Below are 57,671 nucleotides of genomic sequence, written 5' to 3'. Positions count from 1 at the left end.
AAAAGCAGCCGCACAAAATGAAGTTCCGATTGGTGCTGTAATTGTATATCAAAATGAAGTGATAGCTACTGCATATAATGTACGTGAAACAACACAAAGTACGTTGGCACACGCGGAATTGTTAGCGATACAAAAAGCAAATGATAAGATTGGCAGTTGGCGATTAGAGGATTGTACGTTGTATGTTACATTAGAACCTTGTCCAATGTGTGCAGGTGCGATAGTGCAGTCGAGGATAAAAAGGGTTGTCTACGGAGCACCTGATCCTAAAGCGGGTTGTGCTGGTACGTTGCTAAATTTACTACATGAAGACCGCTTTAATCATCAAGTTGATATAACTGCAGGCATTTTGGAAGCAGAATGTGCTACATTACTAAAGGATTTTTTTAAAAAGATTCGTAAGCAAAAAAAGCTAGACCAAAAAGAAAATTAGACCTGGACAAAGTTTAAATATAATTGTACCCAAACTTTCCACCATCTGCTATTGCAATTTGCTTGTATTATCGTTATAATGATTAGTGCCGTGCTAAGCGGGGAGGTAGCGGTGCCCTGTACTCGCAATCCGCTATAGCGAGGCCGAATTCCCGTCTGAGGTACGATGACTTTATGGTCTGCCTCAAGGGATTGGTGTTGACGTTTAGGTCCTGCGCAACAGAAACCTACGAATCCTGTCAGGTCCGGAAGGAAGCAGCAGTAAGTGGTCATTTCTGTGTGCCGCGGGGAAGCCTAAGCCGAGTCATGAACTTGAGTAACGCATAGGGTCACCGTATCGATGACGGGTGCACGGTATACATAATGACTATAAAAAGCTCTGTCCAACATTGGACAGAGCTTTTCTAATACGATTAGGAAGCAAAATATTTGGAGAAAGACTTGGCTAGAGCCAAGTTCTTTCTATGCGAGATAAGAAAGTATAAAATGAGTGACTCGTGTATAATAACACAACGGAATAAGTCACGTCTGGCTCCAGCGCCCAGCAACTAGGCAACTTCACGAATCGCCCTACGATAAGTCATCATTGGTTCGTACTAAATAGGAAGGCCGACTAAAGACGGGCTTGCCGGAGGGCGCCGGCATACTCCTGTTGCAGGAGCATGATTCCTAAAACTTCCGTTGATTCGTTCCAGTCGCTAGGTTGCTAAACGGGCGCTTGCGCCTTTGTTCCGTAGCCGTCTACAACAAGACCAAGCTTTCCTGTTTCAGGGTCCATTACTAGGCCGTGAACAGGCACTGAATCAGGCATTAGCGGGTGGTTTCCAATTGTGGATACACTATGTCTTACACTATCTTCCACACTATCAAACCCTCGAAAGAAACGGTTGAAATCAACACCTGAATATTGTAATGTATCCAATGTTTCTTGAGAGATGCCGCGATGCTTTACTTTTTCTAACGTTTGCTCTGCTTTTACACTGGCCATGCCACAATCATGATGCCCAACAACATAAATTTCATCTACTTCAAGCTCATAGACACCGACTAAAATACTGCGCATAATACTTCCGAACGGGTGGGAAACAAGCGCTCCTGCAGTTTTAAGTATTTTTGCATCGCCATTAGAGATGTTCATTGCTTTTGGTAGTAGTTCTACAAGCCTTGTATCCATGCAAGAGAGAATAAGGACATGCTTATTAGGAAACTTACTGCTTTGATAGCTTTCATACTCCTTTTTCTCTACAAAATCTTTATTATGCGTTAAGATTTCTCCTAAAAGATTCATATACAAAACCCCTTTTTAGTAAATATAAAAGCTGTTAGCTTGCTGTTTAATATTTAGCTTTTAAAGAAAACTCTATCAACCTTTAAAAGCTAAATTGTTTCAATATATTTATTATATCGGAAAAATTGGCATTTCGCATATTCATTTGTAAAAAAGTCTGTCTTAAGTTTCTCCCGATATAGATATAGCCTCTATATTCTCAGCACGCTATTTATGTACATTTTTATTGGTTTATAGTGCAATAATTGTTTAAAAAACGTACAGGCGTAAGTGATCGCGGCGGAAAAACACTACGCTTTCCAGAGGATTGCGCCATAGCCTCCTCGTTAGAAAAGCTTGGCTTGTCACGACGAAAGCTTTTGTTTTACATAAACGAAAAAACCTTATACTTTCCTATAGTGGAAAAAGCAGTTCGCTTTTTTTCTGCGGGCCTCCCCACTCCATATTCGCTCTTATTTAGCCATTAGCAAATAATTCAATGTTTGCTTTCACTTTATGTAACGCTATGGTTCACATTTCCCCCTTAAATAGAGTATAATTAGAAAGAGATTTTAAAGGAGAATCATATCATGAGCTATCAAGCTTTATATCGCGTTTGGCGTCCGACGGTTTTTGCAGATGTCGTTGGGCAAGCCCATATTACCCGCACATTGCAAAATGCGATTGTACAGGAGAAATTCTCTCATGCTTATTTATTCTCTGGACCAAGAGGGACAGGAAAAACAAGTGCTGCGAAGATTTTTGCCAAAACAATCAACTGTGAGCATTCTCCTGTAAAGGAGCCATGTAACGAATGTGCAGCATGTAAAGGAATTCAAAATGGATCGATTTCCGATGTGATTGAAATTGATGCGGCTTCCAATACAAGTGTTGAGGATATAAGAGAGATTAGAGAAAATGTAAAATATGCTTCTAGCCAAGTGCCGTACAAAGTATATATCATTGATGAGGTACACATGATATCGGTAAGTGCTTTTAACGCCTTACTGAAAACGCTGGAAGAACCACCAAGTCATGTCGTCTTTATCTTAGCAACGACCGAGCCACATAAAATCCCCCTTACGATTTTATCCAGATGTCAGCGGTTTGATTTTAAACCGATCTCCAATCCTTCTATCGTAGAGCGATTGCAAACGATTGTGGAAGCTGAGAGAGTGACAGTTTCTAAAGAAGCTTTGGACACGGTGGCACTAGCTGCTGAAGGTGGAATGCGTGATGCGTTAAGTATTCTTGATCAAGCTATTTCTTACAGTGATGATGCGGTAGAATTAGAAGACGTCTTAGCAGTTACAGGTGGTGTCTCGCAACATACTTTAACAAATATTATTAGCCATATGCATGAAAAAAATGTGCAACAAGCGGTAATGGATTTAAATGAATTAATTCAAAAAGGAAAAGATCCTGCTCGCTTCGTTTATGATATGATTTATTTTTTACGTGACCTGCTGTTATACAAAAGTGCTCCGACATTAGAAAAATTATTAGAACGGGCGCGCGTTGATGAAGCTTTTCAATCATTAGCAGATACGATATCCGACCATTGGATTCAAGAGGCAATGGCACAGTTAAATCAATGTCAGCAAGAAATAAAATGGACGAATAGCCCAAAAGTTTATATCGAAATTGCTATATTGACAATAGCAAATGGTATACAGGAACAAGGCGCGACTGATTCGATAGCAAGCTCTGATACGATAATGAAGCTTACATCAAAACTTGGAAAACTGGAGAAGGAAGTAAAGCAATTAAAGGATAATCCTGTCGTACCAATGCAAACAACACCACAACGTGAAAACAGAAGGACTCCAAATCGAACCGCAAAAAATACGTACAAAGTGCCTTTTGAACGGATTCGACATGTACTAGGTGAAGCTGAAAAAACAGCTTTAAAACAAGTTCACGCTCAATGGGGAACATTTTTAGGACAATTGAAAAAAGCAAGTGCTCCTGCACACGCTACTATCCAGGATAGTAAACCTGCAGCGGCGTCTGACCAAGCACTTGTCGTAGCGTTTAAGTATGAAATTCATTGTTCTCTGTTCTTAGATAATCAGGAAATGGTGGAATCTGTTTTAACTTCTGTGTTAGGAAAAAACTTGACCATCATACCGATTCCAGAGAAAGATTGGGTAGAATTGCGCAATGAATATGTTGCCAAACAAGAAAAAACATCATCCAAAGAGGAAGCTGTTGAGGATCCAGTAGTTACGGAAGCGCAGAAGCTATTTGGTGATGATATAATAGAAATTCATGATTAATACGATTACATTTTCTAAAGGAGGTATTTTCCATGAAGGGAAATATGAATAACATGATGAAGCAAATGCAAAAAATGCAAAAGAAAATGATGAAAGCACAGGATGAATTGCATGAAATGACGTTCGAAGCATCTGCTGGCGGTGGCATGGTTACAGTAGTTGCTAATGGAAAAAAAGAAATAACCGATGTACAAATAAAAGAAGAGGTTATTGATCCTGATGACGCTGAAATGCTTCAAGACCTTATTTTAGCAGCAACAAATGATGTATTAAAGCAAATAGATGATAAGACAAATGATACAATGGGACAATTCACGAAAGGTTTAAATATGCCTGGGATGTTCTAATTCTAGGAGGCACATAAATGTATTATCCAGAACCGATTTCTAAACTGATCGATAGTTTTACTAAATTGCCAGGTATCGGCCCGAAAACGGCCGCCCGTCTGGCTTTCTTTGTACTAAATATGCAAGAAGATGACGTCTTGGATTTTGCAAATTCATTGGTAAATGCAAAACGCGAGTTGACACATTGTTCTGTTTGCGGACATATTACCGATCAGGACCCTTGTGCGATCTGTCAAGACACATCGAGAGATCAATCTGTTATTTGTGTCGTTCAAGATCCGAAAGACGTCATCGCTATGGAAAAAATGAAAGAATTTCATGGAAAATACCATGTATTAAATGGTGTTATTTCGCCAATGGACGGTATTGGACCAGAAGATATTAATGTTCCTGGTTTAATTCAACGCTTAAAGGATGAAGAAGTAGAAGAGTTAATTCTTGCTACAAATCCCAATATTGAAGGGGAAGCAACCGCGATGTATATTTCTAGGCTTGTAAAACCGTCAGGCATTCGTACTACACGTATTGCTCATGGCTTACCAGTAGGCGGTGATTTGGAATATGCAGATGAAGTTACACTTTCCAAAGCATTGGAAGGCAGAAGAGATGTGTAGGAATTAGGTGGATACATGGCTAAGAAAATAAAGAAAAGAGATGTAGATAGGGAGTTATTAAATACAGTAAAAGAGTTGGAACTAGAATGGAAGCAAATAGAATCCATCGTCTCTAGAAGTGTGGAGTTCACGCTAGAAGGAAATTATTGGGAGAGAGTTGCTCGAGCTAAATATATGTATTTGCTTAAAGAAGCACGACACCGTAAATTACGTGCAGACTTCCATTAGCGCTTTTTAGAGAAAACCTTGGTGATAAGTTGCATTTTTCTAAAACAAAACAATAGCAGTTTTTCAAAGACAAGACGAAGAAGAGCTTGTCTTTTTTATACAAAAATTTGTAAAGTTGCTGCAGTTTATTATAATTTCGCTTGAGTTTCATGAAAAGTCGCTGAAGTTTACAAATATCCACGAATTGCTACTGTTTTTTTATTAATTTGGCTTGCACTATATATGAAAGCATAAGATTTTTTTGGTTTATAGTAGAAGTAAAACGAAGACTTTTTGCCATAAATAGTTGGTGATAAGCCTTCGTTTTTCTCATCAAGCTTCCATCGGACAGGTTCTTTTTTCTTTTGTATATACATACATAATAGGGAGGGTGTAGAAAATTTGTGAACGTTTAAGAAAAAAGAGGTGATGAATTTGAGTTCGACAGTAGTCATATCTATTATGGTGGGGCTAATCATCCTGTTGCTACTAGTAGGTACACCTGTAAAATTCATGCGTGTGATTGGACAAACGACTGTGAAATTAGGGATTGGTGTTTTGCTGTTATTCTTTATTAATGTATTCGGTGGCGCAATAGGTTTACACATTCCGATCAATTTATTTACGGCTGTCGTATCCGGTTTTCTCGGTATATTTGGAATAGCATCTTTATCAGCTATTCACTTATTTATTATTTCTTAAAAAACTAGTTACAACCCCATGCAAAAAGTTTCAAAGATTCTCGTATATAATTCATTAGATTAGGAGATGCTAATGAATATGGAGGTGGGGTTATGAAACAGCGAACTATATATGAGCGTTGTGGCATTTGTGAAGAGGAAAAGAAGGATGGCATTCATTTATATACCATGTTTATTTGTTGTGAGTGTGAGCATAATATGATTTACACAGAACCGAGAGAAGAAAAATATAACTATTATGTACGTAAATTAAAAAATATTACGAAACCAAAACTATATTCCTAGTTTAAAAAGTCTTTGCATGCAAAGGCTTTTTTTCACGATAGGAAAGTATAAAATGAGGTGCTAGGGGATAGCGAAATAACGGAATAGCGACGACCGGCTCCATCGCCCAGCAACGAGGCGACTTCACTCCATTGCCCTAAGCTAAGTAATCATCGGTTCGTCCCTAAGAGGAAGGCCGACTAAAAACGAGCTTGCCGCCCGACGTCGGCATACGCCTGTTTTAGTGGCATGATTCCTACATCTTTAGTTGATGCGTTCCACTCGCTATGTTGCTAAACAGGCGCCTTGAGCCTTTGTTCCTATAGGAAAGCGTAGGGTGGTTCCGCAGCAGTCTATTTATTTGTTTTCGTAAAATTATATTCAAATTCCTGCTGAATATATAGTGATTATAGCAATGTTAAAAAACTTTCCATATACTTTCTAAGAAACTTGCTATGCTCTATGAATATGTTAAGCTATATAAAAGCAATTTAGCTATAGTTAATATGCTTGACGGCCAAAAATGACATACATACACATTAGGAGTTACTATAATGAAACAGCAACATGTACCTTTATATGATGCATTAGAACAATTCAAAGGAAAGCAACCGACATCGTTTCATGTACCTGGGCATAAAAATGGACATATATTTCCTAATGAAGCAAGAGAAGTTTTTCAATCTATTTTACAAATAGATATGACAGAATTAACGGAATTAGATGATTTACATGCGCCAACAGGGGTCATTGCTGATGCAGAAAAATTGGCAGCCGATTTCTTTCAAACGGAAAAGACTTTTTTTCTAGTTGGCGGTAGTACAGTAGGTAATTTAGCGATGATTTTAGCTGTCTGTAAACAAGGCGATACGGTTATCGTACAACGCAACTGCCATAAATCGATTATGAATGGCTTAGAATTAAGCGGAGCAAAGCCTGTGTTCATCGCACCACAATATGATGAAAACGTCCGTCGATATACACAGCCTTCGTTTTCTGTGCTCCAGGAAGCTTTAAATCAATACCCACATGCGAAGGCGGTTATTCTCACTTACCCAGATTATTTTGGTAAAGCGTACGACCTTCGACAATTCATTGAACAAATTCATGCTTTTGATATCCCTGTATTAGTAGATGAAGCGCATGGGGTGCACTTTTCCCTTGGAGAAAACTTCCCCCCTTCTGCTCTACATCAAGGCGCTGATGTCGTCGTCCAATCTGCGCATAAAATGGCACCAGCAATGACGATGAGTTCCTACTTACATTATAATTCAAGAAGGATTTCAAAAGAACGAATAGCCCACTATTTACAAATGCTCCAGTCAAGTAGTCCGTCATACCCGTTATTAGCTTCCTTGGATTTGGCCCGTTATTATTTGGCAACGATGCAACGGAAAACGATGGCAGAGGTGCTTGCAAGTGCACAAGAAGTGAAGTGTATTTTTGCGCAGTCCCCTTACTGGGAGCTTATAGCAAGTGATGACCCGTTAAAAATAACGCTTCATGTAAAAGCAGGGATTGTTGCAAAAGAAGTAGCCAACCTGTTAGAGAAACAGCAAATATACCCAGAGCTTGTAACAGAAAATCAAATTTTATTGATACATGGGTTAGCTCCTTTTAAAGGTGTAGCAAATGTAAGAAAAGCACTGAAAACCGTGAATGACCAATTAAAAAATCAAAGAAAGCATGATACAATAGACGTAGAATATGATATCCCTGCTCTTATTCAAGAATTGCAGTTATCTTATGAAGTGATGAATCGCTCGACTGTCACGTGTATACCCCTGTCAGATGCAGCGGATTATATTGCGGCAGAAGCAATTATTCCGTATCCTCCAGGAATTGCTTTTATTCTAAAAGGAGAAAGAATAACCAAAGCACATATTAAAAAGATACAGCAAATGAAAGAGCTGGGGATACGAATACAACAACGACATACGAATAGCATCTATGTTTTTGCAGAAATAGAAGAAGGGGAAGAATAACATTGGGCGGATATTTTATCACATTTGAAGGTGGCGAGGGAGCTGGAAAGACTACCGTTTTGCACACCGTTACAGAAAAGTTAAGGCAAAATGGGTATGATGTACTTGCCACTCGTGAGCCAGGCGGAATTAAAATTTCCGAGAAGATAAGACAAATCATATTAGATCCGCTCCACACAGAGATGGAAGAGCATACGGAAGCTTTACTTTATGCGGCTGCAAGAAGCCAGCATTTTGCAGAAAAAATTGTACCGGCTTTAAAAAAAGGCAAAATCGTGCTATGCGATCGGTTTATAGATTCCAGCCTTGTTTATCAAGGCTATGCTCGAGGACTAGGAATGGATGAAGTATTAAAAATTAACCAGTTTGCGGTTGGCGATTGTATGCCAGATCTAACATTATTTTTTGACATGGAGCCAAAAAAAGGATTAGAACGGATAGCGGCGAATAAAGATAGAGAACAAAACCGGCTAGATTTAGAAAACCTAGCATTTCACGAACAGGTGCATCAAGCTTATCATATACTTACAGAAAGATTTTCAGAAAGAATTCAAACCATTGATGCTGCTCAGAAGCTGGAAACTGTGGAACAGGAATCCTTGGATCGTATTCTATCTTTATTAAAGAAATAAAAAGGAGCTGGTAAGGGTGAAATTACTTATCGCAGTGGTTCAGGATAAAGACGCTAACCGTCTGGTGGATGCATTGGGAGAAGAAAACTTTAAAACGACCAAACTTGCTACTACTGGCGGATTTTTGAAAGAAGGAAATACGACATTAATGATCGGTTGTGAGGATGATTATGTCGATGATGCATTAAAGATCATTAAAGATAATTGCTCTCATCGCGAACAAATGGTTGCTCCTATTTCTCCAATGGGTGGTAATGCCGATTCGTATATTCCAAAACCTGTAAAAGTAGAAGTTGGCGGAGCAACTGTGTTTATTTTACCAATTGAATCATTTTTTCAATTTTAGAAAAGAAAAGGGGCTGAAAGTATGAAAATAAGTCAAGAAGTTAGAACACAACCAGAAATGCATATTCCGCAATCGAATAGTGAGGAAAATCGTGGATTTCAAAAATTGCTTCAGTCCCAATCTACATCTATCAATCAGCAAGAGTTGCAAGTAATTGTCAAAAATATTTCTTTACAAGGAGAAAGGTTGGCTCGCTTCCGTTCGTTTCAGGACCTTGCCAAATTCAAACGGCTTGTAAAGGGATTTTTACGAGAAACGGTAGGTAGTGGTCTCCGTTTACAAAAGTCCCAGAGCTTTAGTATTCATGGCAACAATCGGCAGTTAGCCATTGTAAAGCAAATTGACGATAAGCTCATGCAATTAACGGAAGATATGATGAATCAAGAGAAGAAATCTGTAGACTTACTTGGCTTAATTGGCGAGATAAAAGGTCTATTAGTTAACCTATATACGTAATCGCAAGGCGAAGGGGATACATATGGAAACATGGTCAGAGGTTGCTCATGTACAACCGTTAGCAAGCAAAATTATTATAAACAGTATGAAAAAAGACCGGATTTCTCATGCGTATTTACTTCAAGGAGAACGAGGGACTGGTAAAAGAGCAATTGCTACACTGATAGCAAAAGGGTTATTTTGTGAGAAAAACGAAATAGCTGACCCGTGTTTAGAATGTAATACATGTAAGCGTATTGCATCTGGCAATCATCCAGATGTGCACTGGATTGAACCAGATGATAAATCAATTAAAATAGAGCAAATTCGAAACTTACAAAAGGAATTCACGTATTCGGGCATGGAGTCTGATCAAAAAGTATATATTATAGATGGCGCGGAAACATTGACAGTGAATGCGGCGAATCGAATTTTGAAATTTTTGGAAGAACCAAATAAAAAAACAACCGCTATTATGCTCACAGAGAATAGCCAAGCTATTCTTCCGACCATTCGCTCTAGATGTCAAGTAATTGATTTACGCCCCCTTCATCCAGGTGAATTTCAACAGCAATTAATCGAAAAGGGGTTAGATCAGCGCAGTGCGATATTGATAAGTGCCATGACGAATAATTTACAAGAAGCGATTGATAAAAGTCATGACGAGTCGTTTGCCACAGCACGGCGGATAGTGATACAATTAGTTGAAATACTTTTAACCAATCCTCAAGATGTTTACTTATCTATTCATCAGCATTGGGTGACTCATTTCAAAGAACGAAATGAACAGGAAGAAGGATTGGATCTCTTGCTTTTTGCCATAAAAGATATTCTTTATTACCAAATAGAACACGAAGCTGGGATGGTATTTTTCGCCCCTTCTGATGAATTGCTGAAAAAAGCAGCTATGTATTTTTCGCAAGAGAAGTTATTAGCAAGTTTACAGGCTGTCTTACAAGCAAAGCGAAAATTGAAGCAAAATGTTCATCCTACCTTAGTGATTGAACAGCTTACACTTCAAATGCAGAGGTGATAGGGAATGATAGAAGTCATTGGCGTCCGCTTTAAAAAAGCGGGTAAAATATATTATTTTGATCCAGGAGGAGAGTCGATTTCACTAGATAGTTATGTTATTGTAGAGACGATACGTGGCATAGAGTTTGGTAAAGTGGTAATTACAAATAAACGTGTCGATGAAGAGGATATCGTCCTACCTTTAAAGAAGGTTCTTCGTGTAGCGACGGATAAGGATAAATTAACCGTTTTAGAAAATCAAGAGCAATCGCAAAAAGCTTTAGACGCATGCACGGAAAAAATTCAACAACATGACTTAGATATGAATTTAGTGGAAGTGGAATATACATTTGATCGTAACAAAATCATATTTTATTTTACAGCAGATGGCCGAGTAGATTTTAGAAATTTAGTAAAAGATCTTGCGGCCATGTTTAAAACGCGTATTGAATTGCGCCAAATCGGGGTTCGTGACGAGGCGAAAATGCTAGGTGGAATAGGCCCTTGTGGTAGGATGCTCTGTTGCTCTACTTTTTTAGGTGATTTTGAACCAGTATCTATTAAAATGGCGAAAGATCAAAATCTATCATTGAACCCGGCTAAAATTTCTGGATTATGTGGTAGGTTAATGTGCTGTTTGAAATATGAGAATGACGATTATGAGACAGCCAAACGTGAATTACCAGACATAGGAGAAAGAATGGATACACCCTTTGGAAGCGGTAAAGTAGTTGGCTTAAACATCCTAGAACGACTCATCCAAATTGAGATCCCTGAGAAAGAAAGGGTTATCGAATATACGTTAGACGAACTAATTAATGAAGGAATTTTAGCGCAAGCCACAGAATAACGGGGTGAGTAGCGTGAAGAATAGGCAAATATTTGATCAGGTTTTAGATATGGAAAAACAAATAGGCGAGTTGTACGAGCAGTTAGGTGATTTGAAAGGAAAGTTAAGTGATTTATTAGAAGAAAATCATCGGCTATCTATGGAAAATCATCATTTACGCAGTCATTTAGATCATACGAATCATGATGCTGAAGCGACAAATAGTGCCAAGCAAAAGGAAAAGAGTTTCCCTGGCGAAGGTTATGATAATTTAGCACGCTTATATGAAGAAGGATTTCATATTTGTAATCTGGAGTTTGGCAGTCCACGACGAAATGAAGATTGCATTTTTTGCTTAGACTTTCTTAATAAGACGAAATAACATAAACAAATGATATTCCTCGATAGACAGAGGAAACCTACTTTTGCTGCCTGTATTTTAGGCAGCTTTTCTTCTTTAGTATCAACTATTGCTGCAAGACCCAACGCTGACCTTGGTAGAATAACGTGATTGTCATTTGTTTATGCGCTAAATCTGCCATTATTTTAGAGGTATGAATCATTCAGGTTTAGGTCTATGATGTTTGTAAAGACATCACCTAAGGGGCAATACTGAATCATTCGTGAATGAAAAAAATCCACTTTAGAAGTTGAAGAGAGGATAGATTGATGGTTGAACTATATCATAATGAAAGATTGGATTATTTATTAGCAGAGCAAGGGATGCAAATCATCCAAAGCCCTGAGGTGTTTTCATTTTCTTTAGATGCTGTTTTATTAGCTTATTTTGCATATGTGCCAATCAAACGAGGAAAAATCCTTGACTTATGTACTGGAAATGGCGTTATTCCATTATTATTATCAAGAAAAACGGGAGCAGAAATTACTGGGGTAGAACTTCAAGAAAGAATATTCCAAATGGCTGAAAGAAGTGTGACTTTGAATGGGTTAACGGAACAAATAAACATACTTCATGCGGATTTAAATCATTTGCAGCCATTGCTTCAACAGAGTAGTTTTGATGTAATTACTTGTAATCCACCCTATTTTCCAACACCACTTTCTTCAGAACACAATGAAAATCCGCATTTAACGATCGCAAGGCATGAAGTTTATTGTACGTTGGAAGATGTGGTAAAAGCTTGTAAATTATATGTTCGTCCTGGTGGAAAGGTAGCCATGGTACATCGACCGGGAAGGATAGTGGATATTATACATTTATTTCGTCAATATAAACTAGAGCCAAAGCGTCTACAATTTGTTTATCCTAAACAAGGTCGTGAAGCAAATATGTTATTAGTGGAAGGAACTAGAGATGGTAAGCCAGATCTGAAAATTTTGCCTCCACTTTATATTTATGATGAAAATGGTGATTATACAAAAGAAGCAAAGGATATTATTTATGGAAAATAAACATACTGTCTATATCTTAAGTTGTAAAGATCGCTCGCTTTATACGGGATATACAAATAATTTAGAACGCAGACTGAAATTGCATTTAGAGGGCAAAGGCGCAAAATATACACGAGGGCGAGGTCCATTTCAAGTCGTCTATGTGGAACATTTTGAGACCAAAGAGGAAGCAATGAAGAAAGAGTATGCCATTAAGCAGTTACCGAGAAAAGAAAAATGGAAATTAATTAGGGGAAATGGCAATCTGAAAGAAGTGATAAAATATGAACCTACAGAACAGTTTTGACAAAGAAGGCGCAGCTGTTTACGTTGTACCTACACCAATTGGTAATTTAGAAGATATTACGTATCGCGCATTAACCACACTTCAGTCTGTATCTGTCATTGCTGCGGAGGATACGAGAAATACAAAAAATTTACTACGTCATTTTGAAATAACGACGCCGTTAATTAGCTATCATGAACATAATAAATTAGCTCGAGAAGAGCAGTTGTTATCGGAGCTAGAGCAAGGGGAATCCATTGCACTAGTAAGTGATGCTGGTATGCCAGCTATTTCTGACCCAGGACAAGAAATCATACAAGCTGCTATTAAGCAAGATATACCTGTTATTGTTTTACCAGGTGCGAATGCAGCACTATGTGCATTAGTTGGCTCTGGATTGCCTACGAGTGAATTTTATTTTTATGGATTTTTACCACGTAAGAAAAAAGAGAAAGTATTGGAGTTAGAGCGACTTGCCCCGCTGCAGGCTACGTTGCTGTTTTATGAATCACCTTATCGCTTGCGGGAATCGTTACAAGCAATGCGAAATGTATTTGGTAATCGACAAGTTGCATTTGCGAGAGAATTGACCAAGCGTTTTGAATCTTACTTACGTGGAACGCTTGATGAAGTAATTGCCCATGTAGATAAAGCTACAGTAAAAGGGGAATGCTGCATTGTATTAGAAGGAGCCACTGAAATAGAACAGCAAGATACTTTATGGTGGAGCAATTTAACGATCATAGAGCATGTGGAACATTATTTACAGGAAGAAGCTTTATCGAGCAAGGATGCCATTAAGCGTGTTGCGCAGGACAGGCAATTACCAAAGCGAGAAGTATATCAAAATTATCATGTAAGATAACAAAAATCTTCAAGCTGTAGGGGGGGAGAAAGTGCCTCTACGGTTTGAAGATTTTCTTGTACGATAGGAAATTGGATCTATTGTATAAGCCTAACGAAGTTTTCATGGTAAGGAGCAGGTAAAAAAGCGAGTTTTGTAATGAAAAGCAATAGCTATTACCTAAAAAATATGTCATAAAAAAAAGACCTGCCGTGCAATGCAAGCGTCAGGCCTTTTTAAGACTTATTTATTCAGTCTAGATTCTATTTCTTGTAAAAGTTGTTGTGCGCCTTCTTGGCTTAGCACAATTTTGCCATTTGCTAGTGAAAGATTATCATCGGATACCTCGCCAGTAAGATGACATGTCATGTTTGGTTTATACTTCTTTAGTATGATTTTGTCGTTTTCCACGTAGATTTCCATTGCATCTTTTTCTTGGATTTCCAGCGTTCGCCGAAGTTCCATCGGGATTACTACACGGCCAAGCTCATCAACTTTGCGTACAATTCCGGTAGATTTCAAATTACTTCCCCCCTATGCTTTCGAAAAACGGGACTGCCTTTGTAACGAACATGTCAACGTTCTTCAAAATTAATAAACTACTAAAAAAATCGCCATAATTCGACATCGTTCTAAGCAATAGAATACCAGTGTTTCTTTTTTCTGTCAATAATTATTTACCAGAAAATTAAATAATTTGGTTGCTTTTAAAAAAACTGTCATGACAGCTTTCTACATGATAGGAAAGTATAACATTTCGAGCTTACGGTATAAGCCCGATTTTACTAGTTAGATAAGAAAGTATAAAGTGAGGTGCTAGTAGATAACGAAAAAACCGAATAGCCACGTCCGTATTCATTGCGCAGCAACGAGGTGACTTTACTCCATTACCCTAAGCTAAGTCACCATCGGTTCGTCCCTAAGAGGAAGGCCGACTGAAAACGGGCTTGCCGTCCGACGTCCGCATAAGCCTGTTTTAGTGGCATGATTCCTAAATCTTTCGTTGATTCGTTCCATTCATTATTGTAAACGGCGCCTAGGGTACAATAGATGTTTCTTATATTGTGTTGATACGCTCTTTATACGCTAAGAAGTATATTATTTTACCTTTTGCCCAATAAAGAAGGAGATAAGTCAAGTAATTGAAGATTCCCTTTATCTTAATTTCAAAATATAATTTATATAATTCGACTTTACATTCTCTTTTTAAATATGTAAAGTAATTAACACTCTATTTGGCAAATAAGCTTATAAAAGCTACAATAGTAATAGCTTAGAAAGGGTGTTAGGCAATGCATAAGGAGGAAAGAAGATGTCAAATAATGAAAACACATTTTATATAACTACACCAATTTATTACCCTAGTGGTAATTTGCATATTGGGCATGCATATTCAACAGTTGCCGGAGATGCAATGGCTCGATATAAACGGTTACGTGGTTTTGATGTGATGTATTTAACAGGAACAGATGAGCACGGACAAAAAATACAGAAGAAAGCTACTGAAAATGGCGTCTCACCACAGGAATATGTCGATCACATTGTGGATGGAATTCAAAAGCTATGGAAAAAACTAAAAATATCTAATGATGATTTTATCCGTACGACAGAAGAGCGTCATAAAAAAATTGTCGCTCAAATCTTTGATCAACTTGTTAAACAAGGTGACATTTATTTAGATGAATATGAAGGCTGGTACTGTACGTCTTGTGAATCCTTTTTTACGGAACGTCAACTAGATGATAGTCGTTGCCCAGATTGCGGTGGTCCAGTTGAGAAAGTGAAGGAAGAATCCTACTTCTTTAAAATGAGCAAGTATGTCGACCGTCTTGTTCAGTTTTATGAGGACAATCCAACTTTTATTCAACCTGAAAGTCGTAAAAATGAAATGCTAAATAATTTCATTAAACCAGGACTAGAGGATTTAGCTGTTTCTCGGACGACCTTTGATTGGGGGATTAAAGTTCCTGGTGATCCAAAACATGTTATTTATGTATGGATTGATGCCTTAACGAACTACATAACGGCATTAGGATATGGAACAGAGGATGACACAAAATATCAAAAATATTGGCCGGCAGATGTGCATTTAATGAGTAAAGAAATTGTACGTTTCCATACTATTTATTGGCCAATTATGTTAATGGCGCTAGATCTTCCGTTACCGAAAAAGGTGTTTGCACATGGTTGGATTTTAATGAAGGATGGAAAAATGTCGAAATCAAAAGGCAATGTGATTGACCCAGTTCAATTAATTGATCGTTATGGTTTAGATGCGCTTCGTTATTATTTGTTACGGGAAGTTCCTTTTGGATCAGATGGTGTATTTACGCCAGAAGGATTCGTAGAGCGGACGAATTATGATCTTGCAAATGATTTAGGTAACTTGTTAAATCGTACCGTTGCCATGATTAATAAGTATTTTGCCGGTAAAATGCCAGCATATCGAGCCTCAGAAACAGAATTCGATAGCGCATTAGAAGCGTTTGGCAAACAAACGATAGAAAAAGTGGAAGCAGCAATGGAGGAGATGCAGTTTTCTGTAGCATTAGGAGCTATATGGCAACTAATTAGTCGTACAAATAAATATATTGATGAGACAGAGCCGTGGATGTTGGCAAAAGATGATGCTAACAAAGAACGACTAGGAAATGTCATGGCGCATTTGGCTGAGTATTTACGTAAGGCAGCTGTTATGCTACAGCCATTTCTGACAGAGGCTCCAGCTGAGATTTTCCGTCAGCTTGGTATAACAGAGGACAAGCTAAAAGAATGGAATAGTCTTTATGAAGAAGGGCATATTACAGCAGAACGTATGGTTGTAAGTAAAGGCAAGCCAATTTTCCCACGTTTAGATGCAAAAGATGAAATACAAGCTATTAAAGCAATGATGAATCCACCTAAAACAAAGGAAGAAAAGGTGGAAGATAAGGCAGAAAAAGAACAAATTGTGTTTGATGATTTTATGAAAATTGATATGCGTGTCGCAGAAATATTACAAGCTGAGCCCGTAAAGAAAGCAGATAAGTTATTGAAACTACAGTTAGATTTAGGAACAGAGAAGCGCCAAGTTATCTCAGGCATTGCTGAACATTACAAATCTGAAGAATTAGTTGGCAAAAAGGTCATCTGTGTAACGAATTTGAAGCCTGTTACATTACGTGGAGAAAAATCTGAAGGAATGATTCTCTCTGGAGAGGATGCGACCGGGAAGCTATCTTTAGCTTCTGTGGAGAACTCTCTTCCGAATGGTTCCGTTGTAAAATAGAGGATATAAAAAGACCAATCTCAGGTAGAGTTTGGTCTTTTCCTCACATAAGAAAGTATAACATTTTGGTTTATATTTAAAAAAAACGACGGCGTTTTCCGCATAAGTTTTGATGAAAATCCAAATTTGTCTAAAGTCGTTAAGGAGATGAAAGAATTGTTATTTGATACCCATGTTCATTTAAATGCAAGAAATTTTTTTGAAGATCGTGACGAAATCATTCAACGAGCTTTTGATGCTGAAGTAACACATATGGTGGTCGTCGGTTTTGATCGCGCTACTATTCCACTAGCAATCGAAATTGCAGAACAGTATGAAACCATATATGCAGCTGTAGGTTGGCACCCTGTAGATGCGGTGGATATGACAGAGCAGGAGTTGGAATGGATAGAAGAGTTATCATCTCATCCGAAAGTAGTAGCACTTGGAGAAATGGGATTGGATTATCATTGGGATAAGTCACCGAAAGATGTGCAAAAAGAAGTGTTCCGTAAACAAATTCGGCTAGCAAAGAAACTCCAAATGCCGATTATTATTCATAATCGTGAAGCAACGGAAGATATTATTGCGATTTTACAGGAAGAGCAGGCGGCATCAGTAGGCGGGATCATGCATTGCTATAATGATTCGGTAGATTATATACAGGATTGCCTGGATATGAATTTTTACATTTCTTTAGGAGGACCTGTAACATTTAAAAATGCGACATTACCAAAAGAAGTTGCCGTTAAAGTTCCGTTAGATCGATTATTAATTGAGACCGATGCGCCGTTTTTGGCTCCACATCCATATCGAGGGAAAAGGAATGAACCTGCATATGTAACATTAGTTGCTGAAAAAATTGCAGCGTTACGTGGGATGAGTTTGGAAGAAGTCGGGGAAATAACTACAAAAAATGCACATACGCTCTTCCGTTTATCATAAATATATTATGCTGAACAAGTCTAAACAGAAGGTACCAGCAGCTAGAAAATAATTGGATATAACTGGTAATTAAAGGGCGGCGTGCCACCGATTAAAGCTGCTTTGATTTTAGTGGGGGTTGTCATAAAATTGAATTAATTTGTTAAAAAATAGGAAAAACAAGGCAAAAAGAGAAGCGGCTAAGTAAAGCTCCGTCTCTCTTTTTGCCTTGTTTTATTAGTAGATTAATCCCATATACATCAAGGCTTTTAGGCTTCTGTAGGTTATCTATAAACGCGCACTAATCATTGTGTAATGGAATTGTAATGCAAACGTAATCGGAATGGCTTTGACTTTACATAGTCCTGTTAATATAATCATAGTTGCATGAAAAAGGGAGGCAAAAGCATGCGAAAGGTATCAAAGTTAATGCCTGCATCGACAATGAAACTGGTTTTATCTTTTATTGGGATTTTAGCACTTATTACTTTTTCCGGATTCATTGTATTTGATGCGACAAAGGCAGAAATCGTCATTCATAAAGATGGCGAAGAACAAACGGTAAAGACACATCAAAACACCGTAGAAGAAGCGCTAGCAGAAGCAGGCATTCAGGTTGGCGAGCATGATTACTTGTCCCACAGCATGGACGATTCCATTAAAGACGGAATGGAAATCAGCTATAAGCAAGCGAAGCAAGTGTTCGTGACAGTGAATGGGAAACAGACAGACTATTATACAACAGCAAATACGATAGATAAATTTTTGCAAGAGAATGACCTGTCGTACCATGAGCGTGACAATGTATCTTTTGCTAAAGGTGATAAAATTACAGATGGATTACACTTAGAAATTGACCAAGCATATGAGATTACAATAAACGACGGTACAGATGAAAAGCACGTGTGGACGACTGGTGGAACAGTAGCAGAAGTGCTTAAAGAATCCAATGTAAAAGTGGATAAAGATAGCGATGATAAAGTGAAGCCTAGTTTAAGTAAACAAGTTACAAAAGATACTGTTATTTCAGTTGTTCGTGTTGATAAAGAAAGAGACGAGGTAACGGAAGCGCTCGCATTTGACACAGAGGAAAGAGAAGACAGTGATCTCGCAAAAGGCGAGGAAAAGGTTGTAACTAAAGGTAAAGCTGGTAAAGTAAAGAAGATTTACGAAATAGTAACAGAAAACGGAAAAGAAATAGATAGAAAATTAATTAGTAAAGAGATTATTGAAGAAAGTGAAAATCAAGTTGTTGCAATTGGAACGAAAGAACCGCAACAGAAACAAAATTTAGTTACATTATCCAACAAACAACCAAAATCAAAACATAAAACAAACGGTTCACCTGTTCCTGGTAAAAAGCAAAAAGGTTCAGGAAAAACGTTTACAATGTCAGCAAGCGCGTATACTGCTAGCTGTAACGGATGTTCTGGATTCACTACTACAGGGATTGATTTAAACGCTAATCCCAATCGAAAAGTAATTGCTGTTGATCCAAGCGTTATTCCTTTAGGCTCAAGAGTTTGGGTGCAAGGATACGGAGAAGCAATTGCTGGAGATACGGGTGGTCATATTGTTGGAAATCGAATTGATGTACACGTTCCTTCCAAAAAGGCTGCTTATCGTTGGGGTGTGAAAACCGTAACTGTGAAAGTGCTTAATTAGTAATGTTTATACCTATTTGAAGACGCGATGAAGATGGTTTCGATTATCAAGGATGATAATCGAAACCATTTTTTTGTTAGAAGATAAGAAAATAAAATGAGGTGCTTGGCGATAAGCCAAGTTTTCTAAGGTGATTTTATTTTATCTTCTTTTTCCGTTTCCATCACGTCTATAACAGTCTTATAATGACATATGTTAAAATAAATGAAGTGTTCTATGTGTATCTTAAATACAGAGAAGTTCCATCTATGCTATCTTTATTGTCATATTGTTGACGCCTAAGAAATCATCTAAGAAAAATATAGCTTATGCCAGTAATACCAGGTAATAATCCGATTTTTTTCTAAAAATGAAAGATAAAGGAAGAGGGAAGACTTGTGAAGGTGAAGGAAGTAATTGTAGTAGAAGGAAAAGATGATACAGCTAAAATTAACCAGGCTGTTGATGCAGATACAATTGAGACGAATGGATCGGCCATTCATACATCTATTATAAAACAGATTCAGCATGCAAAAGATAAACGAGGAGTTATTATTTTTACAGATCCTGACTATCCTGGTGAGCGCATTCGTCATATTGTTGATCAAGCTGTACCAGGTTGTAAGCATGCTTTTTTAACACGTAATGAAGCTCGTGCTAAAAATTCGACAACAAAGAATTTAGGGGTGGAGCATGCGTCTATCGAGGATATAAAAAAGGCATTAGAATCTGTTTATGAGCTGCAACCGGTACGAGAGAGTGAAATAACGAAAGCGGAGTTAATGCATCATGGATTCATTGGAGGTCAGGAAGCGAACAAAAGACGAGAGCAGCTTGGTGAGTTATTGCAAATTGGGCATACGAATGGCAAGCAGTTATTAAAACGCTTAACGATGTTTGGTATTGGAAAAGCTGAGTTTGAAAGAGCAGTATTGCAAATGGATCAAGAGAGGAAAGAGAAAAATGACCAATCATAAATTTATTGCTACGCCATCACGAACGAAAGAAATTTTAAAGAAATATCATTTTTCTTTTAAAAAAAGCTTAGGGCAGAACTTTTTAATTGACAGTAATATTTTAAGTAATATTATTCGCCAAGCAGGAATTGATAAGGAGTCTGGTGTGATTGAAATAGGTCCTGGTATTGGAGCGTTGACAGAACATTTAGCTATTCATAGTCAAAAGGTATTCGCATTTGAAATTGACCAACGTCTAATACCAGTATTAGAGGATACGCTTGCACCCTATGATAATGTCGAGGTTGTACATGAGGATATTTTAAAAGCAAACGTTCGTGACATGATAGCGACGCATTTTCATCCAGAACAGCCTGTTCATCTTGTAGCTAACTTGCCTTACTATATAACTACTCCGATCTTAATGAAATTATTACGTGATCAATTGCCAATTGATAGCTTCACGGTAATGATTCAAAAGGAAGTTGCTGAACGAATGGCAGCTAAACCGAATACCAAAAGTTATGGTTCGCTAACATTAGCTGTCCAATATTACACAGAAGCAGAAGTTGTTATGCAAGTTCCAAAACGTGTATTTATGCCCCAACCTAATGTCGATTCCAGTATCTTGCGTTTAGTTAGACGGACGAAAGCTCCTGTAAATGTTGTAGATGAAGATTTCTTTTTCACACTGATACAAGCAAGTTTTGCCCAGCGTCGGAAAACATTGCGTAATAATCTATCCAATCATTTTAAAGATAAGTTGACGAAAGAGGAAGTTGGTCTTATTTTACAACAAAGTGGCATTGATGGAGGAAGACGTGGAGAGTCTCTAACGATGGAGGAGTTTGCGTTATTGGCTAACACGTTTATTGCTTCTTCTAAGGCGTGATAGGTGTCATCTGTAGAAAAACTTGGCAAAGAGCCAAGTTTTTTAATGGTGTAGGAAATTATAAAATTTTGCAGCTGTGGATAAACTTACTAATTTATTTAGCCACGTCCGGCTCCAGCGCCCAGCAACTAGGCGACTTCACGAATCGCCCTACGATAAGTCATCATTGGTACGTGTAACACCGTCTCACCATGATTCCTAAAACTTTAGTTGCTTCGTTCCACTCGCTACGTTGCTAACCGGGCGCTTGCGCCTTTGTTCTTAAAAAGCCTGTACAATAGAGAACACAGGGATAAACGCACAGTTTTTTATTTATAATCATACGATATAGCATAAGTTTTAAGCTCAGGAAGGCTGTGAGATATAGTATGAGTTATTCGAAGGGTGATTTAGTCACAAGGTACTCTTATCAGCATGATATATTATTTCGGGTTTCTTCTGTGAAAAAAGAGCTTGTCGATTTAGTAGGAGAGGAAGTGCGTTTGAAAGCGGATTCTCCAATAGATGATTTGAAATTGGTGGAAGAAAGAGAGCTACAAAAACGGAGGCAACAAGGGAAAGAGAGTGAAGAATTTTCCTATCGGCTATTTCGTCAAGATTATCAATTGTTAAAAGAAAAAAGACAATACCAAGCTACGGACGGTTTTATACACGAAGCCTCCTATTTTCAATTGCCTGCAAAAGTGTTGCACATTGATGGGGATGCAATGTATTTAAAAAAATGTATTGAATTATATCAGCGAATCGGATTGCAAGTACATGGAGTACATTTATATGAACGCGATATGCCTGTAAGGATTACAGAATTCATAGAAAAAATTCAGCCAAATATCATTGTTATTACTGGGCATGACGCTTTTTCTAAAAATAAAGGAGAAAAGCAAGATCTACGTGCTTATCGCAATTCAAGGTATTTTATTGAAGCTGTACGAGAGGCGAGGCGGACAAATCCAAATTTGGATCAGCTCGTCATTTTTGCAGGAGCGTGTCAATCGCATTTTGAGCTGTTAGTTCGGGCAGGGGCTAATTTTGCTAGTTCACCATTTCGAGTCAATATTCATGCGTTAGACCCTGTCTATATTGCTGCTAAAGTTGCATATACACCTTTTATGGAAAAAGTGAGCGTATGGGATGCTATTCGAACTACACTGACAGGAGACAAAGGGATGGGCGGTGTTGAAACGAGAGGATTATTACGTACAGGTTTACCATATATGGAAGAGACTTAAAGAAAGGAGGTACGATTGATTAAGTTCATTCAAATACTTTACAAAAAAAGCATAGAGAATAACGTTAAGCGATGTGGCAAATAAGTTTGAAAGTTGTCAACCTTTTTTCTACTCAATCACTGTAAAATAACATTTAATTACCAATGTAAAAATAAAGTCAAGTTTTTCTAAAAAAATGTGCATAAAAAGTAATTAAAAACAAATAATAAACGAAAATACGAAAAAATATATTGACATCAAAAAAGTAATATTGGTATAATATAAAGTTTTGCTTGACGTTTGTACAAGTTCGTGGTATGATAATTACAGTGAGGTGGAGTATAGTGGCGAAAACATTAATCGAAATTAAGCAAGGTCTTGAAGGTCATGTTGGAAAACGGTTAAAGCTTACAGCAAATGGTGGAAGAAGAAAGACCATTGAGCGTTCCGGCATCTTAGCAGAAACATATCCTTCTGTATTTATTGTTGAGCTTGACCAAGAAGAAAATGCATTCGAACGTGTTTCATACAGCTATGCAGATGTTTTAACAGAAACAGTAGAGCTTCGCTTTGCAGATGATAAAAACATTGCGTCAGTGCTTGAGCAGTAGCCTAAGGTTTACTGCTTTTATTTTTATGCTAAATTAACAAAATAATCAAAAAACATAGTTGTTATTTCCTTTTTTGCTGTTTAATAACAGTTGTATATGGAATGAAAAAGCATATACTAAGTTTGTCGTATCATAACCAATACGCATTTAAAAGGGGGACTGTCTTCGTGGCTAGAAGACGTGGAATGATGTCGGATCATTTAAAAGAAGAAATTGCAAAAGAGTTAGGGTTTTACGACACGGTGCAAAGGGAAGGATGGGGCGGCATTAAAGCGCGCGATGCTGGAAATATGGTGAAACGTGCCATTGAAAGAGCGGAAGCTAGTATGAGACAAGACAAATCCTAATCGGGTTTGTCTTGTTTTTTCACCCTATAGGAAAGCGAAGAAAGAGTTTTCAATAGTCCCCTGCTTTTGCAGGTGAAAAAACCCCTCTTAGGTAGAAGTTAGACTGTGTAAAACAGTTGATAATGTTAAGCTAACGGAGGAAAACCCGGAGACTCCTTGTTGTACAATGTTTCACTGACGTAGCTTTCCTTGTCCCGTGGGAAAGTGTAGTGCAATTTCTCGCAGTAAAAAGCGAACTATTTTTACAGTAGGCGGGAAGCAGTTTTTCAGAAACAGTAATCACCTAGATTTCGCTTGCAAGAAAAACTCGACACATACGCATTTATTTGCGTTTCACGCAGTTGAATGGAATGTGTTACAATTTTAATATCTTTAAACAAGAGGGTGACGGGTGATGGTAATTTTTGAAAAAGCACCTGCAAAAATAAATTTATCATTGGACGTACGAAGTAAAAGAAGCGACGGGTACCATAACATTGAAATGATTATGACAACCATTGATTTAGCTGATCGTATTTGTTTATATGAATTACCTGAGGACCGGATCGAAATATCATTGGAAAGTAGATTTGTTCCAAGTGATAAACGCAATTTAGCTTACCAAGCTGCCTTAGCTTTGAAGCAAGCGTATGGTATCCATAGAGGTGTACATATAACAATTGAAAAAAACATCCCCGTCTCTGCAGGACTAGCAGGTGGTAGTGCCGACGCTGCTGCCGTATTAAAAGGTTTAAATCGTTTGTGGTCACTTGGCCTTTCAGAAACTGAATTAGCAAGTGTAGGTGCGTTATTAGGTACAGATGTGCCGTTTTGTATATATGGAAAAACGGCAATAGCTAAAGGTAGGGGAGAAATTGTCCAACGGCTCCTCTCACCGCCGCCATGTTGGGTCGTTTTAGCTAAACCGGATATTGGTATTTCTTCAGGAACTATTTTTCAACGCATAGTGGTGGAAGATATTGTTCATCCTAACACAAAAGCTGTTAGGGAAGCGTTAGCGGAAGGAAATTTTAATAAGCTATGTTTAAGCTTAGGTAATGCATTAGAACCGATAACGATAAAACAACACCCAGAAGTGCAGCGTATTAAAACGGCTTTACAACAAGCAGGCGCTTCTGGCGTACTTATGAGTGGAAGTGGTCCGACAGTCTATGGTCTCGTAGAGCATGAAAGTAAAGCGAGAAAAATCTATAATGGGATGAGAGGTTTTTGTGAAGAAGTTTATTATGTACGATTATTAGGTTGAAAACCTTTGTAAAAAACGTATATTGATGGTATATTTAGAGGAAAATATTCGGTTTTGAGGTGTGGAAATGAAAAGAAGTAACCGTTTAGTTGCTCTAACCAATTTTTTTCTTGAAAATCCTCGGACGCACACACAATTTCCTTATTTTGTTTCACAATTAGCTACTACGAAAGCTTCTATTAGTGAAGATATGGATATTATTGATGCGGTGTTTCGGAGTGAAGGGATTGGCTATTTGCAACGGACGACAGGTGCAGGAGGCGGGGTGAAGTTTATACCTGCATGCGTTGATGAAAAAAATAAATGCTTTGTTGAAGCATTACGACAAAAGTTAAAAGATCCTGTTCGTATCCTTCCAGGCGGGTATCTATATATGAGCGATCTGTTAGGCGATCCGAAGACGGTACGAGAAATTGGGCGTGTATTTGCTTCAACATTTTCTAAAAAAAATATTGATGTTGTTGTTACCGTTGCTACAAAAGGGATTCCATTGGCATACGCTGTTGCCTCTTTTTTGAATGTACCGGTAGTTATTGTACGCAGAGATCCAAAGGTAACAGAAGGGTCCTCTGTAAGCATTAATTATGTATCTGGATCATCTAGAAAAATTCAGACCATGGTGTTGCCGAAACGCAGTTTATCGGAAGGAGCAAAAGTCTGTATTATTGATGATTTTATGAAAGCAGGTGGAACCATTACTGGCATGATTAATTTACTAGAGGAATTTCATGCAACGGTACAAGCAATAGGTGTCTTAGCTGAAGCAGATGATGAGGAAGAAGAGCGCGTCATTAATGACTATACATCTCTAATAAAAATATCAAATGTCGATATGAAAAAGAAGGCAATCGATGTTCATTTTGGTAATTTTATCCAATAAAAGTTTTATTGTTTAACTACATTGGAAACAAACTAAAATTTTTTTGAAACAGCCTTTAGAAGTAATTCACTAGTCTTTTGTATAGGACACGGTAGTATGTATACTAAGCGGTGGAGATGTTTCCACTAACGAGCTGTTACTAATAATAATTTAAAAATATACTAAAATTGACACAATTGATATTTGTTCGTTTCTCCGTTTCCTTGGTAAAAACGATTGATAGTTCGGGATGTAAGGTGCTGTAAGGATTCCACTTCTAGAGATGGAAGAAGCCAAAAGTAACAGCACCTAAGTCTCCTTTTCGTAATAGGCTTCTAGGTTTCCTCCTCTAGGTACTAACGACCAGTGTGAAGAAGGAAAAAGATATACTTTGTGAAGACAAGCTGTCATTTTTTAACTGTTGATATAAATGTTTTATTTTTTTTAATATTTTAGCAGGAGTTTTAATAGTTTTGTTGAACTAGTTTATATAGATTCCTATTTGAAAAGGTGGTGACACATCATGGAAGTAACTGACGTTAGGTTACGCCGCGTTAATACGGAAGGCAGAATGAGAGCGATTGCATCTATTACGTTGGATCAGGAATTTGTTGTCCATGATATCCGAGTGATTGACGGTAACAATGGGCTATTTGTTGCGATGCCATCCAAGCGAACGCCGGATGGAGAATTTAGGGATATCGCTCATCCTATTAATTCTGGTACAAGAGCGAAAATTCAGGACGCTGTATTAGAAGAGTATCGCAAAGCAGGAGATGAGGAAGTAAAATACGAAGAAGCTGGGGCTTCCTAATTCATCTAAATAATATTGTTTACGAAAACAACTAGAGGTCTAATCTACATAAGGTTAGCCTTCTTTTTTTATTGTAAACGTTTACTTAATTCTGGGAATTATTTGTAAAATGATAGGATTGCGCCTTAGGATTCCCTTTTTTCCAGTCCATATATAGGGAAGGAAAGAAAAGCCTTTACTTTTGTTGTTTTCCTTTCATAGTTTATCTATTGAAATGAGCAGGTATTTAAGATATATTCATAATGGATAAAGTGAAATTTCATTTAATAGAAGTTTTTCCTTCGTCTTCTACGGAATAGTTCCTACCTAGAGGGTATAGCCCAAAAACCCTTGGACAGAGCAGGCATTTGGGTGCTGTCATCTTTCACTTACACTATGAACTCATGAAGAGAGAGTTTTTTCAGCACATAATATGCGTATGCGAGAAATTTGAAATGTTGGAGGTCCTTTATATGACAAATCGATATGCTGTCATACTGGCAGCTGGGCAAGGTACCAGGATGAAATCGAAGCTTTACAAAGTACTCCATCCTGTAGCGGGTCGCCCCATGGTTCAACACGTCATCGAACAAGTTGGTGGCGTAAATGTCGATAAAATCATTACTATTGTCGGTTTTGGTGCGGAAGATGTAAAGAAACAACTCGGACCAAAAAGTGAGTACGTTCTTCAAGAAGAGCAGTTGGGGACTGGGCATGCAGTTGTTCAAGCTAAAGCGCTTTTAGAAGATAAGGAAGGTACAACGATAGTGGTGTGTGGTGATACACCTTTAATAACCAAGGAGACGTATCAAGCGTTGATTGAACATCATGAACATTCAGAGGCAAAAGCTACGATACTAACAGCAAAAGCTTCTAATCCGTACGGGTATGGTCGCGTACTTAGAAATAAGCAAAATGATGTGGAACGGATTGTGGAACATAAAGATGCGAATGAGGTCGAGCTACTTGTAGATGAAATAAATACGGGTACATACTGTTTTGATAATCAAGCTTTGTTTCAGGCGCTAGAACATGTTTCCAATGATAACGCACAAGGGGAGTATTACTTGCCGGATGTAATTGAAATTCTCCAAACAAAAGGGGAGACTGTGAGCGCGTATCGAACAGCGCACTTTGAGGAAACATTAGGGATAAATGATCGTGTTGCTTTAGCGCAAGCAGAGAAAATCATGAAGCAACGTGTGAATGAAAGACATATGCGTAACGGTGTAGCTATCATTGATCCGGATCAAACCTATATTGAACCGAGTGTAACGATTGGTGCTGACACAATCATTCATCCTGGTACAATGATTAAAGGCGATACCGTCATTGAGGAAAATGCAGAAATCGGCCCGTATTCCGAGCTAACCAATTGTCATGTTGGAAATGGCACGATAATTAAACAAAGTGTGGTAAATGATAGCAAGATAGGTAATGATGTGAAGGTTGGTCCATATGCACATATAAGACCTGATAGTGCAATTGGTAACCACGTGAAAATTGGAAACTTTGTAGAAATAAAAAAGACAAGCTTAGGTGAAGATAGTAAAGTTTCTCATTTAAGTTATATTGGTGATGCACAAGTCGGAAGCAATGTAAACGTAGGTTGTGGTACAATAACAGTGAACTATGATGGCAAGCACAAATATGTAACAACCATTGAAGATGAATCATTTATAGGCTGCAATTCAAATTTAGTTGCGCCTGTGACAATTGGAAAAGGTTCTTATATTGCTGCTGGTTCTACAATTAATAAGGACGTGCCAGAGGGTTCTTTATCGATTGCTCGTGCAAGGCAAACGAATAAAGAAGGATATGCGGAAAAAATTAAAAATCGGAAAAAAGACTAACGGAGGGTTCTAACAAATGGCAGCTAGTTACAAGGATTCATCCTTGAAAGTTTTTACATTAAATTCCAACCCACAATTGGCTGAGGAGATTGCTAGTCATATTGGTACGACACTAGGGAAATGTGCTGTATCTCGATTTAGTGATGGAGAAATTCAAATTAATATTGAAGAAAGCATCCGTGGTTGTGATGTTTATGTCGTTCAGTCCACATGCTCACCGGTGAATGAGCATTTGATGGAATTATTAATTATGATTGATGCTTTGAAACGTGCATCTGCAAAGTCAATTAATATTGTTATGCCTTATTATGGGTACGCTAGACAAGATCGAAAAGCAAGATCAAGAGAACCGATCGCAGCAAAACTAGTAGCCGACCTATTAGAAACAGCTGGATCTGATCGGGTGATAACACTTGATTTACACGCACCGCAAATTCAAGGCTTTTTTGATAGCCCGATCGATCATTTACAAGGTGTGCCAATTCTTTCCGATTATTTTGAAGCAAAGAACTTGGAAGATATTATTATTATGTCACCAGACCATGGCGGGGTGACACGCGCCAGAAAGATGGCTGATCGCTTGAAGGCGCCAATTGGAATAATTGATAAGCGCAGACCGCGACCTAATGTGGCTGAAGTAATGAATATTGTCGGGAATATTGAAGGGAAGACAGCCATTTTAATTGATGATATCATTGATACTGCAGGTACAATTACTTTAGCAGCAAATGCATTAATTGAAAATGGTGCCAAGGAAGTATATGCTTGTTGTACACATCCCGTATTATCTGGCCCAGCAATGCAACGAATTAATGATTCAAAAATTAAAGAATTGGTTGTAACCAATTCGATTCCTTTACCAGATGATAAGCGAATCGATAAAATTACACCACTTTCTGTCGCTCCTTTAATTGGTGAAGCGATTGTTCGTGTGCATGAATTGCAATCCGTTAGTATTTTGTTTGATTAATGTTTAGGTTTTAGCCGAAACGGGTAATATTTGTGATGGAGGTTTATTTGTGCAGAGTAAATGAGTGCGAGTCTGAAGGCTCTTATATACGAAAGCGAATAAATAATGTAAGATTGAAATATTGGCAACAAACGAAGGTTTTTAACTAATTTGGAGGGTGATTAACGTGGCAGTAAAACTAGCAGCGCAACGAAGAGAAGATCATACGAAATCAGCAACAAAAGAAATTAGAAATAGCGGACGTGTTCCAGCTGTAATCTATGGAAAAGCAAAAGAATCGAAGTCGATTGCTGTAGATAGTGTTGAATTGATCAAAACAGTTCGTGACGAGGGTAGAAATGCGATTATCTCACTTCACATTGAAGATGAAAAACCTGTAGATGTGATGCTACATGAATATCAAATTGATCCATTAAAAGATGAACTTGTCCATGCTGACTTTTATATTGTAGATATGGCTGAAGAGATGGATGTGGAAGTGAATATCCACATAGAGGGAGAAGCAAAAGGTACGAAAGATGGCGGTGTCTTGCAGCAACCATTATATGCGTTGCAAGTGCGTGCGAAACCAGCTGACATTCCTGAAGAAATCGTTGTTGATGTTTCTGATTTAGATATTGGAGATAGTATTGCAGTGTCTGATATTGACATTCAAGGAAAATACGAACTCTTAGATGATCCAGTTACCACGGTTGTAACGGTATCAGCGCCAGATACGTTAGAGGACATTGAAAAGGCACCAGCTGAGAATGCAGAGCCAGAATTAGTAGATGGAGAAAAGGAAGCATAAGTTTTGACTACTATAAAACTAAGTAAGAGGTAGTTGCGGTAAAAGCAAGCGTGTTGCAATATGTCAAAGGAAGGATCATTATTTTATCCTTTTGGAAAGCCATAGCCATATGGCTAGCAACTCATCATGTCCTATTGACTATTGGGTGGGGTCGCTCATTTCGAACACGGTAAGTGAAGATAAGTGAACGCAACTCTCCCTCCTAATTAGGAGGGAGAGTTGCGTTGTATGATTTTTATCAGGTTGTAAAGGCCTGCTATTATAAGGGAAAAGCTTAGCTTTTGCCCATAAAGACATGCAGATAGTTAAATTTTTTAATAATCCCATTCATAGGTTTAAAATGAAAAAGATAAAGGAAGTACGTTTATGAAATGTATTATAGGTTTAGGAAACCCAGGGAAAAAATATCATCAGACGAGACATAACATTGGTTTTATGGTAATTGATGAATTATTGCAACGTCATCAGCTAACATTGGATAAATCAAAATTTAAAGCAGATTACACGATGGTGCAGATGGGACAGGAAAAAGTGATGTTTGTAAAACCACAAACATTTATGAACCTTTCTGGTGATGCTATAAGGCCAATAATTGACTATTACAACATTGATTTATCGAATGTTTTGATTATTTTTGATGATTTGGATTTGCCAGTCGGTAAAATTAGGCTTCGTCAAAAAGGTGGTCATGGAGGTCATAATGGCATTAGATCAATTATCGACCATGTTGGGACGAAGGATTTTAAACGGATTCGAATTGGTATCGGTAGGCCTGATGTCTCACAATCCATTATTCATTATGTGCTACAAAGATTTCCAAAACATGAAACATCTGAGGTAACGCTTAGTGTGCAAAAAGCAGCCGATGCATGTGACGCGTGGATAGAACGTCCATTTCCTGAAGTTATGAATGAATATAATCAATAATTACCACATATAAAAAACAAACAGCGTTTTTTGCTCTATAACTCTTTTTAGGGTCTATAGTATAAGGAAACTACAGTTTTTGCTATCAAGATTTAGCATGAAGTCAAGTTTTGCTAGCGCTTGGATGCGGTTGTTAATACACATAAACGAAAGTATATTTTTAACGGGAACTACTTGAATAGCTGGTGTGCATTTAGGTTAAACTAGTTACTAACAATTGAAGTAAAATGATTTTTTACTTGGCGGGTGCTATAAGTATAGTAGCTGCTATAAGGTTTTTAAATCGTATTGGAGGCGGTTCCCGTTGACAATGATATACTTGTGTAAGCATTGTGGACAAAAACTAGGAAGTATACAACAACACATGATTGATTTATCCATATTAGGATTTGACCAATTATCAGTGAAGGATAAAGAAGAAATGATTGTTTATAAACCAAATGGGGATATGCATATCAAGGTGATTTGCGAAGACTGCCAAGATACACTAGGTCAACATCCTCACTATCATGAATTAGATTTCTTTATACAATAGAACATGTGGTTAGCCTTTGGTGCAGCGTAGCCAAGGCATTTTTGCACTTGTAAAAGAATGGAAAGAAGCACGCAATATTTTAAAAAGATAAGAAAGTATAAAACTGAGGTGCCAGTGGATATGGAGATAACTGAATAGCCACACCCTGCTCAACTGGGTGACTTCACGAAATCGCCCTAAGCTAAGTCATCATCGGTTCGTGGCTAAGAGGAAGGCCGACTAAAAACGGACTTGCCGCCCGACGTCGGCATACCACTGCTTTAGTAGCATATGATTCCTTTATCTCGTTGATCCGGTTCATTCGCTACGTTGCTAAACGAGCACTTGCACCTTTGTTCCGTTATAGCAAAGTATCAAATTTCCATGGTTAATAGTATAAGCAAAAAGACGGCACTCTTCCGCTATCCGATTTGGCGGTAAGCTAAGTTTTTCTAACACTATAGGAAAGTATAAAAGTTTAAAGGTTTATAGTATAAGAAAAACTATGCCATTCGCCATAAGACTTGGCGACAAGCCAAGTTTTTCTAAAAATGAAGGGCAAGCATACGAACTAGAAAAATCTTCGGAGTACGAGATTCGTTGCATAGCTCCTATGTAAGTGGAGGTTTAGGAATGAAAGGAATACAAAAATATTTATACAATAAAGAAGATATACAATCCATTATTAATGGAGTGCAAGCAGGAATGGATGAACAGCTTGTAGCAGGGCTATCTGGTTCAGCTAGAGGCTTACTTGTATCTGTTATTCGAGGCGAGATGAAGAAGCCGATTTTGTTAGTCACCCACCAACTTGTGCAAGCACAGCAACTATACGATGATTTGGTTGGTATTGTGGGAGAGGAAGATGTTCATCTATATCCTGTTAATGAACTGATTGCTTCAGAAATCGCTATTGCAAGTCCAGAGTTACGCAGCCAGCGAATTGATTCATTAACTGCTTGGTCTCAAAATAAATCGGGGATTTTAATAGCTCCAGTATCTGCCTTAAAACGAATACTTCCTCCTCCAGCGTATTGGCAAACATATCAACTAGCATTTAAATATGGAGAAGAAATTGATGTAAATCATTATTTAACAAATTTAATAGATATGGGATATGATCGCGCTTCCATGGTTACAACACCAGGTGAGTTTAGTAAACGTGGAGGAATTATTGATATATATCCTATTACCGAAAAGCATCCGATTCGAATTGAGCTATTTGATGAGGAAATTGACTCCATTCGTTATTTTGATGCTGAAACCCAACGTTCATTAGATAAGCTGGAGGAAGTTACGATTGGGCCAGCAACAGAATTGCTATTAACAGAGTCCGATCTTCATACGGCTGGGGAGCGTTTGGAGGAAGCGCTTGCCGATACATTGAAAACGTTAAAGACACAAGAAGCAAAAGCAACATTGACAGAGGTAGTGCAACGAGATGTAGATCGATTAAAAAACCTCGAGCGCTTTCCTGAGATGTATAAATACATTGGTTATTTATATACAAATCCTGCTAGCTTACTAGATTACTTGCCAGGTGATGGCCAAATAATTATTGATGAAATGAGCCGAATACAAGAGACTGCATTACATTTGGATATAGAAGAGGGTGATTGGTACAGTAATTTACTAGCCAATAATCAAATGGTTAGAAATAGTTCATTTTCATTTGATTGGCATGCTATATGGGAGCGTATGAAGCAGCCGCGTATCTATATGTCTGTGTTTTTACGCCATATCCCTAATACACAACCACAAAATATTGTTAATTTATCTTCACGACCGATGCAAGAATTCCATGGTCAAATGCATTTATTTAAAAATGAATTACTCCGCTGGGAAAAGGGGGACTATTCTGTTATCGTTTTAGCTCCAGATAAAGAAAGAGCGGAAAGAATCCACTCTATATTTATGGATTATGATATCGATTTTGGGATTACAGAAGATTTACGGCTCCCTGTTGATAAACCAACGATTGCGGTAGGGAATATATCAAGTGGCGTAGAGTTGCCGATGCACAAGCTTGTGTTAGTGACTGAGCAAGAACTATTTAAAAAACGTACAAAACGACCGAGAAAGCAACAAAAAATCTCAAATGCCGAACGAATTAAGGATTATCAAGAATTAAAAGTAGGCGATTATGTTGTACATACAAATCATGGTGTCGGAAAATACCTCGGTATAGAAACTTTAAAAGTGAATGATCTGCATAAGGATTATTTGCTAATTAAATATTCTGGCGATGATAAGCTGTTTGTACCTATTGATCAAATTGACCAAGTACAAAAATTTGTAGGATCAGAAGGAAAAGAACCGAAGCTCTATAAGCTAGGCGGAAGTGAATGGAAAAAAGTAAAACGGAAAGTGCAATCATCTGTAGAGGATATTGCAGATGATCTCATTAAGCTCTATGCTGAAAGAGAAGCAAGAAAAGGGTACGCGTTTTCTGAAGATACAGAAATGCAACGCGAATTTGAAGCATTGTTTCCTTATCAAGAAACAGAGGATCAATTACGTTGTATTCAAGAAATTAAACAAGATATGGAAAGAGAACGTCCAATGGATCGTCTTCTTTGTGGGGATGTTGGCTACGGAAAAACAGAAGTAGCTATTCGCGCAGCCTTTAAGGCAATTGCTGATGGAAAACAAGTTGCGTTATTAGTTCCGACGACGATTCTAGCACAGCAACATTTTGAAACAATACGAGAGCGTTTTCAAGATTATCCAATTACTATCGGTTTATTAAGTAGATTTAGAACGAGAAAGCAGCAAAAGGAAACGTTAGATGGATTAAGAAAAGGAACTGTTGATATCGTTATTGGTACACATCGTATTTTATCTAAAGATGTTCAGTATCATGATTTAGGTTTATTAATTGTTGACGAAGAGCAACGCTTCGGAGTAAAGCATAAGGAAAAAATTAAGCAGTTAAAATCGAATGTAGATGTACTTACGTTAACGGCAACACCTATTCCACGAACATTGCATATGTCTATGCTTGGTGTGCGGGATCTTTCTGTAATTGAAACGCCACCAGAAAATCGTTTTCCAATTCAAACCTATGTGATGGAATATAATCCAATATTTGTTCGAGAGGCAATAGAGCGTGAAATGGCTCGAGGAGGTCAAGTGTTTTTTCTACATAACCGTGTAGAAAATATTGAAGAGATAGCTAGAGAGCTAAGTTCACATATTGATGCTAGGATAGCGGTTGCGCATGGTCAAATGAATGAATCGGAATTGGAGAATGTTATTTTTTCCTTTTTAGAAGGAGAATTTGATGTCCTTGTAAGTACGACGATTATTGAAACGGGTGTTGATATTCCAAATGTAAATACCTTAATTGTAAACAATGCCGACCGAATGGGACTAAGTCAATTGTATCAATTGCGTGGTCGTGTAGGGCGTTCAAATCGAGTTGCTTATGCGTACTTTACGTATAGAAAAGATAAAGTGCTTACCGAAGTTGCAGAAAAACGTCTACAAGCAATTAAAGAATTTACAGAATTGGGTTCTGGATTTAAAATCGCTATGCGCGATTTATCCATTCGAGGAGCGGGCAACCTGCTTGGTGCTCAACAGCATGGATTTATCGATTCGGTCGGTTTTGACATGTATTCACAAATGCTCAAAGAGGCGATTGATGCTCGCAAAGAAGGTAAAGATATAAGTGATGTAAAGCCATTTGATCCAGAATTGACATTAGTAATTGATGCGTATATTCCAGATGAATATATCCCAGATGAAAAGCAAAAAGTAGACATCTATAAACAATTCCAATCCATGGAGACGACAGAAGATAAACAAGATTTACATGACGAATTAATTGATCGATTTGGGGACTATCCAGAAGAGGTAACCAATTTATTTACCGTATCTACGTTGAAAATGCTAGCGAAGCGAGAGCGAGTCCGTTCTATAAGTGAAAGTGAGAAAAACAAAAAAATCGAAGTGCTCGTTGATGAAGAGCGTAGTCAACAAATTGATGGCGCAAAAGTATTCGAAATGGCGAATGCGTATGGACGAGATATCCAACTTGGAACCGAAAGCAGTAAATTAAAAATTGTATTTAAATATACCAATACGACGAAGCAGCAATGCTATAAAAATGTGGAAACGTTTATCGATAATTTAAAATTTGCCAATCGTAGTTAGTAAAAATTAGTATTGTATGTATAGTTATCCTGTTTTGCCTCATACTAAAACCACAGAAGATGATTTTTACACGGATTTTTGTGTGAAAAGCAGAGTCAATCACCATAAGAAAGTGAGGCAACAAAGTATGAAAGCAACAGGAATTGTGCGACGTATTGATGATCTTGGGAGAGTTGTTATACCTAAAGAAATAAGGAGAACGTTACGCATTAGAGAGGGCGATCCACTAGAAATATACGTGGACCGTGAAGGAGAAGTTATTTTAAAGAAATATTCTCCTATTAGTGAGCTAGGTCAATTTGCTAAAGAATATGCAGAAGCGTTGTTTGATTCTTTGCATACCCCTGTTATCATATCCGATCGAGATGAGGTTATTGCAGTAGCAGGAGAATCAAAAAAAGAGTACTTAAACAAAAACATCGGATCCCCTCTAACTAGTATTATTGAAGGTAGACAACAAGTCATGGAAAAAGAAACAAAATCATTAGAAATTGTCGATGGGCATGAAGAAGACTTGATATCCTATTGTATTAGTCCAATTATTGCAAATGGTGATGCAATTGGATCCGTAGTGATTTTTGCTAAAGAAGGGGAAAGCTTTTCAGCTGTTCAACAAAAAGCAGCAGAGACAGCGGCAAGCTTTCTAGCCAAGCAAATGGAATAATGTAATCTACTCCATAAGTGTGTCTGTTCAAAACAGAAGTAAAAAGGACTGAATTCAGCTAAGATCGCACCATCTATGCTTAAAAACTTCCTTTTTTCAAGGAACTGGAAAACGAACCAACGAAGAAATTGGATGTGTCATTAGTACTGAACTTTTTTGAACAACCGCTATAAGACGATAAACCAAAGTCCGAACTATATTTGATATTCTCTCCATAGAATTTCGAATTAGTTCGGCTTTTTCTGATATTATAGGAGAATATAAAGCTTTGACGTTTATCGTATAAGAAAACTGCAGCTTTCACCATAAAGTTTTGGTGTTTCTTATACGGCAAAAAATATCCCTCTTGCTATGTAAGACTATGATATAATGAACCATATATTGTAGTATCAAAAAATCAAATTCGCGCTCGCGCAATTATTATGAAGGTTCCTTTAAGAACCATGTTGCAAAAGGAAGTTCTACATGAATAGAAATGAAACAAATCAGCTTGTAAAAGGGGCGTTATTGTTAACAATTGTTGGCGTAATCAGTAAGCTATTAAGTGCTGGCTATCGTATCCCTTTGCAAAATGTAACAGGAGACATGGGGATTTATGTCTATCAACAGATCTACCCTGTCCTAGGAATTGGACTAATGTTAGCTTTATACGGATTTCCGTCGGCGATAGCAAAGCTAGCAGCGGAAGAACAATCTCAATCTCAAAGATTGTCTTTAACAAGTTTTTATTTCCCCATTTTCCTAATACTCTGTATGCTTAACGGCAGTTTAGCACTATTTATTTACATGAATGCACCATATATTGCAGGTTGGATTGGTGATGAACGTCTTACAGAAATATACTATTTAGGTGCGTTAACATTTTTATTTATACCAGTAACGGCATTGTTACGTGGTACTTTTCAAGGGAATTTTGTGATGAAACCTACTGCTTTTTCTCAACTAGCTGAACAGTTGTTTCGAGTAACGATTATCATTACTTCAGCAATAGTCATTGCCGAAAGTGGAAAGCCTATTTATACGATAGGAAGGGCTGCTGTTTTTGCCTCCATAATCGGGTTAATTGTTGCGACTATTGTTTTAGCTTGGTTTTTTTGGCGTGATAAGCCATTTCATATAGAAAAGCGACCTTATTCCATGCGTCATTATGTACATACGATTATTACTATTGGTATTGTTGCTACGTTAAACCATATGGTGTTACTTTTATTACAGTTTGCAGATACATTTACGTTATTTCCGAGTCTTTTAAAGGGTGGTTATTCTCAGCTCATGGCAATGGAGGCTAAAGGTGTGTTTGATCGAGGGCAACCGCTTATTCAGATTGGTACGGTACTTGGATCATCGTTTGCATTGGCTCTAATGCCATCTATTTCGACGAGAAAATTAACGGAACAGCCGCAAATCTTTTACCCTTATATTCGTGGGGCGATGCTATTTAGCATTTATTTAGCAACAGGTGCGACGGTCGGGCTAATAGCTATTTTTCCTGAAGTAAATCAAGCTCTGTTTCAAGATCAACAAGGCCACGCTGCGTTACGTCTGTTAATGGTTGCGGTTTTATTGAGCTCACTTGCCATTACAGCTGCATCTATTTTACAAGGATTAGGATATATAAAACGTGTTGCTTTACTTATATTACTAGCATTTTTCATGAAATGGATTGGCAATCTATGGCTTGTCCCATCAATAGGGATATTTGGCAGCTCCTTTGCTACAGTGCTCGCTTTACTCGTGTTTAGTGTGATTGCTTTAACAGAGCTACGGCGAAAGCTACCATTATTACAACTTTTAAGAAACGTACAATGGAAGGCGTTGCTACTTGCTACTTTCGTTATGGTTAGTTATTTATGGATAGTGAAATGGGTAGCGCATCCTTGGCTTGCACCTACAAGAGTGGCATCGTTTCTATTTGTTGTTTTCCTATCTATTACAGGCGCTACTGTATACGGGTATTGCTTAATAAGACTAAAAGCTTTTACGGAACAACAATTGCAAATGCTCCCATCGCGACTTTCTTTACGATTCATTCGCAAGCAGCGTTATCGATAAAGGTAGCGAAATGAGGAAGCTTACACCAATGAGGTTTTTATCAATTACCGCTTTAAAATTAGAAAAGACGAGCTGGACAAGTCTACATGGGAGGTAACTGCATCCACAACATTTCAGGATTTACTCGTCTAAGCAAAACTACGTCCATAAAAGGATGGTGATAAGCCAAGTTTTTCTAAGACGATAAGAAAGTATAAAAATTAGATGCTTTGAGGTAAGAAAATAACAGAGTAAGCCACGTCCGGCTCCAGCGCCCAGCAACTAGGCGATTTCACGAAGTCTCCCTACGATAAGCCACCATCGGTTCGTGCTAAATAGGAAGGCCGACTAAAAACGGGCTTGCCAGAGGGCGCCGGCATACGCCTGTTTTAGTGGCATGATTCCTAAAACTTTAGTTGATTCGTTCCACTGCTACGTTGCTAAACGAGCGCCCTGAGCCTTTGTTCTTTGTTTTTACCCATTCTTTTGTGTAACCATCTTATCTCCTATATTTTCGCAAATATTTTTCAAATTGTTACAAGAAGGGATATGTTGTGAATGATTGCTCTTGTCTTGTCAAAAAGGGTGTCTCCTCCATCAATCATGAATAAAAGCGAACGAAACAGTTGCATTCTTCCTAACGCTTGTTCGTGTTGAATCCTGTTTAAACCGTAAAAAGTAGTCGAACGATTTTTTTACAAGCTCTGAAGTTTTGACAAAAACAGTTCGCATATTGTGGTTAAATATGATTTACAGAGAGGGAGTGGTGGTTATGATGGAATCAATGTCAAGGTTACAGCCTAAAGCACTAATAGCTCAACAGGCAAGTCAGTGGGACAAGCTGAGGAGTCTACTTTACGCAAAGCTGAAAATGGTTTTAGTGGATAGAGGCTGGTTATTTTACATGATTGGGTTTTTATTAGGCCGGGCAGTTATTTTATCAGCTGTTTCGCCATTTGCGGTAGCTTTCTTAGCGACGATGTGGCTTGTCTATAAGGAAAAAGCGGCTAAAGCTATGATAGCCGTACTAATAGGTGCTTTGAGCTATTCTGTAGACCATGGAATTTTTACAGCTTTAGGGTTATTTGTTTTTCTGTTTTTAGCAGGACTATTTAAACAAGCAAAAAATCAACAGTTACTCATACCGTTTTTTGTATTTCTTGCTTCTGTAAGTACACGAATTTTTCAATATTCGATAGAACAGCAGTTGGCAGCATATGAATGGATGCTTGTGTTCGTAGAAGGGGTGTTAGGGACGGTTCTCGTTTTAATATTTATGCAGAGTATGCCGTTATTATCACCAAAAAGGTATAATCCAGCGTTAAAAAACGAAGAAATTGTCTGTATGATTATTCTCCTTGCTTCCATTCTTACAGGAACGATTGGTTGGACGCTTTATGGAGCAGCTGTGGAGCAGGTACTCGCTCGTTATTTTGTACTTATTCTTGCTTTTGTTGGTGGAGCAGCTGTAGGATCGACGGTTGGAGTGGTAACAGGATTGATTTTGTCACTTGCCAATGTTGCCAATTTATATCAAATGAGTTTATTAGCATTTTCAGGACTTTTAGGAGGATTATTAAAAGAGGGAAAAAAACCTGGTGTAGCCATTGGGTTATTTGTTGGAACGTTCTTAATTGGTATTTATGGGAATATGACAGCGCTTATCCCTTCCATCATAGAGACGTCGATGGCAGTTGTCCTCTTTCTACTTACACCAGCAGGCTGGTTTAAAAAGCTGTCTCGGCTTATTCCAGGGACGGAGGAGTATACAAATGAACAAGAACAATATTTACAAAAAGTTCGCAACGTAACAGCCCAACGGGTGGAGCAGTTTTCTGGTGTTTTTCAAGCGTTATCGAATAGTTTTGCAAGTGCCGATTCGCATTTAGAAGATGAGCAGGAGATAAGGCGAGAAACGGACTATTTTCTAAGTCAAGTTACGGAAAAATCATGTCAGAATTGTTTTATGAAAGAAAGGTGCTGGCAAAAGGAGTTTGATAAAACGTACAGCTTAATGGAATTGCTAAAGGAAGGGTTACAAGAAGGAGGGAAACCGCCAAAAACAACCATAAGGGAATTTGAAAATTTTTGCGTAAAGCCACAAAAAGTATTGGATGCCATGAAGGAAGAGGTATCGTATTTTGAAGCAAACCAAAAGTTAAAACAACAAGTATTAGAAAGCAAGAAGTTAGTCGCTGATCAATTGCAAGGGGTCTCGGAGGTGATGGAAGATTTTGCGAAAGAAATTTTAAAAGAACGCGAGCACCATGAGCAACAGGAAATGCAAATTATACATGCATTAAAGCAATTAGGAATGGAATTAGAGAAACTGGAGATTTACAGTTTGGAAAAAGGCAATGTAGACATTGAAATGACATTAACATTTTATGAATATCGTGGGGAAGGTGCCAAACTAATAGCACCTGTTTTATCGGATATTTTATCTGAAGTAATCGTTGTGAAGCAAGAAGAAATTGCGCCATTTCCAAATGGTTATAGTTACTTGGCGTTTGGAACAGCGCGAGAGTTTGTAGTAGAAACAGGTGCTGCTAATGCGGCAAAAGGAGGTGGACTTATATCTGGGGATAGTTACACTACGATAGAATTAGGCGCTGGAAAGTATGCGATGGCAATTAGTGATGGCATGGGAAATGGTGCTCGTGCGCAGGAAGAAAGTGTGGAAACGTTAAGGCTTCTGCAACAAATATTGCAGACAGGTATACCTGAAAAAGTAGCCATTAAATCCATTAATTCAATTTTATCTTTACGTTCGACCGAAGAAATGTTTGCAACGCTGGATTTAGCCGTCATAGATTTGCACAATGCATATGTACAATTTTTAAAAATTGGTTCTTCACCAAGCTTCGTGAAGCGAGGAAATGAATTATTAAAAATTGAAGCAAGCAATTTACCGATGGGGATTATCCAGGAATTTGATGTTGATATCGTTGGTGAGCAGTTGCTTCCTAATGATCTGTTAATTATGATGAGTGACGGTATTTTTGAAGGTCCTAAACATATTGAAAATACGGATATATGGCTAAAGCGTAAAATTCGTGACATGCGCACAAACGATCCACAGGAAATAGCTGACTTGATTTTAGAAGAGGTGATTCGTACAAGAGGTGGAGAAATTGAGGATGATATGACGGTCGTTGTTGCTAAGGTAAAGAAGAATACACCTAGGTGGGCTGGAGCACCTCTCTATTCTGTATCCTCCTAGTGCCAATATGACACAAATCTGGGGGGGAGGAAAGAAAATGCGCTTACGGCTTGCTGCTGCTTCCTAACATTGCCTTCCATCTATCATAATCGCTAGCCATTTATGTATAGAGAAGCGGAAAGATGGCGATGATGGTACTGAAAAGTTGGGAGGTAGTTGGATTGAAAAAAGGCACTTTAAAACAAATATTACTTATTACAGATGGTTGTTCCAACAAAGGGGAGGATCCGGTTGCAGTAGCTTCAATCGCGCAACAACAAGGGATTACTGTTAATGTAATTGGCATATTAGATGATGGACATGCAGAACAAGATGAAAGTTTGCAAGAAGTAGAAGATATAGCTTTGTCTGGTGGGGGTGTTAGTCAGCTTGTTTACAAGCAATCTCTGTCGCAAACTGTGCAATCTGTTACCAAGCAAGCAATGACGCAAACAATGCAAGGATTTGTTAATAAAGAATTGGAGCAAATATTAGGTAAGGGCCAATCCATGGAAGATCTTGAACCAGAAAAACGTGGAGAAATTATGGAAGTAGTAGAGGATATGGGTGAGACTTGTGATCTAGAAGTGCTTGTTTTAGTAGATACAAGTGCAAGTATGTATGATAAGCTACCTACTGTAAAAGAAGCATTAATGGATTTATCCATCAGTTTAAATGCACGAATAGGACGAAATCGGTTTGCCATTTACCGCTTCCCTGGAAAACGAAAACAAATGGAAAGGATATTAGATTGGTCTCCAGCATTAGATAGCATTTCTTCTATCTTTCCTAAATTAACAAGTGGCGGAGTCACTCCGACTGGACCTGCTATTCGAGAAGCAATGTATCAATTTGGTAAGAAGAGCTTACGGAGGGGCTTTAAGTATGAAGATGAACAGCCAGGAATGGAAGAAGCTTGATAATGACATTCGTCCAGGGATAAAGCTGCGCGGCAAATGGCATGGAAAAACATATCTTATTCAAAGAAAGCTTGGCGCTGGAGCCATTGGCGTTGTATATCTTTGTGTTTCTAATGGGAAGCAGGCCGCATTAAAAATTAGTGATAAACGTTCATCTATGACGGTAGAAGTAAATGTACTTCGGTCATTGGCAAAGGTCCAAGGAAATCGGCTTGGGCCTTCTTTATTAGATGTAGATGATTGGGCGTCACCACAAGGAATATGCTATTCTTTTTATGTGATGGAATATTTGCACGGAGAGCCACTAATTAGCTACGTTCAGCGAAGGGGACAAGCATGGATTGGTGTTTTTATGCTACAACTTTTAGATGCTTTACAAGAATTGCATCAAAGCGGTTGGGTGTTTGGGGATTTAAAAGCTGATAACTTGCTTGTTGTCTCCTCTCCTCCAAAAGTTCGTTGGGTTGATGTTGGTGGAACAACCCAAATAGGGAGATCCATTAAGGAGTACACAGAATTTTATGATCGTGGCTATTGGGGCTTAGGGACTAGAAAAGCAGAGGCAAGCTATGACTTATTTGCGTTTACAATGGTTTTTTTACATGTATATTATCCAAATCAATTTGCAAAAGAATCCTCTCCACAAAAACAGTTGTTTCGCAAAATTGATAGTGTAAAAGAGCTAGCACCGTATCGTATGGTTTTAAAGAAAGCGCTTGTCGGAAACTATCATACGAGTAAGCAGATGAAAAATGACTTATTAAAAATAATTTATACTACAGAACGAAAAAATATGCGTGCTCATCAACAACATGGACAGCAAACAAATTCATCCTCCTTATTTATCGATATAGGAGGCATATCCGCACTGGCAATCATTTATTATGCAGTTTCTTTGCTTTTTCAGTAACAAGTATTGTGATAGGATTACATTATACGTTAAAAAAAGAATCCGCGTTTGTTGGAGATGGACAAATGGAAGAAAAAGTGCGACAGTTTATGAAGCGACATCAGTTATTCACGAAAGGAGCAACGATTTTAGTCGGTGTCTCTGGAGGGCCAGACTCTATGGCATTATTGCATTATTTAAACACGATGAAGGAAAGTTGGGGGTTCCGAGTTGTTGCCATAACCGTTGATCATCAGCTTCGAGGGGAAGAATCATTAGCAGATGTATCTTATGTCAAACATATCTGTGAACAATGGCAAATTGAATGTGTTTCTACGTCTGTCAATGTTCCTGCTTGGAAACAAAAAAATAAACAAGGAACACAAATAGCCGCAAGAACGTTACGCTATACTGTATTTAAGGAGCAAATGGAGAAGTTTAAGGCAGATTATTTAGCGTTAGGCCACCACGGCGATGATCAAATTGAAACGATGGTGATGCGCCTTGTTCGTTCGGCTGATGTTCAAAGTTTTAAAGGGATACCTGTTAAACGTTCCTTTTCTAATGGTTGGATTGTGCGACCGCTTCTTTGTGTAACAAAAGGTGACATATGGGACTATTGTCAAGCGCATCAGATTGTACCGCGACTAGATCCTTCTAACGAAGAAACGGTATACACACGTAATTATGTCAGGCAGCATATTGTACCAATGTTAAAACAAAAAAATAGCAACTTACATACAACTGTGCAACATTTAAGTGAAACATTAGCTATTGACGGCGCTTATATTTTGCAAGAAGCAAAAAAAATGGTAGACGCTGTTGTATGTTTTGATTCAGCAAGGCTACAATTATCATTTGAAATTCATGCGTTTAAAACGTATGCATTTGCTTTACAAAGACGTGCCTATCATCTAATATTAAACTATCTGTATGTGGATGTTCCTGACAGTTTGTCTTATGTACATGAAGAGCAATTTTTGGCATTGATTTACCATCAAACGGGCAATGCACAGATCGATTTCCCCGCTGGACTAAAAGTAGAGAAGTCCTACGATCAAATAAGGTGTTACTTTCGTGATGACCTTTCTAGCTCATCATCATATCATAAGTTAATAAGTATCCCAGGGCAAACAATTTTACCTGATGGCTCCGTGATGTATGCTGAATGCGGTGAAGCGGTAACGGAACAAACGAAGTATAGCCTTACCATTCCCGTTAATCAGGTAGCACTTCCATTACATATAAGAACCCGAAAACAAGGCGATAAAATGCGTGTAGCCGGGTTAAACGGAAGGAAGAAACTAAAGGATATTTTCATTGATGCAAAAGTGCCTCGTCATCAACGAGCAACATGGCCGTTAGTGACAGATAATGACGGGGAAATTCTATGGTTAGTCGGTTTGCGAAAAGCAGCCGTTGCAAAACCTCAGATGAATACCTCACAAATACAATTATATTTTCAAGATGGCAACAGGTAGGAGGAGCAGGATATATGCATAATGATATTAAAGAAGTGTTAATATCACAGGAGGAAATTGCAAATAAGTGTAAAGAATTAGGGGAACAATTAACGAGGGAGTATGATGGCAAGTTTCCACTAGCTATCGGTGTGTTAAAAGGTGCTATGCCGTTTATGTCCGATATTTTACGCTATACAGAGACGTATTTAGAGATGGATTTTATGGATGTCTCTAGCTATGGCAAAGAAATGCGTTCTTCTGGTGAAGTAAAGATTGTTAAAGACCTTGATACAAAGGTGGAAGGACGCGATTTGCTTATCATCGAAGACATTATCGATAGCGGTTTAACTTTACGTTATTTAGTGGATTTATTTAAATATCGCAAGGCTAATTCTGTTAAAATTGTTACATTATTAGATAAGCCGACAGGAAGAACTGCGGACATCAAAGCGGACATGATTGGTTTTGAAGTGCCTAATGAATTTGTTGTAGGCTATGGGTTAGACTACCAAGAGAAATATAGAAACTTGCCTTATATTGGTGTGTTAAAGCCAGAAGTATATGGTGGGGAATAAAAATTTACCACCAAAGTAGTTGTAGCATAGGAAGATTTAGACAAGGTTACGTAGTGTACAACAATACCAAATGCTTGAATGGATCTACGATTAGGAAACCATGATGGTTTGTAGTTAGTTAGCTGTTAAGTTTTTGAAAAATTTGCAGACAAATGTCTTTCTTTTCTAATCAAACGAATGAAAGAAGTTTATCGTATAAGAAACTACAAATTTTATCTTCATAAGGGCTTGGCGACAAACCGTGTTTTCTAAATATCTTTATAGTATAAGCAACCAATACAAGGTGACGGTAAACTCCGACAAAATGAAGTTTCCGTTTATCCTATTTTTAAGGTAAATTAGTTGTATTCCAACTTTTTAGTATGGTACGATGTAATATAGTTTTTCCCCGCTTGGGAGGAGGTAAGCAATGAGCCGGATATTTCGGAATGCAGTTTTCTGGATAGTGATTGTCCTTGTGATTATTTCGGTTATTTCACTGTTCAGTGGGCAAAATGAAGAAGCAAAAGAATATAATGTTAAGCAATTTATGGATGCTTTAAATAATGGTGAGATTAAAGAAATGACCATGCAACCAGCTAACGGTATTATTCGTTACGAAGGTGTATTAGAAGACGAAGAAAAGCCGTTTGTTGCGCAAGTTCCAGATAATACAGATATTATTTCTTCCATTACGGAACAAGCAAATGAACAAAGTGACCTTTTTGTAGAAGAAGAAGAGCAACCGAGTATGTGGGTAACGCTTTTAACTACAATGATTCCGTTTTTAATCATTGGACTTCTCTTTTTCTTTATACTTAGTCAAGCCCAAGGTGGAGGCGGCGGCGGTCGCGTTATGAACTTTGGGAAGAGTAAGGCAAAAATGTATAGTGAAGATAAAAAGAAAGTTCGCTTTAAAGATGTAGCGGGTGCTGATGAAGAGAAACAAGAACTAGTAGAGGTAGTTGACTTTCTAAAAGATCCAAGAAAATTCTCTGCTGTTGGTGCTAGAATTCCGAAAGGTGTACTTTTAGTGGGACCTCCAGGAACTGGTAAAACATTATTAGCACGTGCCGTAGCAGGAGAAGCTGGTACACCCTTTTTCTCTATAAGTGGTTCAGACTTTGTGGAGATGTTTGTTGGTGTTGGTGCTTCGCGTGTACGTGATTTGTTTGAAAACGCAAAAAAGAATGCTCCTTGTATCATTTTTATAGACGAAATAGACGCAGTTGGTAGACAGCGTGGAGCGGGCCTTGGCGGTGGTCATGATGAGCGTGAACAAACTTTAAACCAATTGCTTGTAGAGATGGATGGTTTTGGTGCTAACGAAGGGATTATCATTATGGCAGCAACGAACCGTGCTGACATTTTAGATCCTGCTTTATTACGACCAGGCCGTTTTGATCGACAAATTATGGTAGACCGTCCAGATGTGAAGGGACGTAAAGAGGTTTTAGAAGTACATGCTAGAAACAAGCCGCTAGCGGAGGATGTTGATTTAAAAACAATTGCTATGCGTACGCCTGGTTTTTCAGGTGCTGATTTGGAGAACTTACTAAATGAAGCAGCATTAGTAGCAGCAAGACGAGACAGTAATAAAATTGAAATGCTTGATGTGGATGAAGCAATAGACCGCGTTATTGCGGGACCTGCTAAGAAAAGCAGAGTGATTTCTGAAAAAGAGCGAGACATTGTAGCGTATCATGAAAGTGGGCATACCGTTATCGGAATGGTTTTAGATGATGCGGATATCGTTCATAAGGTTACCATTGTACCACGTGGCCAAGCGGGCGGTTATGCGGTCATGTTACCTAAGGAAGACCGTTACTTTATGACGAAACCAGAGCTTTTTGACAAAATAACAGGTCTTTTGGGTGGTCGTGTAGCGGAAGAAGTTATCTTCGGAGAAGTAAGTACTGGAGCTCATAACGACTTTCAGCGAGCAACAGCTATCGCTCGTAAGATGATTACCGAGTACGGTATGAGTGATCGGATTGGACCTTTACAGTTTACTTCTGGCGGTGGTCAAGTATTTTTAGGTCGCGATCTTAGCAATGATCAACAGTATAGTGATGCAATAGCGCACGAGATTGATCAAGAAATGCAAAACTTTATTAATTACTGTTATGATCGTGCGAAAGCAATTCTTACCGAGCATAAAGATAAGCTTGAATTAATTGCTAAAACTTTACTTGAAGTGGAAACACTAGATGCAAAACAAATAAAATCATTATTTGAAAAAGGCGTCCTTCCTGAACCGGAAGAAGATGATATGAAAGTGAATATTAAACCAAAAGATGAAGCGCCAGAGACGTATGAACAGGCAAAGGAAAAAGCGCTAAATAAACAACAAGAGAAAAAAGAAGATATCACAACGGATAATAAGCCACCTACACGTCCTAATGATGATACAACATCAAAAGAGCAAAAACCTTCATCTTTGGATGAAATAACAACGGACAATAAACCTTCATCAGAAGATGATGAAAAGTAACCAGAACAACTCCCTGCTATAACTTTGGTTAAAGTGGGGAGTTGTTTTATGCTATGAGGGAGTATGAGATTTGAAGTATTCAAGCTGGCATGTGGGATACTATCTAAACAAACATGCTAATTAATAAATAAACGCTAGCACTTGTAAACGGACAATGGAGCATTTTTAAATATTTTAAGTTATAGAACCTCTACATATTCATAGCAAAATAAATGTGGTATATTAAAAATCAGTTAGAAAAAGTTGGCTTGCCAACAAGTCTTTTTGGCGAAGCTATTGTTTTTCTTATACTACAAACAATAAAGTTTTATACTTTCCTATAGGAACAAAGGAACTAGGAAGAGTTTGAACAAAGAGAGGTTTGGAACCATATGTTACTTGTACTAGATGTTGGGAATACAAATACCGTATTGGGGGTCTTTGAAGGAGAAAATTTAAAGCACCAATGGAGAATTAAAACGGATCGACATAAAACAGAGGATGAATACGGCATGTTAATGCAATCCCTGTTTGCTTACAAAGGCATTTCTAATTCCGATATATCCGGAGTCATTATTTCTTCTGTCGTACCGCCAATTATGTACGCGTTAGAAAAGATGTGCAAGGACTATTTTCAAATAGAACCGATGATTATTGGGAAGGAACCTGTACATAATTATTTAAAAATGCAGTATCCCAATCCGAAAGAAATTGGGGCAGATCGAATTGTTAATGCAGTAGGCGCTATAGAAGAATATGGCGCACCACTTATCATTATTGATTTTGGGACAGCAACTACTTACTGCTATATAAATGAAAAAAAAGAATATTATGGCGGCGTCATTACTCCTGGCTTAAATGTGGCAATGGAAGCCTTGTACAATAGAGCTTCAAAATTACCAAAAATTGAAATACAAGCACCGCCCCATGTTATTGGAACATCTACTGTAGAAGCTATGCAATCTGGGGTTGTTTATGGATATGTAGGACAAGTAGATGGAATCGTTCGCCGTATGGAAATAGAAATGAATACGAGTACAACAGTTATTGCAACTGGCGGTTTAGCAGCTTTGATAGCTAATGAATCAGAAGTCATTCATCAAGTTGATCCATATTTAACCTTAAAAGGTTTGCGAATAATTTATGATAGGAATAAAGATTCTAATAATAATTTCTAAATCGTCTACGATAGATGTCTATAAAGCCTTAACTTGATGAGATGGGTTATACATTTTTGCTGTTCACTAAGATGGTTGATTTACTAATGTATCCTGAATATAGGTTGCTGTAAGACTACCACTTCAAATATAGGGAAATGGAAATAACAGCATGGCAACTGGGGTATAAACGGACCGTCTACTGATCTTATTATTTACACAAGAAGGGAGAAAAGACTTGTGAAAGACTTTATTATAAAAGCAACGGCTTATAATGGAATGGTGCGTGCTTATGCAGCGCTTTCTACAAATACAGTGGAAGAGGCACGTCAACGGCATGATACATGGGCAACTGCCTCGGCTGCTCTAGGAAGAACACTTACAATTACTGGTATGATGGGTGCTATGTTAAAAGGGGAGGATTCTATTACTACAAAGGTGATGGGAACGGGCCCTTTAGGAGCAATCATTGCTGATGCAGATGCAAAAGGACATGTTCGTGGCTATGTAATGAATCCGCATGTAGATTTTGAACTAAATGAAAAAGGGAAACTAGATGTTGCTAGAGCAGTTGGGAAAGAAGGAAGCATTAGTGTTATAAAAGATTTAGGCTTAAAAGATTATTTTACAGGAGAAGTTCCAATTATTTCCGGGGAAATAAGCGAGGATTTCACCTATTATTTTGCAAATTCCGAGCAAATTCCTTCAGCTGTTGGGGCTGGTGTTTTAGTTAATCCTGATCATAGTATTTTAGCATCTGGAGGATTTATTGTACAGCTTATGCCTGGAGCTAGTGATGAAGTTATTCAACAGCTAGAAGAGCAAATTCAATCTTTTCCACCGATTTCTTCCCTTATCCGCGAAGGAAATACACCAGAGCAAATTTTGCAACGTTTATTTAGAGGTCAGGAAATTAAAATACATGAATCATTACCGATGGAATTTCACTGTAGATGTTCTAAAGAACGTGTTGAGCGAGCTATTCAAGGTCTTGGGGAAGCGGAAATCCAAAGTATGATAGAAGAAGATCATGGAGCTGAAGCAAGCTGCCATTTTTGCAATAAGACGTATCAGTTTGCAGAAGAAGATTTGCGTCTTTTAAAGCAAAGCTTGAGTGAAAATTAAGTTTTTATAATAAAATAAGAAAGTATAAAATGAGGTGCTTGGGATAAGGAAACACTGAATAGCCACGTCCTCATCGCCCAGCAACTGGGCAACTTCACGAAATCACCCTACGATAAGCACCTTCGCTTACATTGTCTGCTTCGTGACTAAAATGAATGTGGGAGGAATAATCCCCTCCCATAGTCATTGGGTAGATTCATCTTAGCTTACATATGAAGTGCTTCTAAATCTAACTTTTTAGAATTAGGAATGTATGCTAGATATGTCTAAGTGGGAGATAATAGTACATAGGAGAAGAATCACAGTTAATGGAAGATGTACGTAACTATCACATTTTGGAAGTATTAGAGAAAAACACAACTTTTTAGCTGTACATTGACGGATTATTACTATAAACCATGCAAAAACCCTCACTAGTCATGTTCCGCGTTATTCCAATGAGGTCAAGAACTTTCTCTTCAACATGAAAATATCATTACGTACAAATAAATTCCGTTTATATTCTATAGATTGTACGCTTTCGTTGCTAAGCAAAAATTGGTTAGTGAAGCAAGTCCTATTTAATTGAATATTCAGTTTATAATAGGGGGAATAACGCATGTCAAAGAAGTTAATGTTAGGTATAATTGTCCTATTGTTAGTAACAAATATCGCCACTTTGTTCGTATGGAACCAAGAAGAAGTAGATATTGAAACAGGTAATGGCAAGAAGTATAAAAATAACGAAGCTGCAGCCACCGTTAATGGAGAAGAAATAAGCATTGAGGAGTGGCGAAAGGCTTTACGTGATACATATGGTGAAGAACATTTAAAAGCGATGATTGATCGGGAAATTGTAAGCCAATTAGCGAACGAAAGAGACATTTCCATAAGTGATAAAGTGATTGAAAGAGAGATATCTCTGTTGCTTGCTATGCAAGGTGTTCTAATCGAATCAGAATATGAAGATTTGGAAGCGAAGTGGGAAAAGGATATTCGACATCGCTATCAGCTGGAGAGGTTATTAACAGAAGATGTTTCGGTATCGGATGATACGATGAAAGAGCATTATGAAACATATGGCGAGCAATATAATTTTACAGCTTCGATGCAACTGTCCCATATTATTGTAAAAGAAATGAAAACTGCTGAGAAGGTATACAATGAATTAGAACAGGGGGCGTCTTTTAATTTACTAGCCCAAGAGTATTCTGTCGATGAAGAAACGCGTGCGGTTGGAGGATATTTAGGGTATCTATCTACAGAAAGCCAATACTTTCCAGATAGTTACGAAGTGATTGTCAATAATTTGCAGGAGTTCTCTTATAGTGAACCTTTTGAGGTGGGAGGAGAGGTTGCGCTCATCTACCTTCATCGAAAACTGCCTTCAATAACCTTTACGTATGAAGAAATGAAACCGTATATAATGAGTGAATTAGCTTTACAGGAGAAGAAACAAACCTTAGAAGCTGATCCGCTGTGGGAAAGTCAGGATATTGAATGGATTTATTCTGAATAGAGTAGCTTAAGAAAAGAAGGTATTTTTTAAGCCCAAATATCTATAGATTCAATTTGATTCGTTGACATTTTTTAAGGAACAGCGTAAATTAGTATTAAACTTATCGATTAACTAGGGATTAGGAGGCTGAAAAATGAAAGTTGCTCAAAGTGTAGCAGAATTAATTGGTGAGACTCCGATTGTGAAATTAAAAGGTATTGTAGATGAAAATAGTGCAGATATTTATGTGAAGTTGGAATTTATGAATCCAGGTAGCTCCGTAAAGGATCGAATTGCTTTAGCCATGGTGGAAGCTGCGGAACGAGAGGGCAAGTTAAAGCCAGGAGATACGATTATAGAGCCAACAAGTGGTAATACAGGGATAGGCTTAGCGATGGTTGCAGCTGCAAAAGATTATAAAGCAATCCTAGTTATGCCTGATACGATGAGTTTAGAACGTCGTAATCTTTTACGAGCTTATGGAGCAGAGCTTGTGCTAACTCCAGGAGCAGAAGGAATGAAGGGTGCTATTCATAAAGCAGAAGAGTTACAAAAAGCACATGGCTACTTTATGCCACAGCAATTTAATAATTTTGCAAACCCTGATATTCATGAAAAAACAACGGGTAAAGAGATCATCGCCCAAATGAGTGATGGATTAGATGCTTTTATTGCTGGTATTGGCACAGGAGGAACCATCACTGGAGCAGGAAAAGTTTTAAAAGAACATTTCGATCGTCTGCAAGTTTTTGCTGTTGAACCAGCGTCTTCAGCAGTTCTGTCTGGGGAAAAGCCTGGTCCCCATAAGATACAAGGAATAGGTGCAGGGTTTGTGCCAAGTATTTTAAATACAGAAATATATGATGATATATACCAAATTGAAAATGATGAAGCATATGAAGTTGCCCGCGAAGTTGCCACGAATAACGGCATTCTTGGAGGCGTTTCTGCAGGTGCAGCTATAGCCGCAGCAAAGAAAGTAGCCAAAAAGCTAGGAAAAGGAAAAAAAGTATTGGCCATTTTTCCAGATAATGGGGAAAGGTATTTATCAACACCACTTTATCAATTTGGAGATGAAGATTAAGTAGTAGCGATCTCTGCCCAAGAAAAACCGGTACCAATGCTAGGTACTGGTTTTTTCGATTGCAATGAAGGACCAGAATAAGAAAAATTTATACCATGGTGATAAGGTAAGTTTTTTAATTGTAAATAACTAACATGTGTTTACATAACAATACGTTCAAACATAACGAAAATACGAACGTCAATCTTGCTTACGTAATATAAACAGGTCGCTTGCCAAAACATAGTATGATACGATAAGAGAAAAGGTAGAAAGAAGGACTGAAGAATGATGCGATTAATAACGAAAAAACAATCGTATGATTTAACGGATCGCACACTCATTATGGGTATAATAAACGTCACGCCGGATTCTTTTTCAGATGGCGGAAATTATAATACGGTTAAAAGTGCTATTGAACAAGCCGTAAAGCTGGAGAAAGATGGTGCACATATACTTGATATTGGCGGCGAATCTACACGACCTAATCACGAGCCGGTTTCTCAGGAAGAAGAAATTGCACGTGTGGTTCCTATTATTCGTGAAGTAAAGAAGCATGTCAGCATACCAATTTCGATTGATACATATAAAGCGGAGACTGCCAAAGCGGCATTAGATGCAGGTGCTGATATGATTAACGATGTGTGGGGTGCTAAACGAGAGCCAGACATTGCGAAAGTAGCTAAAATGTATAACGTTCCGATTATATTAATGCATAATCGAACGAACATGAATTATCAAGATTTAATTCCTGATATGCTCACGGATTTGGAAGAAAGCATAAATATTGCGCTAGATGCAGGCGTTTTACATGAACAAATTATTATCGATCCTGGTATTGGTTTTGCGAAGACGGCAGAACATAATCTACTCGTCATGAATCAATTAGAGCGTTTTTCCGAGCTAGGATATCCACTACTTTTAGGAACTTCTAGGAAACGATTCATAGGGCATATCTTGGATGAACCTCCACAAAATCGTGATATTGGTACAGGGGCAACAACTTGCATGGGAGTTATGAAAGGCGTTCAAATCATTCGGGTACATGATGTAAAAACAAATGGACAGCTTGCTAAAATGATGGATGCAATGCTTCATGTAAAAAGAGGTTGAGGATATGGATAAAATACTTTTACAACAACTGCAATTTTATGGTTTTCATGGATTGCTACCAGAAGAAAATAAATTAGGGCAACGTTTTCAAGTGGACGCTACGCTCTATCTAGATTTAAGTAAGCCTGGAAACAGTGACGATATGAATGATTCGATTCACTACGGGCAAGCCTATGAATATATTAGGGAAATTGTGGAGGGGGAAGCGAAACAACTAATCGAATCGGTGGCTGAAAATATTGCAGAAAAGTTATTAACGTCATTTGATATACTTGAAGCATGTAACATAAAGCTTATTAAGCCAGATCCACCGATTCCAGGTCAATACCATTCTGTGGCCGTAGAGATATATAGGGAGAAGGTAAAATGAATTACGTATATATAGCATTAGGAACCAATATCGAACCAAGAGAAAATTTTTTAAAAGAAGGCTTACGTCTATTACAGGAACATGCACAAATTCATATCACAAAAACATCATCTATTTACCAGACAGCACCTGTAGGCTATACGGAGCAAAATGATTTTTTAAATATGGTCATAGAAGTGGAGACCAGTTGCTTACCATTGGAACTATTAGCATACTGTCAACAAATAGAAAACGAATTAGGCAGGAAACGAATCATTCGCTTTGGTCCTCGTACAATAGACCTTGACATTTTATTATATAATCAAGAAAATATAGAAATGGAGCGTTTAACAATTCCGCATCCGCGCATGCATGAACGTGCATTTGTACTTGTACCTTTAAACGAAATTGCACCACAAGCTATATTGCCATTACCTAATGGAGAAAAAGAAGTAAGTATGGTTGTAACGGAACTGCCAGGAAATGACTTAAAGGATGTAGTGAAATGGACCAAAAAAGATTCGGTAGACGAATAAAAGCTTTTCGTAAATTAAAAGGGTATACCCAGGTGGAATTTGCCAAAAAGCTTTGTGTTCCACTGTCTGTTATTGGCAGTATAGAGCGAGGTGTTAAGCCGATTTCTGATGATCTTTTAGACATAGTAGTGCATACACTTGATATCTCTAAAGAAGAGCTTATGCTTTACGATGAGGATAATACAGGTTAATAAAGCATGGAAGGTAGAAAATGAGAGGTCAATGATCTCTCCCATAGGTGATGCTATGTTTTCTAATTGAGTTGTAATTGCATTTCGATGGCAATTATCAATAACTTTGTCTTAGATGTTTGTTTAGGAAAGTGAGTTAAATAGATAACTTGTTGACAATTAAGACATTTGCTTTGTGATTTTAACAGAAATAATGCAACACATGAAGTTTATATAAATATCGTTTATACTTTTACCTATAGAAAAGGACTGGAGTGAATTTAGGGTGTCTGAAGAAATAAATGAGCATATGCGAGTACGTAAAGAAAAAATGGAACAATTCAAAGAACAGGGAATAAACCCTTTCGGAGAGCGATTCCCCCGTTCTCATGTTGCAAGTGAATTAAAGGATTTATATGATCGCTATTCTAAGGAAGAATTGGAAAGTAAGGAAGAGCAAGTGACGATCGCAGGAAGAATGATGACGAAGCGAGGGAAAGGAAAAGCAGGCTTTGCTCATATTCAAGATATTAGTGGCCAAATACAGCTTTATGTTCGTAAAGATTCTGTCGGAGAAGCTGCATATGAGGTTTTTAAAACAAGTGATATTGGTGACATTGTCGGTGTAACTGGGGTTATGTTTAAAACGAAGGTAGGAGAGTTGTCTGTTAAAGCGACGGATTTCCAACTACTTACTAAATCTTTACGACCTTTACCGGAGAAATATCATGGTTTGAAAGATATTGAGCAGCGATACCGTCAACGTTATCTGGATTTAATTACGAACATGGATAGTAAAGAGACATTTGTATTGCGCAGTAAAATTATTCAAGCAATGCGCCGTTACTTAGATGGTCAAGGTTTTTTAGAGGTGGAAACGCCTATGTTACATGGCATACCAGGAGGTGCTACAGCAAGACCTTTTATTACCCATCATAATGCATTAGATGTAGAACTCTACATGCGTATTGCTATAGAATTGCATTTAAAAAGGTTAATCGTTGGTGGTTTGGAAAAAGTTTACGAAATTGGTCGTGTGTTTCGTAATGAAGGAATTTCCACAAGACATAATCCAGAATTTACGATGATAGAATTGTATGAGGCTTATGCTGATTATCATGACATCATGGATTTAACAGAGCGACTTGTTGCGCATATCTCTAAGGAAGTTTTAGGTACGACAACAGTAACTTATGGCGAGCATGAAGTGAACTTAGCTCCAAAATGGACGAGAAAACATATGGTTGATGCGATTAAAGAAAAGACGGGCGTTAATTTCTGGCCACAGATGAGCGATGATGAAGCTCGAGCTTTAGCGAAGGAGTATGGCGTAGAAATCACTGAAACGATGATATATGGTCACATTGTAAATGAGTTTTTTGAACAAACAGTCGAAGAAGATTTAATTCAGCCAACGTTTATCTACGGTCATCCTGTAGAAGTTTCCCCTTTAGCTAAGAAAAATAAACAAGATGAACGATTTACCGATCGATTTGAATTGTTTATTGTTGGACGAGAACATGCAAATGCATTTAGTGAGTTAAACGATCCAATTGATCAGCGTGAACGATTTGAAGCACAAGTGAAAGAAAGGGCAGCTGGAAATGATGAAGCTCATTATATGGATACAGATTTCTTAGAAGCACTAGAATATGGGCTTCCGCCAACTGGTGGGTTAGGTATAGGTGTAGACCGTCTCGTAATGTTGTTAACAAATTCAGCTTCCATCCGAGATGTATTATTATTTCCACAGATGAAAAATAAAGAATAGAAGTATGTGTTGTAAAAAACACAAGGAGATCAGATTTATTATCACTTTCCTTGTGTTTTTTTGTTTGAGCGCTTCTGTAAACCTGCATGCATCTTATTGAGTATATCTTCCTATTCAAGGTAGGTCTGTTATTCAGCACGATTGTTTAGTAGTTGGAGGATATGATCTAAACGCCACTTATAAAAAGGGATATAGGTGTTATTCTCTACCACATAAGACTGGTTGGGCTCGCCTTTTTCCTGAGATTCGGAAGTGGAGTGTGAGTCTTGCCACTACCTGGGCTAAACCTACTCTCTTATTTATAAATACAGAACTCTAATTTACCTACTTCGTATAAAAGTTCTTTAAGAGTATCATTTTTTGGTGCGTGGAGAGAAACAGCGACTCTGTGCTTTATGTGAAGGGATTTATACCTTCAATTCTGCTCAGAATAAAATGAAAGAATAGTGTAAACAATAGAAATAAATTTCCTAAAATACTTTTTTTGAAAAAAGCTTGATTTTCGCTTTTAAACATGGTAAATTAATTAACGTTGCTTAAACAAATCAACAAACTAGATTTGAAAAACAGCAACAAAAAACAAAAAATATATTGACTTTGTTTTAAATGAGTGTTATATTAATAAAGTCGCCAATTTGAAACGCCGACAATTTAATAAAAAAGTTGTTGACAAGCGCGGACCAAGATGGTATAATTAAGTGGTTGACTCGCAAAAAAGCAACTGCGATATATTTGCTCTTTGAAAACTGAACAAAACAACCAGTATGTCAAGGGAAAACAAACCCTGTTTTTCTTAAGAAATAAACTGAGAGAAATCTCAGAAGAAGCTAAGAATGATGAAGAACGGTGTTCATCATCACAAACTTTTATGGAGAGTTTGATCTTGGCTCAGGACGAACGC

General features: G+C 37.9%; 53 protein-coding genes and 1 other RNA gene (1 of these 54 running past the window's edge). 52 read left to right on the top strand and 2 right to left on the bottom strand.

The window, feature by feature from the left end:
• Both tadA and ffs read left to right on the top strand, forming a co-directional pair.
• A protein-coding gene (gene tadA / locus HLX49_RS04810; protein WP_296360934.1) for a tRNA adenosine(34) deaminase TadA crosses the window boundary here: on the top strand, positions 1–433 show its 3' portion. Its footprint begins 50 nt before the window's first position; 433 of the gene's 483 nt are visible here — the last part of the coding sequence; its start codon lies beyond the left edge, outside the window; its stop codon occupies positions 431–433.
• A gap of 88 nt (positions 434–521) precedes the next feature.
• An RNA gene (gene ffs, locus HLX49_RS04805) (signal recognition particle sRNA large type) lies at positions 522–787 on the top strand.
• 351 nt (positions 788–1,138) lie between these two features.
• Here the strand turns inward: ffs and HLX49_RS04800 are convergent.
• The gene (locus tag HLX49_RS04800; RefSeq protein ID WP_296360933.1) at positions 1,139–1,720 is read right to left on the bottom strand and encodes a beta-class carbonic anhydrase; all 582 of its coding nucleotides are present in this window, start codon (positions 1,718–1,720) and stop codon (positions 1,139–1,141) included.
• Positions 1,721–2,289: 569 nt separating this feature from the next.
• Between HLX49_RS04800 and dnaX the strand changes: the two genes are divergently transcribed.
• From dnaX to rsmI, 16 genes are all read left to right on the top strand, one after another.
• Positions 2,290–3,978: a DNA polymerase III subunit gamma/tau gene (gene dnaX / locus HLX49_RS04795; protein ID WP_077701768.1), complete on the top strand. Its 1,689-nt coding sequence runs from the start codon at positions 2,290–2,292 to the stop codon at positions 3,976–3,978.
• A 32-nt stretch (positions 3,979–4,010) separates the two neighbouring features.
• The gene (locus tag HLX49_RS04790) at positions 4,011–4,325 is read left to right on the top strand and encodes a YbaB/EbfC family nucleoid-associated protein (RefSeq protein WP_050350515.1); all 315 of its coding nucleotides are present in this window, start codon (positions 4,011–4,013) and stop codon (positions 4,323–4,325) included.
• A 17-nt stretch (positions 4,326–4,342) separates the two neighbouring features.
• On the top strand, positions 4,343–4,939 hold the full coding sequence (gene recR, locus HLX49_RS04785; RefSeq protein WP_073011599.1) for a recombination mediator RecR: 597 nt from the start codon (positions 4,343–4,345) through the stop codon (positions 4,937–4,939).
• Between the two features lie 15 nt (positions 4,940–4,954).
• On the top strand, positions 4,955–5,167 hold the full coding sequence (locus HLX49_RS04780; RefSeq protein ID WP_296360932.1) for a DUF2508 family protein: 213 nt from the start codon (positions 4,955–4,957) through the stop codon (positions 5,165–5,167).
• A gap of 414 nt (positions 5,168–5,581) precedes the next feature.
• On the top strand, positions 5,582–5,848 hold the full coding sequence (locus HLX49_RS04775; RefSeq protein WP_077701770.1) for a pro-sigmaK processing inhibitor BofA family protein: 267 nt from the start codon (positions 5,582–5,584) through the stop codon (positions 5,846–5,848).
• A gap of 92 nt (positions 5,849–5,940) precedes the next feature.
• Complete coding sequence (locus HLX49_RS04770; protein ID WP_073011588.1) at positions 5,941–6,132, top strand: sigma factor G inhibitor Gin; 192 nt, start codon at positions 5,941–5,943, stop codon at positions 6,130–6,132.
• Positions 6,133–6,665: 533 nt separating this feature from the next.
• Entirely contained in the window at positions 6,666–8,096 is a 1,431-nt protein-coding gene (locus tag HLX49_RS04765) for an aminotransferase class I/II-fold pyridoxal phosphate-dependent enzyme (RefSeq protein ID WP_101933071.1), read from the top strand.
• Between the two features lie 2 nt (positions 8,097–8,098).
• A complete protein-coding gene (gene tmk, locus HLX49_RS04760) occupies positions 8,099–8,728 on the top strand; it encodes a dTMP kinase (protein WP_077701772.1) in 630 nt (209 codons plus the stop codon).
• A 16-nt stretch (positions 8,729–8,744) separates the two neighbouring features.
• Positions 8,745–9,074 carry a cyclic-di-AMP receptor gene (locus tag HLX49_RS04755; protein ID WP_073011581.1) on the top strand — a complete coding sequence of 110 codons (330 nt, stop codon included), beginning with the start codon at positions 8,745–8,747 and terminating at the stop codon, positions 9,072–9,074.
• 21 nt (positions 9,075–9,095) lie between these two features.
• The gene (locus tag HLX49_RS04750; protein ID WP_296360931.1) at positions 9,096–9,530 is read left to right on the top strand and encodes a YaaR family protein; all 435 of its coding nucleotides are present in this window, start codon (positions 9,096–9,098) and stop codon (positions 9,528–9,530) included.
• A 22-nt stretch (positions 9,531–9,552) separates the two neighbouring features.
• Positions 9,553–10,542 carry a DNA polymerase III subunit delta' gene (holB, locus tag HLX49_RS04745; protein ID WP_296360930.1) on the top strand — a complete coding sequence of 330 codons (990 nt, stop codon included), beginning with the start codon at positions 9,553–9,555 and terminating at the stop codon, positions 10,540–10,542.
• Between the two features lie 6 nt (positions 10,543–10,548).
• Entirely contained in the window at positions 10,549–11,373 is an 825-nt protein-coding gene (locus HLX49_RS04740) for a PSP1 domain-containing protein (protein ID WP_101933069.1), read from the top strand.
• A 13-nt stretch (positions 11,374–11,386) separates the two neighbouring features.
• Entirely contained in the window at positions 11,387–11,734 is a 348-nt protein-coding gene (yabA, locus tag HLX49_RS04735; RefSeq protein ID WP_073011568.1) for a DNA replication initiation control protein YabA, read from the top strand.
• Between the two features lie 287 nt (positions 11,735–12,021).
• Positions 12,022–12,765 (top strand): tRNA1(Val) (adenine(37)-N6)-methyltransferase, encoded by a 744-nt coding sequence (locus tag HLX49_RS04730; protein ID WP_077701776.1) that lies wholly within the window; start codon positions 12,022–12,024, stop codon positions 12,763–12,765.
• Positions 12,755–13,051: a GIY-YIG nuclease family protein gene (locus HLX49_RS04725; protein WP_077701777.1), complete on the top strand. Its 297-nt coding sequence runs from the start codon at positions 12,755–12,757 to the stop codon at positions 13,049–13,051. The genes HLX49_RS04730 and HLX49_RS04725 overlap by 11 nt, the downstream gene beginning before the upstream one ends.
• Positions 13,029–13,895 carry a 16S rRNA (cytidine(1402)-2'-O)-methyltransferase gene (rsmI, locus tag HLX49_RS04720; protein WP_077701778.1) on the top strand — a complete coding sequence of 289 codons (867 nt, stop codon included), beginning with the start codon at positions 13,029–13,031 and terminating at the stop codon, positions 13,893–13,895. Before HLX49_RS04725 ends, rsmI begins: the two co-directional genes overlap by 23 nt.
• Positions 13,896–14,117: 222 nt before the next feature.
• Here the strand turns inward: rsmI and HLX49_RS04715 are convergent, their stop codons facing one another.
• On the bottom strand, positions 14,118–14,396 hold the full coding sequence (locus tag HLX49_RS04715; RefSeq protein WP_073011557.1) for a transition state genes transcriptional regulator AbrB: 279 nt from the start codon (positions 14,394–14,396) through the stop codon (positions 14,118–14,120).
• 790 nt (positions 14,397–15,186) lie between these two features.
• Between HLX49_RS04715 and metG the strand changes: the two genes are divergently transcribed.
• From metG to lysS, 34 genes are all read left to right on the top strand, one after another.
• The gene (gene metG, locus HLX49_RS04710) at positions 15,187–17,142 is read left to right on the top strand and encodes a methionine--tRNA ligase (protein WP_077701779.1); all 1,956 of its coding nucleotides are present in this window, start codon (positions 15,187–15,189) and stop codon (positions 17,140–17,142) included.
• Positions 17,143–17,298: 156 nt separating this feature from the next.
• Positions 17,299–18,066 (top strand): TatD family hydrolase, encoded by a 768-nt coding sequence (locus HLX49_RS04705; RefSeq protein ID WP_077701780.1) that lies wholly within the window; start codon positions 17,299–17,301, stop codon positions 18,064–18,066.
• Positions 18,067–18,453: 387 nt separating this feature from the next.
• Positions 18,454–19,710: a resuscitation-promoting factor gene (locus HLX49_RS04700; protein ID WP_077701781.1), complete on the top strand. Its 1,257-nt coding sequence runs from the start codon at positions 18,454–18,456 to the stop codon at positions 19,708–19,710.
• Positions 19,711–20,087: 377 nt separating this feature from the next.
• Positions 20,088–20,666: a ribonuclease M5 gene (rnmV, locus tag HLX49_RS04695; RefSeq protein WP_077701782.1), complete on the top strand. Its 579-nt coding sequence runs from the start codon at positions 20,088–20,090 to the stop codon at positions 20,664–20,666.
• The gene (gene rsmA, locus HLX49_RS04690) at positions 20,653–21,537 is read left to right on the top strand and encodes a 16S rRNA (adenine(1518)-N(6)/adenine(1519)-N(6))-dimethyltransferase RsmA (RefSeq protein WP_077701783.1); all 885 of its coding nucleotides are present in this window, start codon (positions 20,653–20,655) and stop codon (positions 21,535–21,537) included. The genes rnmV and rsmA overlap by 14 nt, the downstream gene beginning before the upstream one ends.
• Positions 21,538–21,905: 368 nt before the next feature.
• A complete protein-coding gene (gene yabG, locus HLX49_RS04685; protein WP_296360929.1) occupies positions 21,906–22,766 on the top strand; it encodes a sporulation peptidase YabG in 861 nt (286 codons plus the stop codon).
• Between the two features lie 323 nt (positions 22,767–23,089).
• Entirely contained in the window at positions 23,090–23,356 is a 267-nt protein-coding gene (veg, locus tag HLX49_RS04680) for a biofilm formation stimulator Veg (protein ID WP_073011537.1), read from the top strand.
• A 167-nt stretch (positions 23,357–23,523) separates the two neighbouring features.
• Positions 23,524–23,703, top strand: a complete 180-nt coding sequence (locus HLX49_RS04675; protein ID WP_077701785.1) for a small, acid-soluble spore protein, alpha/beta type — start codon at positions 23,524–23,526, stop codon at positions 23,701–23,703.
• A gap of 394 nt (positions 23,704–24,097) precedes the next feature.
• The gene (ispE, locus tag HLX49_RS04670) at positions 24,098–24,949 is read left to right on the top strand and encodes a 4-(cytidine 5'-diphospho)-2-C-methyl-D-erythritol kinase (RefSeq protein ID WP_296360937.1); all 852 of its coding nucleotides are present in this window, start codon (positions 24,098–24,100) and stop codon (positions 24,947–24,949) included.
• A 67-nt stretch (positions 24,950–25,016) separates the two neighbouring features.
• Positions 25,017–25,829, top strand: coding sequence for a pur operon repressor (gene purR / locus HLX49_RS04665; protein ID WP_296360928.1), 813 nt, complete (start codon positions 25,017–25,019; stop codon positions 25,827–25,829).
• A 502-nt stretch (positions 25,830–26,331) separates the two neighbouring features.
• Entirely contained in the window at positions 26,332–26,622 is a 291-nt protein-coding gene (gene spoVG, locus HLX49_RS04660; RefSeq protein ID WP_077701788.1) for a septation regulator SpoVG, read from the top strand.
• A gap of 452 nt (positions 26,623–27,074) precedes the next feature.
• Positions 27,075–28,454: a bifunctional UDP-N-acetylglucosamine diphosphorylase/glucosamine-1-phosphate N-acetyltransferase GlmU gene (gene glmU, locus HLX49_RS04655; protein WP_077701789.1), complete on the top strand. Its 1,380-nt coding sequence runs from the start codon at positions 27,075–27,077 to the stop codon at positions 28,452–28,454.
• 16 nt (positions 28,455–28,470) lie between these two features.
• On the top strand, positions 28,471–29,424 hold the full coding sequence (locus tag HLX49_RS04650) for a ribose-phosphate diphosphokinase (RefSeq protein WP_077701790.1): 954 nt from the start codon (positions 28,471–28,473) through the stop codon (positions 29,422–29,424).
• Between the two features lie 166 nt (positions 29,425–29,590).
• Positions 29,591–30,214, top strand: a complete 624-nt coding sequence (locus tag HLX49_RS04645) for a 50S ribosomal protein L25/general stress protein Ctc (RefSeq protein WP_077701791.1) — start codon at positions 29,591–29,593, stop codon at positions 30,212–30,214.
• A gap of 366 nt (positions 30,215–30,580) precedes the next feature.
• On the top strand, positions 30,581–31,141 hold the full coding sequence (gene pth, locus HLX49_RS04640) for an aminoacyl-tRNA hydrolase (RefSeq protein ID WP_296360927.1): 561 nt from the start codon (positions 30,581–30,583) through the stop codon (positions 31,139–31,141).
• A gap of 310 nt (positions 31,142–31,451) precedes the next feature.
• Positions 31,452–31,676 (top strand): anti-sigma-F factor Fin, encoded by a 225-nt coding sequence (gene fin, locus HLX49_RS04635; RefSeq protein WP_309545276.1) that lies wholly within the window; start codon positions 31,452–31,454, stop codon positions 31,674–31,676.
• Positions 31,677–32,288: 612 nt separating this feature from the next.
• Positions 32,289–35,813: a transcription-repair coupling factor gene (mfd, locus tag HLX49_RS04630; protein ID WP_296360926.1), complete on the top strand. Its 3,525-nt coding sequence runs from the start codon at positions 32,289–32,291 to the stop codon at positions 35,811–35,813.
• 127 nt (positions 35,814–35,940) lie between these two features.
• Positions 35,941–36,477 carry a stage V sporulation protein T gene (gene spoVT, locus HLX49_RS04625; RefSeq protein WP_077701795.1) on the top strand — a complete coding sequence of 179 codons (537 nt, stop codon included), beginning with the start codon at positions 35,941–35,943 and terminating at the stop codon, positions 36,475–36,477.
• Between the two features lie 465 nt (positions 36,478–36,942).
• Positions 36,943–38,529 carry a putative polysaccharide biosynthesis protein gene (locus tag HLX49_RS04620; protein ID WP_077701796.1) on the top strand — a complete coding sequence of 529 codons (1,587 nt, stop codon included), beginning with the start codon at positions 36,943–36,945 and terminating at the stop codon, positions 38,527–38,529.
• Between the two features lie 751 nt (positions 38,530–39,280).
• Entirely contained in the window at positions 39,281–41,731 is a 2,451-nt protein-coding gene (spoIIE, locus tag HLX49_RS04615) for a stage II sporulation protein E (RefSeq protein WP_077701800.1), read from the top strand.
• A 161-nt stretch (positions 41,732–41,892) separates the two neighbouring features.
• Positions 41,893–42,630: a VWA domain-containing protein gene (locus tag HLX49_RS04610; protein WP_077701801.1), complete on the top strand. Its 738-nt coding sequence runs from the start codon at positions 41,893–41,895 to the stop codon at positions 42,628–42,630.
• Positions 42,596–43,540 carry a protein kinase domain-containing protein gene (locus HLX49_RS04605; RefSeq protein WP_077701802.1) on the top strand — a complete coding sequence of 315 codons (945 nt, stop codon included), beginning with the start codon at positions 42,596–42,598 and terminating at the stop codon, positions 43,538–43,540. Before HLX49_RS04610 ends, HLX49_RS04605 begins: the two co-directional genes overlap by 35 nt.
• An 8-nt stretch (positions 43,541–43,548) precedes the next feature.
• Positions 43,549–45,000, top strand: a complete 1,452-nt coding sequence (gene tilS / locus HLX49_RS04600; protein WP_141130622.1) for a tRNA lysidine(34) synthetase TilS — start codon at positions 43,549–43,551, stop codon at positions 44,998–45,000.
• Positions 45,001–45,014: 14 nt separating this feature from the next.
• Positions 45,015–45,557, top strand: coding sequence for a hypoxanthine phosphoribosyltransferase (gene hpt, locus HLX49_RS04595; RefSeq protein WP_073011461.1), 543 nt, complete (start codon positions 45,015–45,017; stop codon positions 45,555–45,557).
• 409 nt (positions 45,558–45,966) lie between these two features.
• Complete coding sequence (gene ftsH / locus HLX49_RS04590) at positions 45,967–48,030, top strand: ATP-dependent zinc metalloprotease FtsH (RefSeq protein WP_077701804.1); 2,064 nt, start codon at positions 45,967–45,969, stop codon at positions 48,028–48,030.
• A 371-nt stretch (positions 48,031–48,401) separates the two neighbouring features.
• Positions 48,402–49,187, top strand: a complete 786-nt coding sequence (locus HLX49_RS04585) for a type III pantothenate kinase (RefSeq protein WP_077701805.1) — start codon at positions 48,402–48,404, stop codon at positions 49,185–49,187.
• 219 nt (positions 49,188–49,406) lie between these two features.
• Positions 49,407–50,291, top strand: coding sequence for an Hsp33 family molecular chaperone HslO (hslO, locus tag HLX49_RS04580; RefSeq protein WP_296360925.1), 885 nt, complete (start codon positions 49,407–49,409; stop codon positions 50,289–50,291).
• A 598-nt stretch (positions 50,292–50,889) separates the two neighbouring features.
• Positions 50,890–51,789 (top strand): peptidylprolyl isomerase, encoded by a 900-nt coding sequence (locus HLX49_RS04575; protein ID WP_296360924.1) that lies wholly within the window; start codon positions 50,890–50,892, stop codon positions 51,787–51,789.
• 133 nt (positions 51,790–51,922) lie between these two features.
• Positions 51,923–52,852 (top strand): cysteine synthase A, encoded by a 930-nt coding sequence (cysK, locus tag HLX49_RS04570; RefSeq protein WP_296360923.1) that lies wholly within the window; start codon positions 51,923–51,925, stop codon positions 52,850–52,852.
• A gap of 270 nt (positions 52,853–53,122) precedes the next feature.
• On the top strand, positions 53,123–53,944 hold the full coding sequence (folP, locus tag HLX49_RS04565) for a dihydropteroate synthase (RefSeq protein WP_296360936.1): 822 nt from the start codon (positions 53,123–53,125) through the stop codon (positions 53,942–53,944).
• A gap of 4 nt (positions 53,945–53,948) precedes the next feature.
• Entirely contained in the window at positions 53,949–54,314 is a 366-nt protein-coding gene (gene folB / locus HLX49_RS04560) for a dihydroneopterin aldolase (protein WP_077701809.1), read from the top strand.
• The gene (gene folK / locus HLX49_RS04555) at positions 54,311–54,829 is read left to right on the top strand and encodes a 2-amino-4-hydroxy-6-hydroxymethyldihydropteridine diphosphokinase (protein WP_101933054.1); all 519 of its coding nucleotides are present in this window, start codon (positions 54,311–54,313) and stop codon (positions 54,827–54,829) included. Before folB ends, folK begins: the two co-directional genes overlap by 4 nt.
• Positions 54,799–55,020 carry a helix-turn-helix domain-containing protein gene (locus tag HLX49_RS04550; RefSeq protein ID WP_077701811.1) on the top strand — a complete coding sequence of 74 codons (222 nt, stop codon included), beginning with the start codon at positions 54,799–54,801 and terminating at the stop codon, positions 55,018–55,020. Before folK ends, HLX49_RS04550 begins: the two co-directional genes overlap by 31 nt.
• Before the next feature lie 265 nt (positions 55,021–55,285).
• The gene (lysS, locus tag HLX49_RS04545; RefSeq protein ID WP_296360922.1) at positions 55,286–56,770 is read left to right on the top strand and encodes a lysine--tRNA ligase; all 1,485 of its coding nucleotides are present in this window, start codon (positions 55,286–55,288) and stop codon (positions 56,768–56,770) included.
• Positions 56,771–57,671: the final 901 nt, after the last annotated feature.

The organism is Virgibacillus sp. (assembly GCF_013393565.1).
GTDB classification, from domain to species: Bacteria; Bacillota; Bacilli; order Bacillales; family Amphibacillaceae; genus Virgibacillus; species Virgibacillus dokdonensis.
The sequence above is the reverse complement of the archived record's forward strand: the minus strand, read 5'-3'. Positions and strand labels throughout refer to the sequence as shown.

What these genes read in the sequence shown, in the direction of transcription:
- HLX49_RS04800 (WP_296360933.1), bottom strand. Translation starts at nt 1,720, where the DNA reads ATGAATCTTTTAGGAGAAATCTTAACGCATAATAAAGATTTTGTAGAG.
- dnaX (WP_077701768.1), top strand. Translation starts at nt 2,290, where the DNA reads ATGAGCTATCAAGCTTTATATCGCGTTTGGCGTCCGACGGTTTTTGCA.
- HLX49_RS04790 (WP_050350515.1), top strand. Translation starts at nt 4,011, where the DNA reads ATGAAGGGAAATATGAATAACATGATGAAGCAAATGCAAAAAATGCAA.
- recR (WP_073011599.1), top strand. Translation starts at nt 4,343, where the DNA reads ATGTATTATCCAGAACCGATTTCTAAACTGATCGATAGTTTTACTAAA.
- HLX49_RS04780 (WP_296360932.1), top strand. Translation starts at nt 4,955, where the DNA reads ATGGCTAAGAAAATAAAGAAAAGAGATGTAGATAGGGAGTTATTAAAT.
- HLX49_RS04770 (WP_073011588.1), top strand. Translation starts at nt 5,941, where the DNA reads ATGAAACAGCGAACTATATATGAGCGTTGTGGCATTTGTGAAGAGGAA.
- HLX49_RS04765 (WP_101933071.1), top strand. Translation starts at nt 6,666, where the DNA reads ATGAAACAGCAACATGTACCTTTATATGATGCATTAGAACAATTCAAA.
- HLX49_RS04750 (WP_296360931.1), top strand. Translation starts at nt 9,096, where the DNA reads ATGAAAATAAGTCAAGAAGTTAGAACACAACCAGAAATGCATATTCCG.
- holB (WP_296360930.1), top strand. Translation starts at nt 9,553, where the DNA reads ATGGAAACATGGTCAGAGGTTGCTCATGTACAACCGTTAGCAAGCAAA.
- HLX49_RS04740 (WP_101933069.1), top strand. Translation starts at nt 10,549, where the DNA reads ATGATAGAAGTCATTGGCGTCCGCTTTAAAAAAGCGGGTAAAATATAT.
- HLX49_RS04730 (WP_077701776.1), top strand. Translation starts at nt 12,022, where the DNA reads ATGGTTGAACTATATCATAATGAAAGATTGGATTATTTATTAGCAGAG.
- HLX49_RS04725 (WP_077701777.1), top strand. Translation starts at nt 12,755, where the DNA reads ATGGAAAATAAACATACTGTCTATATCTTAAGTTGTAAAGATCGCTCG.
- rsmI (WP_077701778.1), top strand. Translation starts at nt 13,029, where the DNA reads ATGAACCTACAGAACAGTTTTGACAAAGAAGGCGCAGCTGTTTACGTT.
- metG (WP_077701779.1), top strand. Translation starts at nt 15,187, where the DNA reads ATGTCAAATAATGAAAACACATTTTATATAACTACACCAATTTATTAC.
- HLX49_RS04700 (WP_077701781.1), top strand. Translation starts at nt 18,454, where the DNA reads ATGCGAAAGGTATCAAAGTTAATGCCTGCATCGACAATGAAACTGGTT.
- rsmA (WP_077701783.1), top strand. Translation starts at nt 20,653, where the DNA reads ATGACCAATCATAAATTTATTGCTACGCCATCACGAACGAAAGAAATT.
- yabG (WP_296360929.1), top strand. Translation starts at nt 21,906, where the DNA reads ATGAGTTATTCGAAGGGTGATTTAGTCACAAGGTACTCTTATCAGCAT.
- ispE (WP_296360937.1), top strand. Translation starts at nt 24,098, where the DNA reads ATGGTAATTTTTGAAAAAGCACCTGCAAAAATAAATTTATCATTGGAC.
- purR (WP_296360928.1), top strand. Translation starts at nt 25,017, where the DNA reads ATGAAAAGAAGTAACCGTTTAGTTGCTCTAACCAATTTTTTTCTTGAA.
- spoVG (WP_077701788.1), top strand. Translation starts at nt 26,332, where the DNA reads ATGGAAGTAACTGACGTTAGGTTACGCCGCGTTAATACGGAAGGCAGA.
- glmU (WP_077701789.1), top strand. Translation starts at nt 27,075, where the DNA reads ATGACAAATCGATATGCTGTCATACTGGCAGCTGGGCAAGGTACCAGG.
- HLX49_RS04650 (WP_077701790.1), top strand. Translation starts at nt 28,471, where the DNA reads ATGGCAGCTAGTTACAAGGATTCATCCTTGAAAGTTTTTACATTAAAT.
- pth (WP_296360927.1), top strand. Translation starts at nt 30,581, where the DNA reads ATGAAATGTATTATAGGTTTAGGAAACCCAGGGAAAAAATATCATCAG.
- fin (WP_309545276.1), top strand. Translation starts at nt 31,452, where the DNA reads ATGATATACTTGTGTAAGCATTGTGGACAAAAACTAGGAAGTATACAA.
- mfd (WP_296360926.1), top strand. Translation starts at nt 32,289, where the DNA reads ATGAAAGGAATACAAAAATATTTATACAATAAAGAAGATATACAATCC.
- spoVT (WP_077701795.1), top strand. Translation starts at nt 35,941, where the DNA reads ATGAAAGCAACAGGAATTGTGCGACGTATTGATGATCTTGGGAGAGTT.
- HLX49_RS04620 (WP_077701796.1), top strand. Translation starts at nt 36,943, where the DNA reads ATGAATAGAAATGAAACAAATCAGCTTGTAAAAGGGGCGTTATTGTTA.
- spoIIE (WP_077701800.1), top strand. Translation starts at nt 39,281, where the DNA reads ATGATGGAATCAATGTCAAGGTTACAGCCTAAAGCACTAATAGCTCAA.
- HLX49_RS04605 (WP_077701802.1), top strand. Translation starts at nt 42,596, where the DNA reads ATGAAGATGAACAGCCAGGAATGGAAGAAGCTTGATAATGACATTCGT.
- hpt (WP_073011461.1), top strand. Translation starts at nt 45,015, where the DNA reads ATGCATAATGATATTAAAGAAGTGTTAATATCACAGGAGGAAATTGCA.
- ftsH (WP_077701804.1), top strand. Translation starts at nt 45,967, where the DNA reads ATGAGCCGGATATTTCGGAATGCAGTTTTCTGGATAGTGATTGTCCTT.
- HLX49_RS04585 (WP_077701805.1), top strand. Translation starts at nt 48,402, where the DNA reads ATGTTACTTGTACTAGATGTTGGGAATACAAATACCGTATTGGGGGTC.
- HLX49_RS04575 (WP_296360924.1), top strand. Translation starts at nt 50,890, where the DNA reads ATGTCAAAGAAGTTAATGTTAGGTATAATTGTCCTATTGTTAGTAACA.
- cysK (WP_296360923.1), top strand. Translation starts at nt 51,923, where the DNA reads ATGAAAGTTGCTCAAAGTGTAGCAGAATTAATTGGTGAGACTCCGATT.
- folP (WP_296360936.1), top strand. Translation starts at nt 53,123, where the DNA reads ATGCGATTAATAACGAAAAAACAATCGTATGATTTAACGGATCGCACA.
- folB (WP_077701809.1), top strand. Translation starts at nt 53,949, where the DNA reads ATGGATAAAATACTTTTACAACAACTGCAATTTTATGGTTTTCATGGA.
- folK (WP_101933054.1), top strand. Translation starts at nt 54,311, where the DNA reads ATGAATTACGTATATATAGCATTAGGAACCAATATCGAACCAAGAGAA.
- HLX49_RS04550 (WP_077701811.1), top strand. Translation starts at nt 54,799, where the DNA reads ATGGACCAAAAAAGATTCGGTAGACGAATAAAAGCTTTTCGTAAATTA.